We start from the raw sequence: 57,671 nt of genomic DNA, 5'->3' as shown, positions 1-57,671 counted from the left end.
ATTTATATTTCCAGAAAATTTTTTGTGGGGGTCAGCAACATCTGGACCACAATCAGAAGGGCGTTTTAATAAAAAACATGATAGTGTGTTTGATTATTGGTATGATATAGAACCAGATGCTTTTTTTGATAAAGTAGGACCAAACGTTGCATCTAATTTTTATAATAGCTATAAAGAAGATCTAGCTATGATAAAGGAAATTGGATTAAATTCTTTTAGAACATCAATCCAATGGACTAGATTAATAAAAGATTTTGAAACTGCAGAAGTTGATGAAGATGGTGTAAGATTCTATAACGATATGATAGACGAATGTTTAAAGAATGGACTTACTCCAATTATGAATTTACATCACTTTGACTTACCTGTTGAATTATACAAAAAGTATGGTGGATGGGAATCAAAGCATGTAGTTGACTTATTTGTTAAATTTGCAGAAAAGGCATTTGAGTTATTTGGAGATAGAATAAAGTATTGGACTACATTCAATGAACCAATAGTAGTTGTTGAAGGGCAATATTTATATAAATTCCACTATCCATGTTTAGTAGATGGTAAAAAAGCTGTTCAAGTTATGTTTAATATAAATCTTGCATCAGCAAAGGCTATTGAAGCTTATAGAAAAGGTGGATATAACAAGGATGGAGGAAAGATTGGAATAGTACTTAATTTAACTCCTTCATATCCAAGATCAGAAAGTAAGGAAGATTTAGCTGCAGCTAAATTTGCAGATGATTTCTTTAACAATTCTTTCTTAGATCCAGCTATAAAAGGTAAGTTCCCAGAATATTTAGTTGAAAAACTTACAGAAGATAAGGTTTTATGGGAAGCTACAGAGGAAGAAATGGCTATAATAAAGAACAACACTATAGATTTCTTAGGTGTTAACTATTATCAACCAAGAAGAGTTAAGGCTAAGGAAGAAGCATATGACGAAACTTTAGGTTGGATGCCAGATAAGTATTTTGATAACTACATTATGCCAGGTAGAAGAATGAATCCATATAGAGGATGGGAAATCTACCCTGAAGCAATGCATGATATAGCTATGAATTTAAAGAATAATTACAACAACATTCCTTGGTACATTTCTGAAAATGGAATGGGCGTAGAGGGTGAAGATAGATATAAAAATGAAGATGGAATAATAGAGGATGATTATAGAATCGACTTTATTAAAGAGCATTTAGAGCACCTTCATAGAGGAATAGAAGAAGGATCAAACTGTTTTGGTTACCATACATGGACACCAATAGACTGCTGGTCATGGTTAAATGCCTATAAAAACAGATATGGATACATTTCAGTTGATTTAGATACACAAAAGAAGACAATTAAGAAGTCTGGAAGATGGATTAAAGAAGTAACTGAAAATAATGGATTTTAAGAAGTACTAGAGAAAAAAATTAAGGTACTAGAGAAAAATTAAATTAGATACTATAGATAAAGCTGCCTGAAAAGGCAGTTTTTTTATTATATACTTAAGTATTTTGTAAGAAATAGATTAGGAGGTTATGTGCTAAAATGAGGAATATAAAGTAAAAGTGGAGGGGCTTATGGAAAAGAATAACGAGATAAATATTAAGGATAAGTTTCTTAAGAATGTATGTAAAATTTGCGGAATTACTTGTAGCATTATCAGCCACATTTCTTATATTTATATGGATAAAGATAAAAACAAAATATAAATTAATTAAATTATTTTCTAATCTTATTTGTACATTAGCAGTTATGATATTTATGATTGGGCTAATACTTATAAGCATAATGTATACTCATGAGCATAAAGATAATGGACTAATAGCAAGAGTACACACTGGTATTCATTATACAAATGTGTATTTTTTTGAAGATATAAATATTTTTATTATGAAAGAGTCTAGTAGAGAAGAAGAAATGTATGATGGAAGCTATGATAGATATGCTAGTGATAATTAGATTACTTAATTATCATTATTATGCAAAGAATATTTACAATTAGTAGTACTGGTACGCCAATAGTAAATTTCTTATGCTTAGTTTTATGTCTAAATGTATACATACCTATAAGAATTCCAAGTGCACCACCTATTAGGGCAGTAAGCATTAGTGTATTCTCACTAATCCTCCATTTATTTTTTACAGCTTTTCTTTTATCTAAAAACATTAATATAATTCCTATTAGATTGATTGAAATAATATAATTAGCTAACAATTTAAACATAATTCACCTCTACAAATAATTCTAAAATATCATACCATAACCTTCCAGATAAAATAAATAAAAAAAATAATTTTCTTACAACAATCGACAAACTTTTCGGAAGAAATATGATAACGTTATAATTGAAGGTAGGGGAATTAATATAAATATATTAATAACTTTCAATTAGAAGTATAAAAGAAGAATGAGAGAGAATAAGGGAAAAGTTCTTATAGATAAAACTATAAGAATTTTTTGTTTATAGAAATAAAAAATAACAAGCTTTAGAGGCTTGTTATTTTTTAATATAGGGGGATTCATATGGGTGTGTGTTCCATATGAATTTTATAATTTATGATTTCATTAATATTATGGACAAGTTCACAGGTTTTATTCATAAAAATAAGAAATAAATAAAATTGTTAATAAAATAGGATAATTAGGATTAATTAATAAAAGTTATTATTTATAATTGACTGTTTAAAAAATGAGGAGTATTATGAAATTAATAAAAGTGGAATAAAGGAGGAATATTTTATGAAGCTTATAAAGGATTTAGTTGTAAGTGTAAATGATAGAATTCTGTTCATTATTGGTGGTTTATTATGGACTTTTGCTGGAGCAAGAATTTTTACTTTAGGGTATGGAGATTTATTTAATAATTCGCAGAATCCATTTAGTTATATATTAGGAACTATAATTGTATATATACTTTTTTATAATTTTATTTTTTCTAAGATGGTTAAAAAACATCTAAAAAGAATAATAGATAGTGCAAAAGAGAAGTATTGTATTTTTTCATTTTTTGATATTAAAGGATATGTAATTATGGCTATTATGATAGCTGGGGGAATAACAATAAGAAGTTCAGGAATTATTAATCCTGTCTATTTAGGAAGTTTCTATTTAGGTTTAGGTGGAGCTCTGGCTACTTCTGGAGTAATGTACTTCTTATCAGGGATAAATTATGAAAGAACATTAGCAACATTTAAATAGAATCTTTTGAGGGGGTAAGCGTACTAAGGTACGCTTTTTTTATTCTTTAGGAAATTATAGCTATTATTAAATTCTGGATAACTTCAGCAATTTAGGGATATGTTAACTCATTTTTTAATTACCTTTAGTAGGAGTGGGGGGGGGGGATATTTGTTTTGATGTGACTTAGAGCTTACGACGGAACGAGCAAAATAAATATCCCCCACATTTTTTATTATGAAGATATATTGTTATTAAGTATTATTTGTATTACAATATATAATACAAAGTGGAGGCGATAACATGATAATTAATTTAAACATGAATAGTGATGTACCTATTTATGTTCAGCTAAGAAATGAAATAGTTATGGGAATAGGACGTGGGGAACTAAAGAGAGGGGAAAGTCTTCCAACAGTACGCCAAATGGCAGCTGATATAGGTGTAAATACAATGACAGTAAATAAAGCGTATAAGATATTAAAGGATGAAGGATATATTGAAATTGATCGTAGACATGGTGCTAAGGTTAATCCAAGTATTAACTTATCTTTTGAATTTAAAGAAAAACTAGAAAGTGAATTAGAATTACTAGTAGCCGAATCAGTTCTTAAAGGAATAAGTAAAGAGGAATTTTTAAATATGTTCAATTCAGTTTTTGCAGGTATGAAGGGAATTGTAAATAATTAGGGGGGGGATTTGTGATATTTATTTTTTTATTTAGTGGATTAATAATTTTATTTACTATGTATTTTATAAATTTATCTGCCACAAAGCCTAATAACAATGTAGTAATTGGTGTAACCTTACCATATATGCAGCTAAAAGATGAAAAGGTATTAGAAATAATTAATAGATTTAAGAAAGAAAATAAATACCTAATGCTTGCTTCTGCAGTATTAATTATTCCAATGATATTTATAAAAAAATGTGATTCTTTTATAATAATATATTTTTTTATATGGACATTTTCACTAATTGGACTTTCGGACTTACTAATTAAAAAGTATATTAAGATACTTATGGGGGTGAAAAGAAGTAATAATTGGTATGTTGGAGAGAAGAATATAATTAGAATTGATACGAAAGTAACTAATTTAAAGGACAATATGCCAATATCAATATTATGGTTTATTCCTTCTGTAGTACTTTCTATTTTATATGTTATAAGAGCTTTTTTTAAGAGGGAGAGTATAGGAAATATTACAGTATATATAGCTTTAATAGGGTTATTAGTAATATTGATCTTTATGTTTTTATATAATAAGTATAGTAATATGAGAACCAATGTATACAGCAATAATACAGAAGTTAATATGTTGTGTAATAGAATTTACAAAAAGAAGTGGTCACTTTGTTGGATTGTAGTATCAACATGTAATAGTATAACTTTGGCTTTAATAATTGAAGGAATAATAGTAGAGACAAGCTTAGGATTTATATTATGTATAATAGGAATGTGGCTTACAATTTTTTCAGTAATTATAATAATATGCACTTCAATAAATATAAAAGAAAGTATAAATAAAGTTGTATATGCATCAGAGGACAGGTTATTTACTGATACAGATGAGTATTGGGAAGAAGGATACTATTGCAACCCTCATGATAACAGAATTATGGTTGAAAAGCGTATAGGAGTAGGCATGTGCTTCAACTTAGGAAATAAAAAGGGAAGAATTTTAAATTATGTCGGGAACATATTTGTAGTAATTCTTGTTGTAGGTATATGTCTATATTTATTAAGATTTGATATTAGTGGATTTAAGATGAATATAAATAATAATGTGATAAAAATAGAGGCACCATCTTATGAAATAGAATTTAATATTAATGATGTGGAAGGCGTGGAATTAATTAACGAAATGCCTAAAGCCACTATTAAGACTAATGGGATAGGAGGGAGCCACTATAGCATTGGATATTTTAAATTAGAGGGATATGGTAATACACCTATATATATTTATAGAAATAGCTCTCCTTATTTAAAAATTAAGTTAAAGGATACCTATGTGTTTATAAATGGGGAAAAGCCAGATATAACAAAAGAGTATTACGGAGAAATTAAGGAAGCAATAAAAAGATGAACTACCTTTGATAGTAGTTCATCTTTTTATTTGCAGTATAATAATAAAGAAATATATATTTAATACTTACTGTTTTTTATGTATAATTAAATAAATTTATGAGTTAGATAAATAGTAATTTAAAGGGTGGATTTAATTATGTCAATTATATTAGATGAATTTGATTATATAAATAGTATAGAGAAAACAGGGGATTTCACTAATGATGCATGTGAGCTTCTTGAAATAAATAATAAGAATCATACTAAAAAACATGTATTAGAAGTTGCTAAAACAAGTTTAAAGTTAGCTGATAGGTTTCTGCTAGATTCTGAAATATGTTATAAATCAGCGTTACTACATGATATTAGTTCAATAATAAAGCCAAAGGATATGATTGTGATAGCAAATGAAAATAATATGTGGTTGGATATTTCTGAACAAAAATATCCTTTTTTGTTACATCAAAGAATTTCTAAGTTAATAGCATTTCACTATTTTGATATTACAGAAAAAAATATATTATCTTCAATTGAATGTCATACTACATTAAGAAGTAAACCTAGTAAATATGAAATGATCTTATTTCTTGCTGATAAAATATCGTGGGATCAAGATGGAAAACCACCGTATATAGATATTATAGAAGATGGATTAAGTATATCATTAGAAAATGCATGTAAAAATTATATTAACTATGTATATGAGAATAATATGCTTTTATGTCCGCATAAATGGATGAATGAGGCACATAGGTATTTTGCAAGTATATGATAATTTCTAAATTGTAGGATTTAATTTCATATAAAGGAACAATCGTTAAGAAATAATGGATTAAAAGGACCGATAACTCGGTCCTTTTAAAATAATATTATTTTCTTCTAAATGTATTTCCAATTTTATCTTTTAATACTTTAAATGCTTCATTAAATTTCTTAGAACTAGCACTTGGATATGCTTTTATAATTTGTTTATGAAAGAAGTTGACTTTTTCAGCATATTTATCATATTCAACCTTTAATGAAGATAACTTTTCCTTTATTAGGCTTAAATCAGTAGAAGATAATGAAGAAGTCTTTTCCTTTATTTGGTTACTTAGTGTTTCCATTTCTTCTCTTATTTTTGTCATAAATTTTAATATCCTGTTTAAATCAAGTACGTTATAAGTAGAATATACAAAATCAAATATAAAAATTATTGAAGCTATAATTGATAAAACAATTATAGTTGTATTTCCTAAGTTGGATATAAGATTGGATATGGGAGCATGTATAATATAAACAACAAACAATGTTAAAACTCCCCAGAATAAGGAGCTAACTAAACAAATTCTACCTTTATAATTAAATTTATCATCAGTGTAATCCCAATATTTAATTTTAAATATTGTTTCCATTAGCCATCCAGTAAAATATTCAAGAATTGTAGTAGATATTAAACCAGCTATATAAACAAGAATAGGATGATTTATTAATGGGAGAGAGACAAATAAAATTAATATTGTGCCTGTACCGTAAATAGGTAAAAAAGGACCTTTTAAAAACCCTCTATTTATAAATCTTTTTTCTCTAGTTGAAACTATTGTTGATTCAACGCACCATCCTAAAAAACAATATATAAAAAATAGTAATATCCATTGAAATAAATTATAAGTATACATAAGATTATTTCCTTCCTAAAAAAAGTGTATTAATTAAATTATATCATTAGAAATAGGATAAAAATAACAAAAATATTAAAAAAATAATGTAAAGCATGCTTGACATAGATGAAGGAAAAGATTAGAATAAAGGTAAAGGAAACTTTACATTTGTGTAGTTTTGAAGTAAAGTGAGCTTTACATCAAGTGCTTTGTTGGAGGTGTTTATGAAAAATAAAATTAAGGAGTTAAGAGAAGAAGCTAAATTAACTCAGCAGGAATTAGGAGAAAAGTTAACAGTATCAAGACAAACAATAATATCTTTAGAAAATGGAAAGTATAATCCATCAATAATACTAGCGTTTAAGATAGCTAACATTTTTGGAAGGTCCATTGAAGAAATATTTATTTATGAAGAGGAATAGGAGGAGAGTGTATGTCAATTACAAATAAAAATAGAATTCAAGGGATAATTTTAATCTTGGTAGGAGTAAGTTTACTAATTGTCCACAAAATTCAAGGAGATGCTTTAGTTCATGAAGAATTAGTTTTTGGCTTTGGAATAGGATGTTTATCTGGTGGAGTTGCAGCTTTTTTAGGAACTTTCCTATTTAAGAAGGGAAAATATAATGAAAATTATAAAATTCAAGAAAAGGATGAAAGACTTCATCAAATATGGGATAAGGCTGGATATAGTGCATATAATCTATCATATTTAGTAGTTTTATTTATGTGTATTTTAGTATCAATATTTGAAATGTCAGCAATATCTATACTAATAGCCTTATTAGTAATTATGCCAGTAGCCCATATAGGATTTACCTACTACTATAATAAAAAAATATAGTATTTATTTAGTAGATCAACTACAAGGGGGACTAAGTTAAAACTATCTTTAGAGCAGTTAATGTGTGGTATAATTATCCTATTAAGTTTATTTTAGGAGGATGAGTGTATGGCAGATAAAAGGTTAAATAAGTTAGCAAAGCTGTTAGTTAACTACTCAACAGAAGTAAAACCAGGAGATTTGGTATTTGTATCAGCAGATGAAGTATGTACACCATGGGTGACAGAAGTAATAAAAGAAGCTACTAAAGCTGGGGCATATGTTGAATATAAATTAAGTTCACAAGAAGCTCGTGAGATGCAACTTAAATATTCAAATGATGAGCAATTAAGACGTGGTGATCTTATAATGGAGACAATACTTGAAAAAGCAGATGTATGGTTAAGTGCATGGGGAGGAAGAAATACTAGGGCATTTACTAATATGGACGCAGAAATATTAAAAAAATCTCAAGAGGGAGCAAAAAAGTGGAGAAGATTCTACTCAGATAGAATGGGTAGTGGTGAATTAAGATGGTGTGGTACACAATATCCAACTCAATCTGATGCCCAAGAAGCTTCTATGAGCTTTTCAGAGTATGAGGACTTTGTATATGGGGCAGGTTTACTTGAGGTTGATGATCCAGTAGCAGAGTGGAAGAGAATAAGTGCAGAGCAAGAAAGATGGGTTAAATATTTAGATACAAAGAGTGAAATTCATATAGTATCTGAAGGAACTGATATAAAAGTAAATGTTAAGGGAAGGAAGTGGATAAATTGTGATGGTAAGGCTAACTTCCCAGATGGAGAAATATTTACATCACCTGTAGAAGATGGAGTAAATGGATATATTACTTTTTCCTTCCCAGGAATTTATGCGGGAAAAGAAGTTGAAGGTATTAAGCTAATAGTTAAGGATGGAAAAGTAATTGAAGCTACTGCTAAGAAGGGGGAAGATTTACTTAAAAGCCTTATATCTATAGATGAAGGAGCTAGTAGGTTTGGAGAAGTAGCTATAGGTACTAACTATGGAATTAAGAACTTTACAAGGAATATGCTATTTGATGAAAAGATAGGTGGAACTGTTCATATGGCAATTGGAGATTCTATGGAAGAGGCAGGAGGAAAGAATAAGTCTTCAATTCATTGGGATATGCTATGTGATATGAGGAATTGTGGGAGAATTTATGCTGATGGTGAACTTTTCTATGAGAATGGGAAGTTTATTGATGAGATATTAATTAAGCATAATTTATAATATATTAAATAAAATAAAGGGAGGTGTTAATTCATCTCCTTTCTTATCTTTAGAAAAAATTAATAAACTTAAGTTTAAATATGTGATAGGATATTAAAAAGGGAACAATAACAGGTGTAAGGGGTTTATTAATGAAAAAAGAAAAGATTAATAAAATAAAGTTTACTATTTTTATTGCTTTTATAGTATGTATATTAGTTTGTGTTTTACTAAATTGGAATACTATTAAACATTTGAAAATTCATAAATTACTTAAGTATCTTGAAGGTATAGGTCCTGTAGCAATGCTTGTATATTTAGGAATGCATATTATAAAGCCTTTCCTTATAGTAATACCATCAAATATTTTAGCCTTAGGAGCAGGAATTGTATTTGGTCCAATAAAGGGATTTCTATTAACTATGTTTGGATTTTTTTTATCTGGAACAGTAGCTTTTTATATTTCTAGATTTTTAGGTAAGGACTTTGTTGAAAGTATCATTGGTGGGAAGTTAATGAAGTTAGATAACAATATGGAAAAGAACGGGTTTAAAATTTTATTTTTACTTAGATTGCCACCAGTGCTTCCATATGATCCATTAAGTTATGCTTGTGGTCTTACAAAGATAAAGTATTGGGACTTTATAATTGCTTCCGTAATAGGAGTTATACCAGAAACTATATGTTATTCAATAATAGGAAGGGAAGCACACAATCCATTATCACCAAAATTTTTGATTCCTATTTCAGTTTTAATAGTAGCAGTTGTAGGATCAAAGTTTATAATGGACAAAAGACATAAGATAAGTTAGACAGGTTAAAAAGATGATGATGAGAAATCGATAGACGATTTCTTTTTTTATGGAATTATAATTGACACTAACTTTTGGTAACTTCAACATTTTAATGTTATTTATATTTATTATATAAACTGTAAATAGCTTAAATATATAAATATAAGAATATATAAATAAGTAAAATTAGAAAAGAAATTTCTATATATTTTTGAAAAGGTTTTTCTTTAATAAGATAGAATTATATTAATAGCATAGTTGATCTACATGAAGTTAGGTATGCAAAAGATATATGGAAGAAACAATAAGAATAAAGCATAGGGGATGATAATTATTATGAGGAAAATTAAATTTGGAATTATAGGGACAAGTAATATATCTCATTGGTTTTTAGATGGAGCTAAAGAGTGTAAGGATTTTGAGTTAGTTGGAGTTTATTCAAGAAGTTTAAGTAAGGCAAAAGAATTTGGTAAACAGTACGGAGCTAAAATCTTTTTTGATAACTTAGAAGAGATGGCAAAGTGTGAAGAGATAGATGCAATATATATAGCGTCTCCTAATGCTATTCATGCATCACAGGCAATCTTGTGCATGAATAATAAGAAACATGTTTTAGTTGAAAAAGCCTTTGGATCTAATGTAAAAGAAGTTTTAGACATGATTAAGGCATCAAGAGAAAATGATGTTCTTCTTATGGAAGCAATGAAGACAGTACAAATGCCAAACTTCAAGATACTTAAAGATAATTTATACAAGATTGGTAAGGTGAGAAAGTACTTTGGTAGCTACTGCCAGTACTCTTCTAGATATGATAAATATAAAGCTGGAATTACAGAAAATACTTTTAAAAGAGAATTATCTAATGGAGCATTAATGGATATAGGGGTTTATACAATCTATCCAATGGTAGCCTTATTTGGAAAGCCTAATTCTATTAAGGCTGATGCTTATATGCTTAAAACAGGTGTAGATGGAGAAGGTTCTATAGTTTTCAATTATGATGAGATGATGGGAACTGTTCAGTATTCTAAGATATCAAACTCATATATTCCTTCAGAAATTCAAGGAGAAGGGGGAAGTATAATTATTGAACAAATTAATAGCTTTAATAAGATTATTATAAGGTATAGAGATGGTAGGGAAGAAGTAATTTCAAATGAGCAATTTGAAAAAGAAAGTATGTTTTATGAGGTGGAAGAGTTTATAAAGATTATTAAAGAAGGAAAGAGAGAGTCGGAAATTAATTCACATGAAAACTCAGTTAATACTATGAAGATCATGGATGAAGTAAGAAAACAGATAGGCTTAGTTTATCTAGCAGATTAATGTTAAAGAAGAGGTTGCCTAAAGCAACCCCTTTTTCTATGCATTTAATAAATCTTGTTTTAATTCATTCATAATATCTTTTACAGTAGAAATTTTATCTATTTTATATGCATTTTCTCCACAGAAGATTAAACCTTCATTTAAATTACCACGTACTGCTTGTATAAGAGCTTTACTTATACAGTATGGAGTTATTGCTGGATTACATGGAGCAAGACACTGATAACATTTTGTTATTTTAATTCTTTCTTTTCTTGTATGTTCGACAAATGGGTTTAATATAGCGCGTCCAGGCATACCAACGGGACTATTAACTATTGATATGTCTTCTTTTTTTGCATTAACATAAGCTTTTTTAAATGCTTCAGAAGCATCACATTCCTCTGTAGCAACAAATCTTGTAGCCATTTGCACACCATTGGCACCAAGTTTTAAGTATTTAGCTATATCATTACCGTCAAATATACCTCCAGCTACAATTACAGGTATATCTTTATTATACTTTTCTCTATACTTTTTTACTTCTTCAACTATTTGCACTACATTATTATCAAAATTTGCATCTTCAAGCTCAAGTTTATCTTTAGAGTATCCTAAGTGTCCACCTGCTTTAGGACCTTCTACAATTACCATATCGGCAGTGATATTGTCGTGCTTATCCCATAACTTTAAAAGAACTTTAGCAGACTTAGGAGTTCCAACTATAGGAGCAATTTTTACAGTGCTTCCCTTTGTTAGCTTTGGGAGCATAGTTGGAAGACCAGCACCAGATATGATAATATCAATACCAGCTTCAATTGCAGCATTAACATGTTCAGCATATTCCTTTGTAGCAACCATTATATTTACCCCTAGGATACCGTTTTTACATTTTTCTTTTGCTAATTTTATCTCTTCTTTTAATGCTTTTAAGTTACACTCTAAAGCATTATCTTCAAAGTTTTTATCTCTAAATCCAATTTGAGCAGCTGAAATAACACCTATTCCACCTGCGTTTGTTACGGCAGAAGCAAGATTTGAAAGTGATATTCCAATTCCCATTCCACCTTGAATTATAGGAAGAGGAACTGATAAATTTCCTATTTTTAATGGATTAAATTTCATAATATAATAACCTCCCAATAAATCTACAATCAAATATTTTGATAATCAAATAATTATAATTATTATAGTTTAAATTATTGACATATACAATATTTTTATAAAATATTTATTATTATAATTTGTTGACAGTAGTTAATTATCATGATAAAATTAACTTCGTTATAGGGGTATGGCTCAACGGTAGAGTAGTGGTCTCCAAAACCATTGGTTGTGGGTTCAAATCCTACTGCCCCTGCCACAAAAAGACTTAATGAATTTTCATTAAGTCTTTTTTTGTCTAGGAAATTAAATATGAAGGTACATTCTTTCTATAAATTTTTTATCTAAAATTAAAAATTATTTCTAAAAAAATTTTTGAAGATAGTTGCTAATTATAAATCTAGAGGCAATTCTAATAAGAAACTCCCTAAGCAAATTAATTAACATAGTTATACAAGAAGTAGTGGAACATTTATGAGATTTTACATATTTTAATAAAAAGGGGGTATATTTTTATGGAAAGTAGAAATTCAAATAATTTCAGAGGTATAGATGTGAGTAACTGGCAAGGTGATATTGACTTTGCTAAAGTTAAGCAAAGTGGAATTGAAATAGTATATATGAAAGCCTCTGAAGGTATAAATTTTGTTGATAAAAAATTAAATCAAAATTATTCTAGAGCAAAAGCTCAAGGTTTGAAGATTGGATTTTACCATTACTTTAGACCATCTTTAGATTCAAAGGCACAAGCAAGACATTTTGCTAATACAATTAGTGGCAAGGTATCTGATTGTAAATTAGCATTGGATCTTGAAGTTGCTGATAATTTTAGTAAGAGTGCATTAACAGATAAAGCATTAACATTTATAAATGAACTTAAAAGTTTAACAGGTTTAGATATAGTTGTATATACCTACACTTATTTTGCTAGGACGAATATTGATTCAAGATTGGGAGTTTATCCGCTTTGGATAGCTCACTATGGAGTTTCAACCCCAGGTAGCAATCCAATATGGAACAGTTGGGTAGGATTCCAATATAGTTCTACTGGCAGTGTTCCAGGTATATCAGGAAATTGTGATATGAATGAATTTAAAAATGGAATCCTTTTAAATTCTTCATCAGTTCCGCATGAACCAGAAAATAATTATGTAACTTATACAGTAAAGGCTGGAGATACTTTATCTGGAATTGCTACTATGTATGGAACAACTTATCAGGAGCTAGCTAAATTAAATGGTATTAGTGACCCTAATAAAATTTATGTTGGACAAGTTATTAAAATAATAAAAGGAACAAGTTCTTCTGGTGGAAATGTTTCATCTGCTACAATCTCAGTAGGTTCACGGGTAAAAATTATAGGATCTAATTATGCTACAGGTCAAGTTATACCAGCTTGGGTTAAAAATAATGTTTATACTGTGCAACAAATATCAGGAAATAAGGCTTTAATAAAAGAAATAACAAGCTGGGTTTATATAAGTGACTTAGTGTTAGTTTCGGGTGGGTCATTAGATCCTGTATACTACACTGTTAAATATGGAGATACTTTGTCTGGAATAGCAGCTATATATGGAACAACGTACCAAAAGCTTGCTGGATTAAATGGAATTTCCAATCCTAACAAGATATATGCAGGACAGAAAATAAGGGTTAAATAAACTAAAAATGGGTATTTTACCGTTTATTAATTCGTATAGTTAAGTGCTAGATGGACAATATAATAGTGTAAGATGAATTGAGTAGTAACTCAATAAATCTTAATAAAAATACCTTAAGCTGAGGAGGGATCAATATGTCAAACAAAGCATTAGTTCCAGAATCTAAATTAGGACTAAACAGATTCAAAAACGAGGTTGCACAAGAGTTAGGAGTTCCATTTTCAGATTATAATGGAGACTTAACTTCAAGACAATGTGGTTCCGTAGGTGGCGAAATGGTAAAAAGAATGGTAGAAGAATACGAAAGTAGATTATAAAAGCACCTAATGACTAACTTTAGAAGGACAGAATTACCAATGGAAATTACACCGCCAGAAAAATTTGCTTAACACGTATTCATCTACCGGGAGAATGACAATAGTCATTCTCCTTTTATTTTATAGTTTTATAAATTGAATTTAATAAGCTTTTAGTATTAGTTAAGTATTACATATCATTATGTCTATTTGTACATCAATAGTTAATAGACAAGCTCTCCATTCATCACTTTTATTAGAGTTTTCTTTTTATCTTACCACTAAAATTGAAACTTATATTTTAGCATGGAAAATAATTCTATGTGAATAGATGATACATAATATTCCTTATAAACATAAAATGTGGTAAAATGAGAACAAAAGTTCGATTGATTTGAAGGTGATTATATGAAAAGGATAAAAATAGTTCATACAGGTGATTTACATTTTGATACTCCTTTTAAAGATGTGGGAGAAAGTCAAAGTAGAATAAATAAAGAAGAATTAAAAGAGGTCTTTAGGAATATTATCCACTTTTGCAAGGAAAAAGCTGTGGATATTTTGCTATTAGCAGGGGATATATTTGATAATTTTACGTTAAATAGAGAAACTTTGTATTTTATTGAGCAATCATTAAGAGAAATCCATGAAATTAAAGTTTTTATAAGTCCAGGAAACCATGATCCATACGGAGACAAGTCTTTTTATAAATTAATAAATTGGCCCAACAATGTTTATATTTTTAAAGGTGATTTAGAAAAGGTATATTTAGAGAATTTAGATATAAATGTATGGGGGTATGGATTTAGAGAAAAGTATATTAGAGAATCTGCACTTAAAGATTTTTCAGAGCCTTCAGATAAAATAAATATTATGGTTTTACATGGGGAAATTTCAAGTTCCAATAGAGGGAATGAATATAATCCAATTACTTTTGATGATATAAGAAATAGTGGGATGGATTATATTGCGTTAGGCCATAGGCATAATTTTAGTGGTATAAACAAGGAAGGGCAAACCTTTTATGCCTATAGTGGATGTCCACAAGGTAGAGGCTTTGATGAATTAGGAGATAAGGGAATTATATATGGATATGTATCTAAAGGAACTGTAGATTTAGAATTTGTAAAAACATCTAAAAGAAATTATATTGAGGAGCATATAGATATTTCAGATTGTTTTGGATATGAAGAAGTTAAGAAAAGTATTATAGATTCTATTAAAGAAAGTGATAGAAAGCATAATTTATATAAAATAGTTCTTGAAGGAGAAATATCTCCAGACTTTTTAATAGACGAGGAATTGCTTAGGGAAAGATTAGGACTAGATTTTTATTATTGTAAGATAGTTGATAAAACCAGAGTAAAATATAATATTGAAGAGATTACAAAGGGATATTCAGTTAAATCTCTATTTGTAAAGAAAATAATGAATTTAATAGATTCAGCAGATACAGAAGAAGATAAAGAAGTACTAATGATGGCACTTAAAGTAGGATTATCAAGCCTATCTGAAGGGCAGGTGAATATGAATGATTATTAAAGAGTTAAAAATAGATTCCTTTGGTGGAGTAGAAAATAAGATTATACATTTAAGTAAGGGCTTAAACTTAGTTTATGGTGAAAATGAAGCAGGTAAAAGTACCATAGAAGAATTTATAAAGGTAATGTTATATGGTTTTCCTCAAAAAAGAGGTAAGGGCGATGGAGATAGAAAGAGATATTTACCCTTCAAGGGTGGCGGAATAAGAGGAGAGCTCACCCTTGAGCAAGATGGAAGAGAATATATTATAAAAAGGATGTTTGCATTAACTAAAAAAGAAGATACTTGTGAAGTTTTAGATGCTTTAACAGGAGAAGTTGCAAGAAATATTAATATAGAAGAGCCAGGAAAAAGTTTTTTAGGAGTAAATAGATCAACCTTTGAAAAAACACTATTTATTAGTCAGCTTGGGGTGTCTTTTGGAAAAGATAAAGAAGAGGAAATAATGGAGAGAATAACATCTCTATTTGGTTGTGCAGAGGAGGAGGTTCCAGCTGCTAAGGCACTGTCTAAGATAGAGGGAATAAAGAAAGAATTAACTACATCTAGAGGAGTAGGTGCTTTAGATGGGTTAAAAAAGAAGTATTCCTCATTATTAGAAGAAAGGTATGAGGGGTACAACATAGCAGAGCAAAATTTAAATTGGGAAAATGAACTTTTACTAGAGAAGGAGAAAAGAAAAACATTAAATGATGAGATAACAAAGCTTGAGTTATATAAAAAGTATTTAAAAAAGGTGAAACTTCATAAGGAATACAAGGATATAAGTGAGTACTTAAAGAAGTCGGAAGAACTTAAAAGAGAAGAAAGGGCCTTGGGAAACCTAATAGATGAGGATTTTATTGATGATCTTAAGGAGGATAATAGGCTTTATTTAGGGCTAATAGATAAGAGAGAAGAGCTTAAGGAAGTAGTAGAAGAAATAAAAGGGCAATTTAACTACAATAAAGAGGAGCTAGATAAATATAAGTTTTTAGAAATGTTTGATGATAACATTAAGGAAAAACTTATAAATCTTAAATATGAACAACAAAACTTAGAAGCTAAAATAAGCTCAATGAAAGCTTTAGAAGAATCCTTGGCTGAAGATGAAGGGGAGCTTTTAAAGAGAAGGGCTGTAATGAAAAACCTCCATGAAATGAGAGAATACATAGAGGAAATAGAGGAAGTGCTATCATCTTATGAAGATAAGCTAAAAGAAATAAAAGATATTCTTCAACAAAATAATATTCCTAAAAATTTAGATATAAAACTTAAGAAAAGTATGAGTAATATGTATTTAGGTGGGATTCTAGGGGGGATAGGTATAGTATTATCCTTTTTTGGAATACCTTTAATGATTTTAGGCATATTATTAATTTGCTTAGGAGCTTTTTTAGGGGTTAAAGGTTTTACTGAAGGTAATACCATTAAAGGAAAGAAGAATGCATCTAAAAGGGTAGAAGCTTTAACAAAGGAAATAGATTCAATAGAGTTAAGCTTAGATAGATACATGGAAAAAGTTGATGCAAAAGACTATGGAGATTTAATAACTGCTATAAGAAGATTTAATTCTTACAAGGAATATGAAGAAAGATTGTTACTTAGAATCGAAGAAAAGAAAAAAATGATAAATGAAGAGGGACTTCTTCAAGATAAGAATAGGTATAAGAAGAATTGTGAGATGATTTCATCAATAGAAAGACTATCCTCCTCTAAAGATTTAGATGAGGTGCTAGAAAAGGTAAATATTTTTGAAAGTTTGTCCATTACAAAAGAAAAGCTAGAAGAGGACCTGAACATAAAAACTGAACTTTTAAATGAGCTAAGTTCTAATATAGAAGTTCAAGAGGAAAAGCTTAGAGAAAAGCTAAAGACCATGGATTTAGACCTAGGAAATTTATTAGATATAGAGCTATATATAAAGGAATATAAGGAAAAGCTTAAAAAGAGAGCTGAAATTCATAGTAATATACTGTCTATTGAGGAAACTTATAAGGTATTACTAAAGGATAGAAATATTGCTGAGATTAAAGAAGAACTAAAGAGCATAGTTAATGATGAAAATGAATATTCTTTTGAATCAGAAGATGAGATTGAAAGGGAAGAAAAGAAAAAGTCAAGGGAATTAATAGATTGTGAAAAAAGAATAAAGGATCTTGAAAATAATATAGCTACTAGACTTATAGGAAAAAGAGATTTAGTAAAGATAGAAGAAGAAATACAAACTGTAGAGGGGGAAGTTAGAAAGGGTGATAAAAAAGTTAAGGCTTTAGATATAGCTATGGAAACTTTAAAAGAGTCCTTTAATGAAATTAGAAGAGAGGTAGGCCCTGAAATTAATAGAAGGATATTGGATAACTTTAAAAAATTATCTCTTAATAAATATGAGGATGTTAAGCTTGGCGATAATTATGAGATGCTTGTTAGAGATAAAGATAATCTCTTTAAAGGGAATTATTTAAGTAATGGAGCATATGACCAACTTTACTTATCCTTAAGATTAGCTTTTATAGATATGTTATTTAGTCATGAAGAATGTCCTATAATTTTAGATGATGCTTTTATTCAATATGATGATACTAGAAGAAAGAAGGCCATTGAGCTAATTTATAATAAAATAAAAGGCCAGGGAATAATATTTACTTGCCAGCAAAAAGAGAAAGAAATATTAGATGAGATCTGTTGTAAATATAATTTAATAAGTTTATAAGAATATGCACATAATTAGCGTTTAATCATATATAAGAATAGAACGGAAAGATTTAGGTTATCAGTAATACTGTTAACCTAATTTTTTTTGCAATTTCCTTACCTTTAGTACGAGGGGAATAAATATCTATGAACTATGCGACTGAATAAGCAAAATAAATATCAATACAATGTTTTTTAGTTATATTGGCAATAATAGATATATGTGGTTCTCTTATTGACAAAAAATAGATGAGAGTATACAATAAAAAATGCAAATGCAAATCATATGCAATAAGGGGTGCGAAATGAAAAAGTTATTAGTAAAACTATCAGTGCTAATGATACTTCCAGTTATGTTAATTGGATGCTCAACTAAAAGTGGTAATGATAATGAACAAAGTGAAAAAGTTAATGTTATGGTTTCTATTAGTCCTTTAAAGGAATTTGCTGAAAGAATAGGTGGAGACAAGATAGAAGTTAGTACTCTTGTTCCTGAAAATGCAGAACCTCATGATATGGATTTTGGACCAAAAGATCTAGAAAAGCTAATGAAAAGCCAAGTATTTGTTTACAATGGATTAGGCATGGAACATTGGTTAGAGAATGTTGAAGGACAAATTGATAAAGATAAAGTTAAAATGGTAGATAGTAGTACTGGTGCTGATGTTAGAGTTATAGATGGAAAACAAGACCCGCATTTATGGTTAAGTTTAAGAGAAGCAACAGTTCAAAGTAACAACATAAAAAATGCATTAATAGAAGTAGACCCGGAAAATAAAGATTTCTATGAAGAAAACTATAATAAATTTAAGGATGAACTTGATTCATTATATAATGAATATAAGGATAAGTTTGCTTCAAAGACTCAAAAATATTTTATGACTAGTCATGCAGCTTTTGGATACCTTTGTAGAGACTTTGGATTAACAGAAAATTCACTTCACGATATATTTGGTGAAGGAGAGGTAACAGCAAAGAAGAATGCTGGAGCAATTAATTATTGCAAAGAAAAAGGGATAACAGTTATATTTTCAGAAGGAAGCGAAACTCAAAAGGAAGCAGAAACTATAGCCAATGAAATTGGTGGAAAGGTTGAGCCGATATATAGCTTAGAAACTAAGGTTGAAGGAAAAAGTTATATTGAAGCAATGAGATATAACCTTGAAACAATATATAATTCACTTAAATAGTTAATAATAAATATATATAAAAGAGAAATTGCAATGCAATTTCTCTTTTAAATTATTATAGAAAAGGTTGTTGTAAATATTGGAAAAAGAATGATGTTATGGTATCTTTAAATAAATTGAAGTTTTAACATTAGAGTAAGTTTTAAGTCTACTTAAGGATTAGGCTTAATTGTTTAAAGAAATATTTAATGTTATTAGATAAAAGAATGAAGTGAGGGATTAGATGAGCAGAGCAGAAAACTTTTATAAAGAAAAAATAAATAGTGCAAAAGATAAGATAAATATTTTAGATAAGTCTATATCTTATATTGGCTGGGGGAGATTAGCAATTGTATTAGTTGGGATTGCTGCAGGATATAAGTTATATAAATCAAGTAATTTTTTAAATCTTATTTTAGTAGAGTTATTAATTTTAGCGCTATTTATTCTAGTAGCTATAATACATGGTAAAAAAATTAATGAAAGAAATAAATTAAACATTTTATTAGAGATAAATGAAAAAGGTTTAAATAGATTAAATGGAAAATATAAAGAAGATGAGGATAAGGGAGAAGAATTAATTGAAGAGGGGCATCCATTTTGTGAAGATTTAGATGTTTTTGGAAATAATTCATTATTCCAGATGGTAAATACCACAAGAACTAAGAGTGGGCGTAAAAAGTTAAAGGAAATATTACTTCTTAAGAACTTACCTTCTAAAGAGGTTGTAAATAAAAAGCAGAAAGCAATAAAAGAACTAGGAGAAAAGGTTGAATGGAGACAAAAACTTTATATAGATGGTACTTTTAAGAAAAATAAGGGTGAAGAGCTTGAAGAGTTAATAAAGTGGGGAAAGACACCTTCTGAAACAAGCTCTGTAAAACTGATAATTGCAGGGATATTTATAGTAGTTACATTAGCTTTAATAATAGCATGTACATTTAAAATATTACCTTTTAGTATAGTTATTTTAGATTTAATGGTTAATTACGTTGTTATTAAAATGCTAACAAAGGATATGAACCATGTAATGGAGTTATTTCATTCTATTAAAAATAGTGTAAGAGCTTATTCTAATATATTAAATTTAATAGAAAAAGAAGAGTTTATAAGTGAGTATTTAAATGAAACTAAAGCTAAACTTACTATAGGAGGGGAATCTTCTTGCAGTAAGGAAATGAATAGATTAGCTGATCTTTTAGATTGGGTTGGAGACTCAATGGCAAATGCATATTATTTTATTTTAAATGTCTTTGTATTTGCAGATGTATTTATATTATTTAACTTAGATAAATGGAAAGAAAAGAATGGGGATTCTATAGAAAAGTGGCTTGAGGTTATGGGAGAATTTGATGCTCTATCAAGTATATCTAACATAAGCTTTGACCATGAGGATTGGTGTTTTGGAAATATTACTGAAAAAGAAATAAAGGGCGTTAATATGGCTCATCCTTTAATTGGCGATAGAGCAGTTGCAAACACATATGAATTAGTGACTCCAAAGCAAATAACATTGATTACTGGGTCAAATATGTCTGGTAAAAGTACCTTCTTAAGAACTGTAGGAATAAATCTTTTACTAACATATATTGGCGCACCAGCTTGTGCAAATGAATTTAGTTGTCCTATTATGAATATTTACACATGTATGAGAACAAAGGATAACTTAGAGGAAAGTATATCTTCTTTCTATGCAGAGATTTTAAGAATAAAGCTTATTATAGATGCTTGTAAAAGAGGAGAAGAGGTATTTGTATTACTTGATGAAATATTTAAGGGAACTAACTCTAAGGATAGACACATAGGTGCTACTGTTTTAATAAAACAGTTAATATCCAATGGAGCTAGAGGTCTTGTTTCAACACATGACTTAGAACTATGTGATTTAGAAGAAGAGATGAAGGAAGTAGAAAACTACAATTTTAGAGAATACTATAAAGATAATAAAATTCAGTTTGATTATAAGCTTAGAAAAGGTAAGAGTAATACACAAAATGCTGTATATCTAATGAGGCTGGCTGGTATAGATTTTTGAAAATAATTCACTTTATTCCAATAAGAAAGTGGTTAGAAAATCTGACAAGCTGTTAGGATTATGTTACAATAAAGTTGTAATGAAAAAGTTTTACTTAATATGAAGGGGAGAGTTATGAATATAGCGTTTTTTCTTACACCAAAGAATGAAGTAGTGTGTGAAAGTTGTGAAGCAACCATGAGACAGGTAATGGAGAAGATGGAGCATCACGGTTATACAGCTATTCCATTAATAGATAAGAGTGGAAAGTATGTTGGAACTCTTACAGAAGGTGACCTTTTATGGAAACTAAAGAATACACCTGATTTAAATTTTAAAAACACAGAATGTGTTAAGGTAAAAGAGATAGATAGAAGAGTATCTCATAAGAGTGTATCAATCAATTCAGATATAGAAAATTTAATTAATTTAGCAATAAATCAAAATTTTGTTCCAGTTGTAGATGACAATGGAATATTTATTGGGATTATAAAGAGAAGTGATATAATTAATTATTGCTATAATGAAATGAAAAAATAGTTAAGAGTTTTATAAGAGGAATCGCAAGACGATTCCTCTTTTTTATAATTAATAGGAAAATAAAAATTATTGAATAAATATATTAAGGTATTGACAAAATAGAATTGGAGTATTAATATCAAATCGTACCCCCTACCCAGGGGGTGGAGGAGGTAAAAGATGAATTCTGATAAACAAAAAGCGTTACAAACACTAAAAACTTGTAGGGGACAAGTTGAAGCAATAATTAAAATGTTGGAAGACGAAAGGTATTGTATAGATATTTCAAATCAAATAATTGCAGCTCAAGGATTATTAAAAAAAGCAAATAAGTTAATTCTTACGCAGCATATGCATCATTGCTTAAAAGAGGCTGCAAGCAATGAGGATGAAAGAGATATAAAGATTGAGGAAGTTGTGGGGATTGTAAATAAGCTTATTGATAAGTAGTTTTAATAGGAGGAGTATAGCTTATGAAAAAAGATTTTAAGGTTACAGGTATGACTTGTGCAGCTTGTTCAAGTAGAGTTGAAAGAGTTTTAAGCAAGATGGAGGGAGTTACTAAGGCTGAAGTTAACTTAGCAACTGAAGACCTTTACATAGATTATGATGATTCGAAACTGAAGATTCAGGACATTATAGGAAAAATAGAAAAAGCAGGTTATGGAGCTTATGAAGTAAAAGAAGATACAAAGATTGATGACACAGATAAAGAAGATGCTATTAATTCTTTAAAGAAAAGATTTGTACTTTCGTTAGTTTTTGCGGTTCCATTACTTTATATATCAATGGGACACATGATGGGGGCACCTCTACCTAGTATTATAGATCCTATGAAGAATGCAATGAACTTTGCATTAATTCAATTGATTTTAGTTATACCAGTAATGATAGTAGGTAGAAAATTCTTTATTGGTGGATTTAAAAACATAGTTCATTTAAGTCCAAATATGGATTCATTAATTGCAATTGGTACATCAGCAGCATTTCTTTATGGAATATATGCAATAGTAAAAATTGCTGGTGGAGATACTCATTTTTCAATGGATCTATACTTTGAATCAGGAGCAACAATTTTAACTTTAATTACTTTAGGTAAATATCTAGAGGCAAAGACAAAAGGAAAGACATCAGAAGCAATTAAAAAGCTTATGGGATTAGCTCCAAAGAAAGCAACAATAATTGTAGATGGTGTAGAAAAAGTTATTTCCATTGATGAAGTTAAGGTTGGAGATGTAATTTTAGTAAAGCCAGGAGAAAAGCTTCCTGTAGATGGTGAGATTGTTGAGGGAACAACTACTATAGATGAATCAATGCTTACAGGAGAAAGTATTCCAATAGATAAGAATATTGGAGATAAGGTTTTTGGAGCAAGTATAAATAAATTTGGTATGTTTAAATATAAGGCTACAAAGGTTGGAAAGGATACTGCATTAGCTCAAATAATAAAGCTTGTGGAACAGGCACAAGGATCAAAAGCACCTATAGCTAAAATGGCAGATATTATTTCTGGATACTTTGTACCAACAGTAATAACATTAGCAGTTATCTCAAGTATTGTCTGGGCAATAAGTGGTAAGGGGCTAGAATTCTCGCTAACAATATTTATAGCAGTACTAGTTATAGCCTGCCCATGTGCTTTAGGATTAGCTACTCCAACAGCAATAATGGTTGGAACAGGTAAGGGTGCAGAAAATGGTATCTTAATTAAAAGTGGAGTTGCATTAGAAGGAGCTCATAAAATTAATACTGTTGTATTTGATAAGACAGGTACAATTACAGAAGGTAAACCAAAGGTTACAGATATAATAACTAAGGGGTTAAGTGAAGATGAATTATTAAGATATGCTTCTTCAGCAGAAAAAGGATCTGAGCATCCATTAGGAGAAGCTATAGTTGTAGCAGGTGTAGAAAGAGGATTAGAGTTATTTGAAATAGAATCCTTTAAATCTGTACCAGGAGAAGGTATAGTTACTTTAATTAATGATAAAAATATTCTTATTGGTAACAATAAGTTAATGAAAAATAACAATATAGATATAAATTCAGTAGAAAATGATGTTAAGTTATTAGCATCTCAAGGAAAGACACCAATGTATATGGTTATAGATGGGACTTTAGCTGGAGTTATTGCAGTGGCAGATACATTAAAAGCAAATAGTAAAAAAGCAGTTGAAGCACTTCATAAACTTGGGATTGAAGTAGTTATGCTAACTGGTGATAATGAAAAGACAGCACAAGCTATTGCTAAGGAAGTGGGAATAGATAAGGTTGTTTCAGATGTATTACCAGGAGATAAGGCAAATGAAGTTAAGAGACTTCAAGATGAAGGAAAGAATGTTGCTATGGTTGGTGATGGAATAAATGATGCTCCAGCACTTGCAATGGCCAATATAGGTATAGCAATTGGATCAGGTACAGATGTAGCTATAGAATCAGCTGATATTGTTTTAATGAGAAGTGATATTCTAGATGTTGTTGGAGCTATCCAGTTAAGTAAGGCAACAATAAAGAATATTAAAGAAAACTTAGGATGGGCATTTGGTTATAATACTTTAGGAATACCAGTAGCTATGGGGATTTTATATGCCTTCGGAGGCCCACTTCTTAACCCAATGATAGCTGCATTTGCTATGAGTTTTAGTTCAGTATCAGTATTATTAAATGCTTTAAGATTAAAAAGATTTAAACCTAAATTTTAATAGAATATAAATATTTTTTGGAGGGATTTATTATGGCAAAGTTTAAAATTGAAATGAATGGAATGTCTTGTATGCATTGTGTAGGACATGTGAAAAATGCATTTGAAGATTGTGGAAAAGTTAGAGGTATGGATGTAGAAATAAATAAAGCTGTAATCGAAGGAGATTTAACAGAAGAAGAAATTAAAGACATCATTGAAGATGAAGGATATGATGTTGTGAAGATAGAAAAGATTGATTAAAAAGCTGCCTTAGGGCAGTTTTTTGTTAATAAGGATAATTAAAATAATAAGGATAAGGATGAAATTCTGTAACAAGTCTCTAGAACTTCTAAAATAAATTGAAGAGAGAAATTGCTCAAGCAATTTCTCCTCCTAATCTTTTTTATCTCTATTAACTATTAAAGTCCTGATTTATATTTTTCTAATTCAGCATCTAGGTCAACGTCACCTAATTCTTCAAATTCACTATCAAAGTTATCAAGGTTTTTTAATTCTCCAAGACCATTAGCCATAGCTTCTTCTCTAGCAATCTTTCTTTCAATATTATCAATATTAATAGAATTGGTTTTAGTTTCAACATTTGCTAAAACTTCATTAACCTTCTTAGAAGCTTTTGCTGTAGAGTACCTTGCAGCAGCTTCGTCCCTATAGCTCCTTGTCTTTTCAAGTTCTTCTTCTAAAGCTCTTAAGTTTTTCTTTAGAGCATCTGCTTGAGCTTTAGAAGTATTATAGGTAGTTACTAAAGATTCATACTTTTTATCAGCATCTACCTTCTTTGCTAATGCTCTCTTGGCTAAATCTTCATTATTCTTAGAAAGAGCTAGTTTAACTTTTGAATCATAATCAACAGATTCATTTTTAGCTGCGTTCATTTTCTTTTCAATTTCATGAACATTACCTAAAACTTGAGCAGAGTTTAATTTAGCTTTGCTTAATTGTTCTTCCATATCTTTAATTTTTTGATCTAGTAATTCAATTGGATTTTCCATTTCATCTAAAGTTGAGTTTACTTTTCCTTTAATCATGTTTGACATCCTGTTAAAAATACCCATAACATAACCTCCTAATTTTATTAGTATTCAATTTAAATATCAAGTACATTATATTGTCAAAATAATATTATAACTAAATTATAGTGGTAAAAAATTGAAATAGCAAAGGCGAAATTAACCTATAAAAGGAGAAAAGAGTTAAGTGAGGATAAGTGGTATTTAATAACTCTTTATACCGTAATTCATATTGATATAGCTTTATAATTCATTTTTTACCTATTTTCTATATTATACCATAAACTTATTTGGGGTAAATATATAATATAATGTATATGCTACTTGTATTAGCAATAACAATAATATAGAATTTAAATTGGATTAAAATTGTATTTTAGGGAGTGATTTATATGACTAATGAAACAAACATGAATAGCATGAGTGAGTTTTTAAATGATTATGATGTTAAGAGAATAAGAGAAGGAGAAATCCTTGATGGTAAGGTTATAGAAGTAAATGATAAGGAAGTAATAGTTAATATAAATTATGCTTTTGATGGAGTTATATCTAAAGAAGAATTAACTTATGAAGGAAAAAGTCCTGAAGAAGTTGTAAAGAAGGGTGATGAGTTTAAAGTATACGTTTTATCGCCTAATGATGGAGAAGGATATGTGTTACTTTCAAGAGTTAAGGCTTTAGCAGTTACTGAAAGAGAAGAATTAAAGAAAGCATTTAAATCAGGAGAATTGATAAGTGTAAATGTTAAGGAAGCTGTAAAAGGTGGCGTTGTAGCTTATTATGGTGGAGTTAGAATATTTATTCCAGGTTCTCAGTTAGGTAGAGGAAGAGTTGAGTCTTCAGATGTAGTAGGAAAGACTCTTGAAGTTAAGTTAATAGAATTAGATTTAAGAAATAGAAAAGTTGTTGCTTCTAGAAGAGTAATAGAAGAAGAGCAGTACCAAATAGAAAAGAAAAGAATGTGGGCTTCTGTTAATGAAGGAGAAAAGAGAACAGGTGTTGTAACAAAGATAGCTAAGTTTGGAGCATTTGTTGATATTGGTGGAGTTCAAGGTTTAGTTCATATAAATGATTTAGCTTGGGGAAGAGTTAAGAGAGTTGAAGATGTAGTTAAGGTTGGAGACCAAGTTGAAGTATTTGTTGGTGAAGTAGATAGAGAAAAAGAAAGGTTAGCTTTAGTTTTAAAGGATGTTAATAGTGAACCATGGAAGGTTCATGGAAGTTCTATAAAAGATGGAGCTGTAATGGAAGGGAAAGTAGTTAGACTAACTAATTTTGGAGCTTTCGTAGAGGTTTTACCTGGAGTTGAAGGATTAGTTCATATTACAGAAATAACTGATGAAAACATAGCTAAAGCAAGTGATGTGTTAACAGTAGGACAAAATGTTAAGGTTAAAGTTCTAAGTGTGAATAAAGAAGATAAGAAGTTAAGCTTAAGCATTAAAGAAGCTGTTGAAAGAAATAAAGAATACATGAAGTATAATGATAGTGACGAAGGATTAAGTTTAGGAGATTTATTTAAAGATCTTAAGTTCTAATTAATTAAACAAAAATATGGAGAAATCATATAGAGATTTCTCCATATTTTTTACTGTGTAGAAAGGTATAAAATTTTAACCAGCTATTCAAGTATAATAATTTTATAAATTCCTTATTTTTAGTACGATTGAGGTGGATATTTGTTTCCATGTGACTTAGAGCGAAGTGACGGAACAAGCAAAAAAATATCCACTTCACCTTTTTTATTGACAAAAAGTGTGAAAAGGAATATATTATAAGTAGGTACTATGTATTACATAGTACCTACTTTTTACAAGAACTACTATGTTATACAAAGTAGGAGAAGGGATAGATTTACTATGCAAGATAAATCTCAATTATTAAAGGGTGTTTTAGAAGGATGTATATTGAAAATTGTAAAGCATAAAAAGGAAACTTACGGATATGAAGTGGTAACAGAATTAAGGACCTTTGGTTTTGGTCAATGTACAGAAGGAACGGTTTATCCATTATTGACAAGATTAGAAAAAAGAAAAAGTTTAGCTTCACAAAAGAAGGAATCTCCACTTGGGCCTCAGAGGAAATATTATTCATTGACTGAAGAAGGAGAACAAGAACTTGAAGAGTTTACAAGAATCTGGGGTGAGTTTAAGGGGTTTGTTGATGGAATATTTAAGTATTATGAAGGGAAGTAGGATTGATGAATAAGTTAGACAAACAAATAAAAGTAAACTATAGCAATATGCTGAAGATAGACAAGAGATATCAGGATTTAGTTACAAATATAGTATGTTATTTAAGAGGTAAATTAAATAGTGTTGATGCAGAAGAAGCAATTAATGATGTAAATGATATTTTATTAGGGGCTCAGTCTAGGGGAGAGGATCTAGAGGTATTAGTTGGAGATTATGAGGAGTTTTGCGATAATATAATAGATGCGTATAGGGGAAGTGACAAGTGGTATTCTCTAAAATCATATTTCTATGACTTTGGAGGGATTTCCATATATATGCTAGTGTTCTTTATGGCATTAGATATTATTTCAAGCATACCTACTGTTAAACCACTAACTATATCTAATATTTTAAATATGAAATATACAATATCATTAGCACCGTTTATATCCCTTATAATTGCACTTGTTTTTTCTATTGGTATAGTAAAATATATATGTACTCATCCAGGGGGAAATGAAAAGGGAAATAAGAAGGAAGCTATAATGTCTTTTATAATTATCTTTATTGTATTATCAGCTATGGTGGCATCAACTTTTTTCTTTAGAAAGATAGAGATATATACTTTTAGTAATATACCAGTAATAATTATTATAGCCTTTTTAGTATGCATAGCTGTTATAGGAGCTAATGTTATTGAATTCATAAAGGCTAGAAGAATGGATAAGGTATCTAATAAATAAATATAAAAATAAATAAATATATAAATATATAAATATATAAATATAAGCTATAGAGTGGTGTTACCTATAGCTTATATTTAATTTTTCTATCAAGATCAGATATATAATCTTCATATTATTCTACCTGTGTTACAGATAAATTCACAACTCTAATTATTAATTTTAAAATAAAAAACGTACAGGTTAGTAAGCAGGACTTATGTTCCACTTAGCAAACTGTACGTTAAATATATAAACGTTATATCATTTATAAAAATTTCAATGTAAGAAAAAAATGGAATTTGGTAGTAATCTAATCTCTATAGCTTTTCTATTTTTAACATATTTGTTCCGCCAGTTTGGGTTGTTGGCATTCCAGCAGCAACAATAATATCGTCTCCTGGATTAGCAAAGTCAACTTCAACGGCTTTGTTTTTAGCTTCGGTAAGAATTTCATCTGTTGTATTAAACATTTCACACTTAAGAGGTAAAACACCAAAGTTTAATGCAAGATTTCTTCTAACCTCTTCAAAAGGAGTAATAGCTATTATAGGACATTGAGGTCTATATTTTGATAAAAGTCTAGCAGTAGAACCACTTTTGGTAGCTGCGACTATTGTTTTAGCATTTAGTACAAAGGATGTTCTACAGGCTGAGTAACTTATAGCATCTGCATAAGAAGATGTTGTAGGATCAATATTTCTATTAAGCAAATGGTCATACTCTAGGTTTTCTTCGGCTTCAATAGCTATTCTAGACATTGTTTCGGCAGCTTCAACTGGGAAGCTACCAGAAGCACTTTCTCCAGATAGCATTATGGCATCTGTACCATCAAATATTGCATTGCATATATCAGATGCTTCAGCTCTTGTTGGAAGAGAGTTTCTTATCATAGAATCTAACATTTGAGTAGCTGTAATAACTATCTTACCTGCAGTATTACACTTTTTTATTATTTTCTTTTGAATTATTGGCACTCTTTCTATAGGTATCTCTACTCCCATATCACCTCTAGCAACCATAACTCCATCAGTTACTTCAATTATTGAATCTATATTATCTACACCTTCTTGGCTTTCAATCTTAGCAATAATTTTAATGTTTTCACCATTATTTTCTTTAAGAACTTTTCTAACTTCTAATATATCACTTGCTTTTCTAATAAATGACGCAGCGATGAAATCTACACCCATCTTACATCCAAATATAATATCATCTATATCTTTTTCTGTAATAGAAGGAAGTTGTATTTTTACATTAGGGACATTTACTCCCTTATGATTTTTAATCATACCTCCCACTAAAACTTTACACTTAATTTCTTTTCCAATTACATCTGTTATTTCGAACTTTAATAATCCATCATCTACTAATATACTACCTCCAACCTTAACGTCTTTATATAAAGTTTCATAAGAGATAGAGCAGCGCTTATCATCTCCTAGAAGTTCTTCTCCACATACAAATGAGAACTCTTGACCATTTTTTAATTCAATACCATCATTTACAAAATTATGAGTTCTAATTTTAGGACCCTTAATATCAAGAATTATTGCAGTTGAGGAGTTCATTTCCTCCCTTAATTTTTTTATAAGATTAATTTTTTCTTTATGGGTTTCATGAGTACCATGAGAAAAGTTTAGTCTTGCAGCACTCATACCAATTTTAATAAATTTTCTTAAAGTTTCTTCATTGTCGCTAGCAGGCCCGATAGTAAAAATCATTTTAGTTTTTTGCATTTGAGATTCCTCCTAAAAAATAATGTTTTTTGTCAAAATTATTATGTGCAAACATTAAAAAAGTAAGTAATGTTTATTTATTTTGCACATAATTAAAATAAGAAAATAATTTTATGATATACTGTAGATGTTTATAGTATAATTTTAACATATTATATCTGAAAAGGAGTCAAAATAATGGAAATTTTACAAAACTTACAACCTTATGAAGTATTTAAATATTTTGAAGAGATATCTAATATCCCAAGAGGATCAGGTAATGAAAAAGCTATAAGTGATTACTTAGTTAACTTTGGTAAGAATCTTGGATTAGAAACAATTCAAGATAAAGCCTTAAATGTAATAATTAAAAAACCTGCAACTAAGGGATATGAAAATGCACCTACAGTTATAATCCAAGGTCATATGGATATGGTGTGCGAAAAGAATAAGGATACAGAACATGATTTTACTAAGGACCCTATAAAGCTAGTTGTTAAGGGTGATGAAATATATGCAGATGGAACTACTTTAGGGGCAGATAATGGTATTGCAGTAGCTTATGCTCTGGCAGTTCTTGCAGATAATTCAATAGAACATCCAGCTATAGAAGTTCTTTTAACTACAGATGAAGAAACAGGTATGACTGGTGCTATGAACATAAATAAAGATGACATACAAGGAAAAATTCTTCTTAATATTGATAGTGAAGAAGAAGGGTATTTACTAGTAAGTTGTGCTGGTGGAATAAGAACTAAATCTTCTTTAGATATCACTTGGGAAACTTTAAATGATGAAAAGATATTTGAAATATCAGTAAGAGGATTAAAAGGTGGGCATTCAGGTTCAGATATCCATGAATGGAGAGGTAACTCTAATAAACTTATGGGTAGAGTGTTAAAGGACTTATTAGAAAAGATAGATTATAAAATAGTATCTATTAATGGTGGTTCTAAGAATAATGCTATCCCAAGAGAAGCAGATGGAATAATAGCTATAAAGTTAGCAGATGAAGAAAAGCTAGTAAGAATAGTTGAAACATGGGATAAGGTATTTAAAAAGGAATTAGAAGCACAAGATCCAGGAGTTTCTTTAACTGTTAAGGAAGTTTCTGTAGAAAGCAAGAAGGCATTTAATAAAGAAACTACTGAAAAGGCTGTAAATTTATTATTTGTTTATCCTAATGGAGTAAATACAATGAGTCGTAACATAGATGGTTTAGTTGAAAGTTCAACCAATATAGGTATACTTACAACTACTGACTCAGAAGTTATTTTTGATAGTGCTGTTAGAAGTTCAGTACCATCTTTAAGAGCTGATATAGAAGGGAAGATTAAGACAATTACTGAGTTAGCTGGAGCTAAGTATTCTGCTAATGATGGATATCCAGGCTGGGAATATAAAGCGGATTCTAAAATAAGAGAGATTTGCAAAGATGTATATAAGAAGATGTATGGTGATGAGCCTGTAGTTTATGCCTTACATGCTGGAGTTGAATGTGGTTTATTTGAAGAAATCCTTGGTGACTTAGATATGATAAGCTTCGGACCTAACATAAGAGGAGCTCATACTCCAGAAGAACATTTATCTATTTCTTCTACTAAGAAGGTGTGGGAATACTTATTAGAAGTATTAAAGGCTATTAAATAAGGTTAAGCAAAATAAATGAGATAATAATGATAATTAAGATAGGGAAGAAACTGCTTTTGGCAGTTTTTTTCTTTTGTTAATAGAAAAGAGTGTGGACAAGGTGAAAAGGCAAATAAAGAATTGCTGAATATTTAAATTTATGATTTAGCAATATGGAGGCAATCAATGAGTGAGAAAAAACTTTAATATGTTAATTATTTGTATTAATTAATAATTAGTATTGATTGATTAACATATTATGGGTATAATATGAATTATAGTAATGAAATTCAAGGAGGAATAGAAGATGGATATTAAAGATAAAGTGTTAGACGTTTTAAATAATTCAGATGAACCTTTAAAGGGAGGACAAATTGCAGAAATATCTGGATTAGATAAGAAGGATGTAGATAAGGCAATTAAGGTTCTTAAGTCGGAAGAAAAGATAATATCTCCAAAGAGATGCTTTTATGCAGCTAATAAATAGGAATTAGAATAGGGACTATCTATTGATGGTCTCTTTTTTCTGTCTGGGAAAATATAAAATTTTAATTAACTATAAGTCAAAGGTGCTATTACAGTTTTATAACATTTTTTGTCTAAAACTATGGATAACTATTAATTAAAGGAAGGGAATATAAACTCTCTGTAGAATTATTATATTTAAGTGATTTAATGGGAGGGGAGTTAATTGGTAGATATTGATTTTGAATTTAAGGATTATATAGTATCCAGTGTAGAGGAAGATGGGCTAGAAGAATTAAATAATTGGATAAAAATAAATAATAGTGAAGATCATACTTGCTATTCATTAGATAGTCAAATGTTTTATAGAAGGTTTTTGGAATATTATGTAACAGAAAATGAATTCTTTTTAGAAATATACAAAAATAATGAGCTAGTTGGAGTGTTTAAAGGAAGATTAGAGTTAGAAAATAAGAAAGAATTATTTATATGGCTTTTCATAATAAAAAAAGAATTAAGAAATGAAGGTTACGGTTCTGAAATTGTTGAAGGAGTCATAGAATATTTTATGAGACTATATACAATAGATACTATAAAAGTTGGAGTCGTACAAAACAATTTAGAGGGCATTTCCTTTTGGAATAGTAAAGGATTCAAAGTAGAAAGGATGACTAAAGATTTTTTTCAGGACGAAGAAGAGAATGGAAGAAATCTTGTTATTATGCAAAGACAATAATATGTAAATAAAGTGGCTTGACTATTTTGGAATAAATTACTATAATTAAAAAGTAGGGTGAGAGAAACGTCCTATAAATGTGTGTGAAAATGTTTACTAAAACTATTGTGGGAAGTGAAACTTTCTTAAAGGAAGGGGAGTATCTATGATTTCAAAAAGAAAGATACTTACTAAGGCTGTAGCTATTACAGTTGTATGTGCAGCAGTTGCAATGGTAGGTGCAGAAAGTATAAGCGCAGATACAAGTGCAAAGACAAAACAGGGTGTAGTACTTAAGACAAGTGAACTTAAGGTTAATAAAGTAATTGTGTCACCTAAAAAGGTTGAAGAACAAAATACCGTACAACCTTCAAGATCATCAAACACAACAGGTAAGAAAAATACAAGTTCTTCTATAAACAGAGGAGTGAACAAGTCATCAAGCCAAGTAGCAAATTATGCTTATAACTTCTTAGGAAGACCATACGTATATGGTGCAAATGGACCAAATGCATTTGATTGTTCTGGCTTTACAAGTTATGTATATAGACATTTTGGGGTTAGTTTACCACGTACAGCTAGCTCACAATTTAGTGCAGGAAGTGCAGTGTCAAGAAATAATTTAGCGCCTGGAGACTTAGTGTTCTTCAATACAGTAGGATACTTAGGTCATGTTGGTTTATACATTGGTGGCGGTGATTTTATACATGCAGCATCAAGTGGTAGGGTGAAAATAAGCTCACTTAGTGAGGGATACTACAGAACAAGATATGCAGGGGCAAGAAGAGTATTTTAATTTTTAGTGTATGAATATATAAGGTCTCTACTTAAATTTATTTTAAGTAGAGATTTTTTTTATTCTTTAGGAAAATATAAAGATTTACTCTGTTATAGAATCAAAGATATTATTACAATTTCATATTTAAAAATATAAGGTTAAGGATAATAATTTTATAATTTCATTACTTTAAGTACGAATATTTATCCTTTTTAATTAATATACATAATATTAAAAAAGTAAGGGGGTAGAATATGAGATACACAAGATATGACTATAAGAAGAAGGGGGGAGGAGGCTTTTTTTTATGGATTCTATTAATCATTATTTTAGCAGTAGCTATAGGAATTACTATATTCAAAATGTTTTTTAGTGATGGGGAAATAAGTAATCCATTGAAAGTGCCAAATAAAAATCAGCAAGAAGAAGGCGTTAATACAGATGCGGATAGTAATATATTTAAAGTAATTCAATGTGGATTGTTTTCTAAAGAGGAAAATGCCAATAGCGCCTTAACAACATTACCTTCTTCTATGACTGGATTTGTAATTCAGGAGGAAGGTAAGTTCAAAGTTATGGCTGGTATCTATATTGATGAAGAAAGTGCAAAAAAAACAGAAGAGCTAACTAAAGCATCAATTAATAACTTTACTATTAAGTGCTCTATACCAAAGGACTCTTCAGAAAAAAAGATAGAGGCACAAATAATAGAGGGATACTTGCAGATAATAAATAAGTTTGAAGAAAGTGACGTGAAATCAGTAAAAACGGTTGATTTTAAAAAGTGGACAGAAGAAACAGCGGCAAATATAAAAAGTCCTAGTGAAGAAGTTCAAAACTTGGTAAAAGTTATTAAAGAATTACCTGATGAATATACTAAAAAGGATGTTAAAGCATCTAAGGATTTCTTATATAAATTGCTCATAAAATATCGAGTATAGTAAAATCTTAAGAATAAATTAAAATGCATTAGAATTAAATGAACATACTTGTTTATAAGTATATATAATGATAAACTATATTAGGTGTAGTAATGCTTACAACCATTTACTACACCTAAGATTTTATAAAAAATGCAAAAAAAATATGTCTATAAAATGATAAAAATGGCAATACTATTTGATAGTATACTTTAGGAGTGAGAAAATTGAAGATAGTATTAGCTTCAGCTTCTGAAAGAAGACAAGAATTATTATCTAGATTAGTTGAAGAATTCGAAGTTATTATAAGTAATTTTGATGAAAATAAGGTTGTTTTTAAAGGAAATGTAAAAGAATATGTAGAAAATATAGCTTTAGGTAAAGCTATAGATGTACAAAAGAGTATACATGAAGACGCAATTATAATAGCAGCAGATACAATCGTAACTTTAGATAATAAAATTTTAGGTAAGCCTAAAGATGGGACAGAGGCTTTTAGTATGCTTAAAGATTTAAGCGAAAGAACACATAATGTTTATTCTGGAATTGTATTAATAAATACAAAGACAGGGAAAATTATAAAAGATTCCTTATGTACTGAAGTGAAGTTTTCAAAGCTTAAGGATGAAGAGATAATTAAATACATAGAGAGCAAAGAACCATTCGATAAAGCAGGAGCATATGGAATTCAAGGTAAGGGTGGTATTTTTGTAGAAGAAATTAAAGGATGTTACTATAATGTTGTAGGTCTTCCTTTAAATAAGCTTAAAAGTATGATGGATAAAATAGTATAAGGGGTGGGGAATCTAATTTAAGAGGAGTGTGTAAATGGACAACAATCTTAAGATTTTAGATTTACCATTAAGTGAAAGACCTCTAGAGAAATTACTTTCTTTAGGAGCGGAAAGTCTAAATAATTCAGAGTTATTAGCAATAATATTAAGATGTGGCGTTAAAGGAGAAAATGTTCTTTCTTTAAGTCAAAGAATATTATGTGAGTTACAAGGCTTAGACGGTATTATGAATGCATCATACGACGAAATAACTTCAATAACAGGAATAAAAAAGGTTAAGGCATCACAGATATTAGCTGTAGCTGAACTTTTTAAAAGATTTAATACTCTAAAAAGTAATAGAATTGAAGTTGGAATATCAACTCCAAAGGATATATATAAATTACTTATGAATGAAATGAGTTATTTAAATCAGGAAGTTTTAAAGTTAGTAGTATTAAATACTAAGAATAAAATTATAAAAGTCAAGGATGTATTTAAAGGTAGCTTAAACACATCGATAGTACATCCAAGAGAAATTTATTCGGAAGCTATAAGATGTGGTGGAGCTTCAATCATAATATGTCATAATCATCCATCAGGAGACTCTACTCCTAGCAAGGAAGATATTAACATAACCGCAAGGATAAAAGAGTGTGGTAAAATAATAGGAATAGAATTATTAGATCATATTATTATTGGAAATAATGAATATACAAGTTTAAAAGAAAAAGGAATTATATAACTGAAAGGGGAAAAATACAATGGGATTTTTTGGAACAAGTAAAGACATGGGAATAGATTTAGGTACTGCGAATACTCTTGTTTTTGTAAAAGGAAAGGGAGTAGTTTTAAGAGAGCCTTCAGTTGTTGCTATAAATAATTTAACAAAGAAGCCTTTAGCAGTAGGTGCTGAAGCTAAACTTATGATTGGTAGAACACCAGGGAACATAGTTGCAATAAGACCTTTAAAGGATGGAGTTATAGCTGACTTTGATGTTGCTCACACTATGATTAAATCATTAATTGAAAAGGCTGCTAGTAAGAGTGGATTTAAAGCACCTAGAATTATAGTATGCTATCCATCAGGAGTAACAGAAGTAGAAAAGAGAGCTATTGAAGAAGCAACAAAGCTTGCAGGAGCAAGAGATGTTATCTTAATGGAAGAGCCAATGGCAGCAGCTATAGGAGCTGGACTTCCAGTAAGTGAACCAACAGGAAGTATGATAGTAGATATTGGTGGAGGAACTACTGAAGTAGCTATTATATCTCTTGGAGGTATTGTAACTAGTAAGTCATTAAGAGTTGCTGGAGACGAATTAGATCAAGCAGTTATAGCTTATATTAAGAAAGAGTATAACCTTATGATAGGTGAAAGAACTGCAGAGCAAGTAAAGATGGAAATTGGATCTGCTTACAAAGTAGAAGATGAAGATAGAATAATTGAAATTAAGGGAAGAGACTTAATAACAGGTCTTCCAAAGATTATTGAAGTTTCAGAGTCTCAAATAAGAGAAGCTCTTAAAGAACCTGTATATGCAATAATTGAGTCTATTAAAACAACATTAGAAAAAACTCCACCAGAACTTGCAGCTGATATTATGGAAAAAGGAATAATGCTTGCAGGTGGAGGAGCTTTATTAAAGGGATTAGATGTGTTAATTGGAAAAGAAACAAATATGCCTGTTCATATAGCGGAATCACCTCTTGACTGTGTAGTTCTAGGGGCAGGAAAAGCTCTAGAGGATTTCGACAAAATAAGTAGAGAAGAAAGATAGAGCATAATATATGAAGCTTCTTAAGAACAAACTGACAGTAACTATTATAGTGCTGTCAGTTGCATTTTTAGGGTTAATTACCCTTACTGTTAGTAGAGAAGATAAAGGATTTGAAAGTGGAGCAGGCAGCACTTTAAATCCAGTTCAAAAAGTTGCATACGGTTTTAATAGAGGTGTAAAAGATTTTGTTGACTTCTTTTTAAATTTTTCAGATGTTAGAGATGAAAATAAAGAATTAAAGAAAGAAAATGATAAGCTTAAGGCCGAAATAGACGAGTATTCTAAATTGAAAGAAGAAAATGAAAGACTTCAAAAGGTCTTAAATTTTAAAGATGAAAAGAATAACTATGATTATATAGGGACTAATATAATAGGAATTAGTGGCGATAGTATATTAAATGGATACATTGTCGATAGAGGAAAAGACGATGGAATAGAAAAAGGAATGGTAGTAATTTCAGCTGATGGTCTTGTGGGACAAGTTTCTTCTGTAGGGAAAAATTGGGCTATTGTGCAATGTATAGTAAACGAAAATGTAAAGGTTGCTGTTATGGTAGACAGCACTAGAGAAAACACAGGAATACTACAAGGCTACAAAGATTATTTTAATAATAATTTAGCTAAGGTTCTTAATCTTCCGATAGATTCAGAAGTAAAAGAAGGAGATGTTATAGTTACTTCAGGACTAGGAGGATATTATCCAAAAGAAATTAAAATTGGTGAAGTAGTTTCTGTTGAAGAAGATAGGGTTAGAGTAATGAAGAGTGCTATAGTAAAACCTTATGTTGATTTTAATAAAATAGAGGAATTATTTATAGTGGCTCCAAAAGATAAAAGAGAAATAAAATATGACTAAGAGGTGTGAGATATGAGGAGATTTATAATAGTATTAATATCAATAATATTATTGATATTAGATAATTCATTGTCACCCTTTATATCTATAAAAGGTATATATCCAAGTCTCTTGTTTATATTTGCAATAGCCTATTCTATAATTAATGGAAAAAAAGAAGCAGTATTTATAGGAGTAATAAGTGGATTATTACAAGATATATTCTTTTTTAATGGATTTGGAATTAATGCATTAGTCAATATGTTATGTTGTCTTTTTGCAGGATTAGTTGGTGAAGGTATATGGAGAAATAAGAAACTTATTCCTGTAGGAACTATGTTTGTAACTACTTCATTAAGAGTGTTTGGAATCTTTATTATAATGTATTTATTAAAAATTAAAGTAGATGTGTTAAGAGGTATTTTTGCTGGACTTTACAATTCTATAATTATGTTTTTTGCTTATCCTTTATTTTATAAGTTTTTATATAATGATGAGGAAAAAACAAAGTGGAGGTTTAAATGATAGTTAATAAACCCAATAAGAAAAAACAATTATCAAGATATTCTGTCTTACTAATAATTATGGGAATTATATTTACAGTGATGACAGTAAAGCTTCTTTATATTCAAGTATATAAACATGATGATTATAAGGAAAAGGCGGATACAACATCAACAAAATTTGTATCAGAAAAGGCGCCAAGAGGAATTATATACGACCAAGATGGAAATGTTCTAGCTACAAATAAGCAAACTTATTCAATAAGCTATACGTCTACAGATTTATCAAACAAACAATTCTTTACTACTATGGATGAAGTTTTTAAGATACTTAAGGATAATGGGAAGACTTTTGAAGATACTCTCATATTAAAGTTAAATGATAAAAATCAGTGGTATTTGGAATATAAAAATAGTGATGATGATTTAATTAGGATAGAAGATTTAAGATTTAAGAAGGATAGAAATTTTGATGCTGAAGTACAGAAGAAATTATATCCTGACGTTGATGAGCTTAGTGATGAACAAAAAGCTAAAATAGATGAGGAGTTAGTTAAAATTACACCTCAACAAATCTATTATAAGCTTGTTAAGGATTATGGATTAATTAGTTTAATATATCCAAATCCTACAAAAGAAGAGGAAGATATGATTAAAAACATGTCTGGAGAAGAAATTGCAAAAGTTGTATCTGAAAAATATAGTCTTACACAACAAAGAGATTATATTGTAATAAAAGATGCATTAAAAATGAGAAGTTATAGTGGATATAAATCTGTAACAATTGCAAGCAATATAGAAAAAGATATATACTTCAATATTATGCAAAGACTTAATGACTTACCAGGTATTGATGTTGTTCAAGAGCCAATTAGATATTATCCATATAAAAATACTGCATCATCAGTATTAGGATATTTATCTTCTATAGATACATCTCAAAAAGAGAATTATGAGCTAAGAGGATACGATGCATCTTCAGACCTTATTGGTATTTCAGGAATAGAAGCAGCCTTTGAAGAACAATTAAAAGGTGTAAAAGGTGGGACTACAGTAAAAGTAAATTCTACAGGTAGAGTAACTGAGGAGTTATTTAAGCTAGAATCTTACCCAGGAAATAATGTTCATTTGACAATTGATAAAGATGTTCAATATGCTGCAGAGCAAGCATTAAAAGATAAGATGGAAGAGATTAAAGCAAAGAATAATGGTGAGTTTAACACAGCTAATAGAGGAGCTGTAGTAGCAGTTGAAGTGAAAACTGGAAGAATACTAGCATCTGCATCATATCCAGATTTTGATCCTAATTTATTTGCTATACCAGGACAGCTTACTACTGATGAGTATAAAAAGTATTTTAATCCGGATCTTGAGGCATTTGGAAAAGAACTGATAAAAACTAAAAACTTGAAGGATGTTACAGTAGATGATTTATTTCCAGACTATGGAGATGGTAAAGGAAGAAGAGATATATACGATTTATATCCTAGATCTTTCTTTAACTATGCAACACAAGGTTTATTACCACCAGGATCTATTTTTAAGCCTTTAACTGCAGTTGCTGGTTTAGAAGAAGGGGTTGTAAATCCAGATACAATAATCTATGATAAAGGAAAGTTTACTGAGCATTCAGATGTATATGGAAGCTTTCAACCAGAGTGTTTAATATATACTACTAGGCATCAAACTCATGGAGCTGTAGACGTAGGAAAAGCACTAGAAGTTTCATGTAACTACTATTTTTATGAAATTGCTTATAGATTATATCAAAAAGCAGGTGGTGGTGTTAATGCTATGGACACTATTGCAAGATATGCATGGAAGTTTGGTCTTGGATATGATGTTAATAGTAAAACTGAGAGAGGAACTGGTATAGAAATAGAAGAAAGAATTGGGCAAGTATATAGTTTTGATGCATATAAGGAAAATGCAATATATTATGCTAAGTTTGATTTGGCAGCAGCTTTAGAGAGTGGTTCATATGAGAATATGTATAATTTTATTCCTTTTGATTATTCATATAGGGATGAAGATAGCGAAAAAGTTTATAATGCTAAAAAGAGTTTAAAAGATAAAGTGGAATCTGCATTTTGGAAGTTAGGTACTGATGAAGAAATAACTAGCAATGAAGAACTTGCAAAAACTTTAGTAGACGATATTAAAACTATAATGAAAAATTCAGATGTATATAAGAAAAATGTAGAGGAATATAAATCTAAAGGTAAAACTTATAATGAAGCAGCTCAAGCAAATACTATAGCAGAAATTATTGCTAGATTTATAATAAATGATAGAGGTACTGTTATAAAGTCTCCAGCTCAAGAAGTAAACTCATCTATAGGTCAAGGTATGAATAACTTTACCCCTATGGAACTTGCTGGGTATATTGCAACTTTAGCTAATGGTGGAACCAGATATAAACTTCATTTTGTTGATAAAATAACCACACCAGATGGTAAGGTGGTTCAAGAATTTCCATCAGAGGTAGTAGAAAAGATAGATATGAAACAATCTACTATAGATGCAATTAGAGATGGTATGAGAAGAGCAAACAATGAAGATGGAGGAACAGCAGCTGCTGCATTTAGAGGATTCCCAATAGAAACAGGTGGTAAAACAGGTACAGCTGATTTTAGGGATAATCAATCTGATATAGGAAGAGCACCTTATGCAACATATGTCAGTTTTGCACCATTAAATGATCCTGAAATAGCGTTTGTAGGGGTTATTTATGATGGAGGACATGGATATTATACTGCGTCAGTAGCTCGTGCTGTTTATGAGGCATATTTTAAAGATAGATTACCAGAGGGATATACTTCTGAAAGTTATCAAAAATATGTAGTAGGAGCTCCAGCGGACAATAAGTCAAGTAATTAATTTTAATAAGAAACATTTAAAGGAGAAATCACGTTATGATTTCTCCTTTTTTTATCGTAATTAAATATTACCAGTTTCAGCAAATTTATGATAATGTCTACAAAATCATAATATTTAATGATATAATAAAATAGATTTCTTATAATAAGAAGGAATGCAATATTTTTTGTTGAATTATATAAGTGCTAGTAATTGGTGGAGGGTAGCCAATGGGAAATGATAGAATAATTATAAAAGGAAATAAAGAAGGATTAAATGCAATAATAAATATAGATAAGTTTGGCAACTTTGAAGAGATGTTAGATGCATTAATAGAAAAACTTTCAAAAGGAAAGAAGTTCTATAAAGGATCAACTTTATGCATAACAACAAAGCTTTCCTCTTTAACAGAAAAAGATGTAGAAAGTTTAAAAGTTGTTTTGTTTGAAGAGATTGGTATAAAGGATATAGTGTTTGAAGATAAGGATATAAAGGATAAAGAATCGGAATCAAAAATATTTAATGGAGTTTATGAAGGAAGAACTAAGTTCATTAGAAAGACTGTAAGAGGTGGACAATGTGTTGACTTTCAAGGAAACATTGTAATTGTTGGAGATGTAAATAGTGGTGCCGAAGTATATGCAGGGGGCAATATAATTGTTCTTGGTAGTATAAAAGGAAATGTGTATGCAGGAGTTGGAGGAAATAGAAAAGCTATAATAGCAGCATTTGCACTTCAACCTGAAATTTTAAAAATAGGAGATATAATAACAATTTCTCCAGATGATTTTGAAAAGCCTAAATATCCAGAGGTGGCAAAAGTAAAAGATGATGCCATAATTGTTGAACCGTATTTAACTAATAAGTATATATATTAAAGTGTGGAGGGATTCGTAAATGGGAGTATCGATAGTAATAACATCAGGAAAAGGTGGCGTTGGAAAAACAACAACAACAGCTAACCTAGGTACAGCATTAGCTGCATTAGGGAATAAAGTTGTAGTTGTTGATGGTGATACAGGATTAAGAAATTTAGATGTGTTAATGGGATTAGAGAATAGAATAGTATATACAATTGTTGATGCTATAGAGGGAAGATGTAGATTAAAACAAGCTTTAATTAAAGATAAGAGATTTCAAAATCTATTCTTACTTCCAACAGCACAAACAAAGGACAAGGATGATATTAGTCCACAACAAATGTTAAAGTTAGTTAATGAATTAAAGAAGGATTTTGACTATATTCTTATAGATTCACCAGCAGGAATTGAGCAAGGTTTCGAAAATGCTGTAATTGGAGCTGATAGAGCAATAGTTGTAGTAAATCCAGAAATTACTTCAGTAAGAGATGCTGATAGAGTAATTGGTAAGCTTGATGCAAAAGGATTAGAAGATCATGGAGTAATAGTAAACAGACTAAATTATGAAATGACTAGAAGAGGGGACATGTTAGATGTTTCAGATATAATTGAAACTCTATCAGTAAAGCTTGTTGGGGTTGTTCCAGATGACAAAAATATTACTGTGTCAACTAATAAGGGGGAACCAATTGTTTTAGAAGAAAAAGCTTATGCAGGTGAAGCGTTTAGAAATATAGCAAAGAGAATTACAGGGGAAGATGTTCCTATAATGGATTTACAAGAAAATTCGGCAGGATTCTTTGGATCTTTAAAGAAGTTATTTGGACGTAAATAAAGGAGGGACTGAGAATATGGGACTTTTTGATGGTTTTTCAGCAAAAATTAAACCCAAAGAGGTTGCAAAAGATAGACTAAGATTAATACTTATTCATGATAGAGGAGATATTCCTGGAGAAACCTTAGATAAAATGAGAGATGAAATATTAGAAGTATTATCTAAATATATAGAAATCCAATCAGATGACGTAGAAATTTCTGTTACTAAGAGTGAGTGTATTGAAGGAGATGCCCCTTCGTCTTTAGTAGCTAATATTCCTATTAAAGCTGTAAGAGGAAGATAGAAGAATTTCGAGCTTTGCTCGAAGTTCTTCTTATTTTTGGTAGAAAAAAATTAATATTTTCTTATATTTTGTCATATTATATTTATTTTATAGAGAAAAAGGCAATAATAATATATAATTATGTTTGTAATCTCTGAAAGTATGGAGGTGTAACATTGGAGAGAAGAGATAGAATTTTAAGTAGATATAAATTAGATTTTAAGCTTATTAGAGAGATAGATAAGGGACTACTATTTTCAGCTATAGCACTTATGCTGTATGGAATGCTTAACATATACTTATGTACAAAGGGCGATGTAGCACCATTCTTTTTTGTAAAGAAACAATTTATGTGGTTTATTATATCTATGGTTGCTTTATATTTTTTAGTGGCAGTAGATTATTCTGTTATCTATAGATATGTACCTGTTTTTTATTGGGGTTCAGTTATTTTGCTATTATGTGTATGGATCCCTGGGATTGGTGTTAAGGTTAATGGAGCTAGGGGGTGGATTAATATAGGAATATCGAATCTTCAGCCTGCAGAGCTGGCCAAGTTTGGTATTATTTTAATGGTAGCCAAACTCTTAGAGGAAATGGACTATGAGGTTAATAACTTAAGAAATATAATTAAGATAGGTATTTACTGTATGATACCAGTAAGCTTGATTCTTATTCAACCAGATATGGGAATGACAATGGTTTGTTTCTTTATAGTTTTAGGTATGTTATTTATTGCAGGGTTAGATAGACGTATAATAATAGGTGGATTCTCTGCATTACTTATTGGAGTAGTTGTTTTATGGAATTCAGGATTAATATTACCTCACCAAAAGGCAAGAATAACAGCTTTTATGAATCCAGAAACAGATACATCAGCTCAAGGATATCAGTTAAATCAATCTTTAATTGGTATTGGATCAGGAGGGGTTGTAGGAACAAGACCATCATTAGATCCAGAGGTTTCTCCTGGATATGCAGGTACTCATGTTCCGGAAATTCAAACAGACTTTATATTTGCAGCTATAGGAGAACAATGGGGATTTTTAGGAGCCATGCTGTTATTATTACTGTATGGAATACTAATTACTAAAATGATTAACATAGCAAGAAAAGCAAAGGATAGATTTGCATCATTAGTTTGTATTGGACTAGTATCCTATTTCTTATTTGCCATAACTCAAAACATAGGTATGACAATAGGACTTATTCCTATAACAGGTATTACATTACCACTTATAAGTTATGGAGGAAGTTCTTTGCTTACAACAACAATGGCTGTAGGACTAGTTCTAAACATAGGTATGAGAAAGAAAAAGATACATTTCTAAGAATTTAGGGGGATGAGATTATGAGAGTGGCATTAATTGCTCATGATAAGAAAAAGGAAGAAATAATTAACTTTGCAAAGAAGCATAAGGATATTTTGAAAAATCATGAACTTGTAGCGACGGGAACTACAGGATTAAAAATTAATGAGGCTACAGGATTAAAAGTTCATAGATATTTATCAGGACCATATGGTGGTGACCAGCAAATAGGTGGAAGTTTAGCTGAAGGAGACATAGATTTAGTAATCTTTTTAAGAGATCCTTTAACAGCTCAACCACATGAACCAGATGTTTCAGCATTAATTAGAATCTGTGATGTCCATAAGGTACCAGTTGCAACTAACATAGGAACAGCAGAAATTCTAATAAATGAGTTAGCAAAAAGATAGTTAAAAGAGAAATTGCTTAGCAATTTCTCTTTTTTAATGCTATAAATTAAATAATTATTACAGTTTTAGAAGTAATATGGATATTGGGGGTCTTTAAATATATAATTAAGCTAGTAAAATTATGGAGATGAGAAAATGCTGAATACTAATAGGGTTATACAAAGATATAAATTGGACAGTAGATTTGCTAAAGAGATTGACAAGGGGATATTAATATCAATGTTATTATTAATAATGTTTGGGATACTAAATATATATTTATGTACTAAGGGAGAAGTTTTTCCTGTACTTGGGCCATTTTATTTTACTAAGAGACAAATTATATGGTTTTTAATTTCTATGGTAGCTCTTTACATAATATTAACTGTAGATTACAGAGTTATTTATAATTATATTCCTATAATTTATTGGGCATCAGTAATATTATTACTGATGGTATGGATACCTAAGGTGGGTGTTGAAGTTAATGGAGCAAGAGGATGGATAGATTTAAAAATTTGTCTGTTCCAACCATCTGAAATAGCTAAGTATGGAATTATATTGATGGTAGCCAAGCTATTAAATGAGATGGATTATAAGATTAATGATATAAGAAATTTACTTAGATTAGGGGTTTATATAGCAGTTCCAGTATTCTTTATATTGTTACAAAGGGATATGGGAATGACAATGGTATGTTTTTTTATAGTGCTTGGAATGTTTTTTATAGCAGGTTTAGATAAGAGAGTTATAATTGGAGGCTTATCCGTTTTAGCTATAGGAATTGTATTTGTTTGGTACTCAGGATTACTTGGAGGATATAGGGCTGATAGAATAAATTCTTTCTTAAATCCAGAGGAATATGCAGATGATTTATCATATCAATATACTCAAGGAGTTATAGGAATTGGAGCAGGGGGATTAACTGGAATTGATAAATCCTTTGATTCTGATATTGATCCTGGATATGCAGGAACTAATGTACCAGAAATACAAACAGATTTTATATTTTCAGCCATAGCAGAGCAATGGGGTTTTATTGGAGGAGTATTTGTTTTACTTTTATATGGAGTGTTAATTACAAAGATGATAGTAATTTCAAGAAATTGTGGAGATAGATTTGCATCTATAGTTTGTGTTGGAGTTATATCTTATTTTATGTTTGCAGTTACACAAAATATAGGTATGACTATAGGGCTTTTGCCTATAACAGGTATAACGTTGCCTTTAATAAGTTATGGAGGTAGCTCTTTATTAACTACTGTAATTGGTGTAGCAATGGTCTTAAATATTTCTATGAGAAAGAAAAAGATACTTTTTTAAAATGGAAATTGCTTAAGCAATTTCTTTTTTTTAATGTCTAGGAAAGTATAAAATTTCAATTGGCTATAACTCAAAGGTATTATTATAATTTCATATTAAAAAAATATAAAATCAAGGATAGTAAGTTTATAATTTCCTTACCTTTAGTAGGCGTGGAGTGGATATTTGTTTTGATGTGACTTGGAGCGTAGCGACGGAACAAACAAAATAAATATCCACTCCACATTTTTTATTAAAAGTTATTAAACTTTTCTCTAAAAAATTGAGTTAAATTATGACATAGGAATATTAACCATATAGTGAAAATATAATTTATTAGTAAAACTACTAGGAGGAAAGAGATGGGAGAGTACAAGTCGCAATACGAGAAATACTATAAAAACTTAAGGAATAAGGTACCGGGGAAAACACCTAAACCAGCTTCTTCTTATGATTATTTAGGAAGAGGAAAAAGTAGTAATAATAGAATAGAAAATAGGTTTGTAAAAAAGTTTATTTTTCAACTTGCTGGAGCCTTAATCCTTTTGATGATTTTTATGGGAATAAGGGTGATTCCTATAGAGGGTGCAAAAGAAGCGTATATTGTAACTAGAGAAGCTTTAGATAAGAATTTTGATGTTGAAGAAGCAGTAATGGCCATGAATATACCTGGGGTGGAGGATTATAAAGAAAACATTTTAGACTATATAGATAATTTTAAGAGTTTTGTAACAGGTGATAAAACTCTTAAAGAAGATATAAAGGATAACTATGTAATACCAGTAGTAGGGACAGTATCTCATTTATCAGGTGAAAATGTAGGAATTATAATACAGACAGATAGTGAAATGGATGTTATTGCAAGCTTTGATGGAAAGATAAGAGAAATTAAGGAAGATGGAGATGAAAAACATATAATAGTTGACCATGGAAATGGTATAGAGACATACTATGGATTAATTTCTACCGTTGATGTTAAAGAAGGAGATAAGGTAGAAAAGGGACAGTTAATAGGTAAAACAGGGGTGTTAGACTCTGAAGGAACTAAAGGAATAGTATATAAGATAAGTTATATGGGGGTTGAAAAAGATCCAGTAGAAATGATGGATTTTTCATCCTTAAAGAGCGTTTAGTTGTTAGCAATCCTTAGGAGTTTTAAATGGACAGAAAAAGAAAGAAGCTAATATTAGAATTTATATTCTTATTAGTAATTTGTACTTTAAATAAGCAAATGTTGGTTGGTTTTATATGGGTTATACTGCATGAGGCAGTTCATATCTTAGTAGCAAATAATTTTGGGCTAAGATTAAGTAGTTTTAAAATTCATATAACAGGGGCAGGAACAGAGATAGATGATATCGATGATTTATCAGAAAATAGAAAACTGATTTTATATGTTTCTGGACCCCTGTTTAACTTTGTTTCAGCAATGGTATTAATATTTTTAAAGAGTGAATATGGATTAAATGTTGAAAGTAGCATATGGATAAATCTTGGGTTACTCTTCTTTAACATGTTGCCAGCGTATCCTTTAGATGGTGTAAGAATATATGAGATACTTTTAAGTAAGAAAATCTTATATAAAAAAGCAAAGAAACTTTTAGTAAGAGCTAGTTTTATGGTAGCTGCATTTATTATGATAGGTTTCTTATTAACAATATACATACATAAGGTCAATATTAGTTTGCTTTTAGCATCAGTTTTATTAACATATACAACCTTCTTAGAGAACGAAAAAACTATTTATATAATTATGGGAAGTATAGTAAGAAAGAGTAGAAGGTTAATTAGTGATGGGTATATAGAGAATAAAAGTATTTCTGTCTATTACAAGAGAGATTTAATTAAGGTTTTAAGCCTAGTAGATAGGAATAAGTTTAATTCTTTTTTTGTTTTAGATGATGATATGAGACTTTTAGGAATAATTTATGAAGACGAACTTATAAAGACCTTGAAGGAAAGTGGTAACATGACCCTTGAGGAACTATTAGTAAGTAAAAAGAATAAAAAAGATTAGAAAGAGAAGTTGCTTTGCAATTTCTCTATTTTTTTTGTAAGTTCTCCTAATTGACAGATTATTTATATAACTACTATATTGGATTAATTAAAAATTGAAGTGTTGACAAAAACTGTATAAAGGGTGTATAGTGTGAATATATGGTATACACACTTAAGGAGGTGTATGAGTGAAAATAATTTTAGATTATACAAGTGATTTGCCGATGTATGAACAAGTAGTAAAAGGAATAAAGGATTTAATTATAGATGGTAGTCTAAAGGAAAACGATTTACTACCTTCTGTTAGGAAGCTATCTCAGGAGCTTAATGTTAGTACTATTACTATAAAAAGGGCTTATTTAGAATTAGAGAAGGCCGGAATAACATATTCTGTTTCGGGGGTAGGCACCTTTGTGAGAGTTAAGGATAATGAAGAATTAATTAATGAAAATAAAGAAAAGTTATTTTGTGAACTTGATGATATAGTAGGGAAATTATTAGATGGTAAGTGTACAAAAGAAGAGATAATTAAAAGGGTTAATAAGATTTTGAGGGGGAATTGAAATTATGGAGAATTTATTAGAGATTAAGGATTTAAGTATTGAGTTTAAGGATTTTTCTTTGAAAAATGTATCATTTTGTGTTCCAAGAGGAACAGTTTTAGGATTTATAGGTCAAAATGGTGCTGGAAAAACCACTACATTAAAGCTTATTCTAAACAGTTATAAAAGGGCTTCAGGGGAAATAAGAGTTCTAGGAAAAGATAATATTAAAGATGAGGTTTTTGTAAAGAACAATATAGGTTATGTACCAGCAGAAAGTTATCTTATAGAGAATAAAACAATTGAAGAACATGAAGAAACCTTTGAGTTTTTCTACGATAAGTGGGATCACAAGGTTTATATGGAGTATATAAAGAAGTTTGGTATAGATATGAATAAAAAGTGTGGAGATTTATCTACTGGTATGAAGACAAAAGCTATGTTAGCTTTAGCATTAGCACATGACCCTCAAATCTTAATTTTAGATGAGCCAACATCAGGGTTAGATCCAGTAGCAAGGCTAGAATTTCTTGATATGCTTAGAGATTTTGTAGGAGATGGGGAGAAATCTGTTATTTTATCAACTCACATTACCTCTGATTTAGATAAGGTAGCAGACTATATAGCATTAATTCATGAAGGAAGAGTTTTAGAATTTGATTCTATGGATAATATCCAAGAAAGTTTTGCTATAGTTAAGGGAGATTTATCTGAGATTGTTGGCTATGAAGATGACTTTATAGGTATAAAAAAGTGGGATAATTCCTTTGAGGGGTTAATTAAAAGAGAAAAATTAGTAGGAGAATTAAAGAATTTAAGAACTATAGTTCCTAATATAGAAAATTTCTTATCATTTCATATTTGGGGTAATAAGAAATGAAGAGAAGATTTAAGAGAATAGCCTTAATGATGGATTTTGTAACTGATGGAAATAAGAATATTGTATCCTTTGTCTGTTTATTTATAGTATGCCTTTTGGGAATGATGTTTTTTAAAATGCAGTTTGATTCAATTGCTTATGATATTCAGCATGAATTCATTATAAATAATAGTTTTATATTAAATAATTTACTTCGTATGTATTCACCATTTGCTGGTGTTCTTGTATCAATTATACAATGGGCTCTACCTACACAAAAAAACAATAACAAGTTATCAAAAATATTTGAAATTCTTCCTGCTAAAAAAGGAGAAATATTTCTTGAAGGAGTTATTAATTTATTATTGGTTTCAATATCAATTCTTGTATTATATTTTAGCTTATATGCTATTGATATAAATAACTTTTATGGAATGGGTATAAGAGGAATGTTATGTGTAATTATGATTTTAATATTTATATATCTAACTTTTATAAATATAACTAGATTCTTTAGAAATGAGAAGCCATATAAAAGAGTAAAAATAATTGGTTTTATATTGGTACTTTTAATTTATTTAATTCCAGCATTATTTAGTTTAATTAATTATGAAGATGAAATTAATAATATAGTAAATACAATTCATGGAAGTAGTTTTGTTCAAACCTTAGGTAATAAGAGCGTTGGTGTTATTGTAGGGGCAGTATTGTTTAGTATTTATTTTATATTTAACTATTGGTATGTAAAAAGACAGGTATATAAGTACTAAATTTCATAAAAAGTTACCCAATAAGGTGATTAATAATATCTGATTTGGAGGGGGCAAAGTGAAGGATAGAATTAAGAGAGTGTTATATACTATGAATTTATCTATGGATGGCAAGGGGAGAACAAGTATTAATTTATATCTAATACTTTATTTAATTTTAAGCATTGTAAGTATGAAAGTTATTAAATATACCTTTAAGAATATTTATGAGTTTTCATTATTTTCAGAAGTATATGCAGAAAATTTCAATGTTTTAGTTGAGGCTGTAGATATTATTTCTTTAATATCTACAAGTGTTTTCTTTGTAGTATTCTGGGTTTTGCCAAAGCAAAAGTATGAGTGTCAAATAACTAAAATGAGTACATTTCTACCTATAAATAAAGAAGAGTTGGTAATAAGTAGATTTTTAAGCTTTGGATATGCATTTTTATTATTACTAATTCCTTATATAGGTATGTTTAATATTAAGATGGAAAATTCTTTGATTATAGAAGTAAGGGGAATAATAGCAGCTTTTATAATAATGGCACTGTTATTTTTTACAGTAAAAAACATTGCTAGATTTTTAAAGAGAGGTATAGGGGAAAAGTTAGTAAATATATTTGGACTTATTTTAATGTTAACCCCTTATTTGATTCCCTTAATAATATTCGAAATTACAGGTGATGAAAGTATTTTTTATATTTTTAACTCATCTTTTAATAATAGATTTATTAAAAGTCTTGGGGGAAGTGAAAGTGGGCTATGGTTAGGATTAGCAATCATTATATTAATATTTATTTTTAACTATTGGTATGTAAGAAGACAGGTATATAAAGAGGGGTGAATAAATAGTGAGTTTATTAAAAATATACATTACATTAGCAAAGAAAGGTTTTCTACCTAGTCCATTGCTTGGAATAATGGGATTTGCACTAGTGTTATTTATAAATAATTCAGGGTTAGAATTAGTTGTAGTAATGTTTCCATTAGTAATTGCACTTTTAATTACAGAAAAAGAATATAATTTATTATTTACCCTTCCTATGAAAACACAGGATATTTTAAAACTTAAATATATAAATTCATATGTTCAGGTAATATTAGGGTTTATTTTAGGGGGAGTGGGATTAGCATATAAGGGAGAACTTGAACTAGGATATTTTATATATAAATTATCAGTTGTAATAATAGAATTAAATATTTTATTGTTTTTAAATTCAGATAGGGGATTGAGAAATAATAAAGAAGATGGAGCATTATTAATTCCAGCATTAATGGTAATGATAGCTATCGTATTTTATTACTTAGGAATAGAAAGCGATAAATTCAATATAGTAGATAAGTCAATAATGTATAGTGCAGGCATAGTAATAGCTGTTTTTAGTTGTTTTAATTCATATAAAAAATCTAATGCTATAGTTTATGGTGAGGGGGAAATAAACTATGAGGAAGTATCTTAGTTTAGATTATTACAAGGGAATAAGTGGGGATTTAAGAGCAAGTATATTAACTAATATAGGAAATTTGTTTATATGTATTTGTATAGTTTTTATAGGGATGAGGAGTTTAGAACCTTGGGAAAATGAATATATTATTCAATTTAATTTTAGTGGAGTTCTACTTATATTGCTTAGCATTTCATTAAACATAGGGGATAGACCTGTATTTGGTAGAAAGAGCAAAATATCAGAAGTTTTACCTATAACGGATAGAGATTATTTTATTGTAAATTTTATAGGAATGTTAATTAATATTGGAACAGTTATTTCATCTATAGGAATGTTATTCTTATTTAAATCTGGAGATGAGATGCCTGGATTAAAAGGAATAATAATTTTATATTCTATATTTGTAGTGTATTTAATAACTAAAAAAAATATCCATAAAAGCCTAGGTAAAGATTGTAAGAGAATAAAAATTCTTAATAGATTACTACTTATCCTATTATTTGTGTTGAATATTATAATAATTATAGATATAGGAGTTCCACAAGTTGATATTATAAATGTTAGAGCTAATGAAATACTGCAAACCTTAAGCTCCATGGCAATACCAGAGTTTTTTGGAAGTAGGGGATCTGCAGCTATAGTAGTTATGGGCATTATACTTTACTCTGTTTATTATAGTTACACCTATATAGTTAATGAAAAAAAGGGGAAAAAGTATTTTAATCCTTATTTTCTAGGAGTAGTTTCAGGTGGATTAAAAAATGGAGTAGTTTTTTATATAGTTGAATTTTTTTGTATAGGGGCATCTTTTCTTGTAGGATGGATTAAGGTTATAGATGTCTTAAGCAGTTCTAATCCTTTAATGGAAAATATATTTAACGCGTATATGTTGGTTGTACTTTGTGCTGTTCTAGTTTTGCTGGTTGAATATAGTCAATATAGGGAGAATTTAAAATTTCAAGGTGAAAAGATAAGAGATTATTTACCTATAAAGAAGGAAGATATACAAATTGGTATCTTTATAAGACAACTGTTAGTTTTAGTAGGTTTTTCACCTATAATTATAGTTATGTATGTAATTCAATCAAGTAATGCTTTAGTAATAGGGGCAAGAGGATTATATGTATCTTTTATAATAATGGCATTTATTTTAAATATATTTATGGTAATTAGAGATGTAAAGATTAGTGAAAAAGCTGTTTCAATAATAATGAGAGTAATTATATTTATTGGAATAATATTGGGGGTTAATGGAGGCGGTGATGGGATAAAATTAATATCATATAAGCTAATATCTACGAAGGTATTTCAATTTTTTGGGGGATATTCTGTAGGGGCAATACTTATCCCTATAGTTTTAATTTTATATTGTTATATAAATTATATATACATTACTAGAAAGAACAGAATTTAGTTGCTTTAATTATATATATGGTGGTAAGCTATAAAAGAAAACATTTTCAAAGGCGATGGAGGTTATATAAATGAAGCAAATAAAAATAGCTAATACAGATATGGAAGTATCGCAAATATCTTTAGGGTGTATGAGAATAGCAGGTCTTACTAACAATGAGGTTGAAAGATTAGTAAAGACTGCATTAGATGAAGGAATAAATTACTTTGATCATGCTGATATATATGGAAAAGGGAAGTCTGAAGAAATTTTTTCAGAAGCTATAGGAATGAATAGTTCTTTAAGAGAAAAGATGTTCATTCAATCAAAGTGTGGAATAAATCAAAAGGATGGCAACTATGATTTTTCTAAGGAGTATATTTTAGAATCAGTAGATGGAATTTTAAAAAGACTAAAAACTGATTATTTAGATGCTCTTTTACTTCATAGACCAGATGCTTTAGTAGAGCCAGAAGAAGTGGCAGAGGCGTTTAATATATTAAAGAACTCTGGAAAAGTAAGAAACTTTGGGGTTTCTAACCATAATTCACTTCAAATAGAATTATTACAAAAGTACTTAGATCAAAAGATTGTCTTTAACCAACTTCAATTAAGTGTTACTAACTCAGGAATGATTAGAACAGGACTAAATGTCAATATGGAAAATGAAGCAGGAATAAATAGAGATGGAAGTGTTCTTGATTATTGTAGATTAAATGATATTACAATACAAACATGGTCACCATTCCAGTATGGATTCTTTGAAGGAGTTTTCTTAAATAATGATAAGTTCCCAGAGTTAAATAAGACAATTGATGAAATTGCAGCTAGATATGGGGTTTCAAATACAACAATAGCTATGGCTTGGATTTTAAGACATCCAGCTAAGATGCAAGGTATAGCAGGTACTACAAATGTAGAAAGATTAAAGGAAATTTGTAAGGCATCAGATATAGTTCTTACAAGGAAAGAATGGTACGATATATTTAAGGCAGCAGGAAATACACTTCCTTAAGATAATAAGGTAAGAATAGTTAATATAGATAAGGTGGAGAAATTGCTATGCAGTTTCTCTTTTTTTTATAATTTTGCTAATTTCATTACTTTTAAATATATACATGATAATTAAATATTGTAGACTTAACTCTCTAAATGAAAATATGAAATTTGTACGTAGTAATATTAAGGAGTGGGAGAAATATGAGTAAGAGAAAAACAATTTTTCTTATAATAGTTCTTATAGTATCAATTTCTCTTAATATATTGCTTGGAATTGCTATAAATGATAAAAAGAAGATATCTTCAAAAAGATTAATTGATAACTTTGATTATTTAGGCAAGATGTGTAAGGGGATTAGAGATGAGTGTGAGTATCCAGATAATTTAGAGCTAAATACAAGAGTTTCAGTAGAAAATATAGAAAGTTATATAAAAGAAGTGGGCGTAAAAAGTTTTGGTGGGGATGAATTAAATATATATGAAGCTATAACGGCAGATATTATAGATGGTATATATAATAAAAAGATGGAAGGCATGAATTTACTAATTGAACAATTAAATTTAATAAACAAATATTTGGATGAAAATAAGGATGAGTTTATTGAACATCCTAGAAGGCTAGAAAAGGAAATAAAAGAAGAGGGGAGTTTCTTATTTAACAATCTTAAAGCAATAGAATAATAAAATACTTTTTAAAGAACGTAAGAAGAAAGATTCCATCACGAATAATTATAGAAAAAAATAAGTTGATTAGAATAATATTAATAATAAAGATAAGGATAGGTTCTGCTTAGGCAGAATTTTTTGTTTGGATTTAGGTCCATATTTATATATTTATATATTTATATATTTGTTTCTTTTTATATTTAAAACAATATTTGAATATGTATTTTTTGTATTTTAAATTTTATAGAAATTGAATCGAAAATTTGCTTTAAAGAATTTTGGAATCTTTCTTATCCAAATTATACGCTGTCTTATTTTTCTTTTTGAAAGCCACTAAGCTTTATGATAGAATTAGAAGATATGAAATAAATTATGTAAATAAACTTAGGAGGATCTATTAATGAATAAAATAACAGATCACATTCTATGTAAAGTAGAAAAGCCTGCTAGATATGTAGGTGGAGAATTAAATGAAATAATTAAAAATCCAGAAGAAGTAGATATTAGATTTGCATTCTGTTTTCCAGATGTTTATGAAGTGGGGATGTCTCACTTAGGAACAAGAATACTATATCATACTATAAATGAAAGAAAAGATACATACTGTGAAAGAGTATTTGCTCCATGGCCAGATATGGAAGAGCAATTAAGAAAGAATAATATATCTCTATGTACATTAGAAACTAAAACTCCATTAAAAGAGTTTGATATATTAGGTTTCACTCTTCAATATGAGATGAGTTATACAAACATATTAAATATGCTTGATATGTCAGGGGTAACTATAAGAGCAGAAGAAAGAGGAGAAGATGAACCTTTAGTTATGGCAGGGGGACCTTGTGCCTACAACCCAGAACCGTTAGTTGGAATAGTTGATTTCTTTGAAATTGGTGAAGGTGAAGAAATGATGGATGATGTACTTGAGGTTTATGCCAAGTACAAGAAAGGAAAGTGGGACAAAAAGGCTTTCCTAAGAGAGATATCAAAGATTGGAGGTATATATGTACCTTCACTTTATGATGTGGAATACAATGAAGATGGAACAATAAAGAGCTTTAAGCCAAAGTATGATGATGTTCCAGCAGTTGTTAAAAAGAGAATAATAAATAACTTTGATAGAGTATCATTCCCAGAAAACATGATAGTGCCTTATACAGAAATTGTTCACGATAGAATAGTTCTTGAAACCTTCAGAGGTTGTACAAATGGATGTAGATTCTGTCAAGCTGGTATGATTTATAGACCAGTTAGAGAAAAATCAAAGGAAACTTTAGTAAAGCAAGCTAGAAATATGCTTAAGAGTACAGGATATCAAGAAGTTTCACTTTCTTCATTAAGTACATGTGATTACTCTGATATTGAAGGACTTATCCATGATTTAATGGAAGAGCATGAAAAGGATAAGGTTGCAATTGCCCTACCTTCTATTAGAGTTGATGCTTTCTCAGTAGATTTAATTAAAGAAATCCAAAAGGTTAAGAAAACAGGATTAACATTTGCTCCTGAAGCTGGATCTCAAAGAATGAGAGACATAATTAACAAGGGGTTAACTGAAGAAAGAATATTAGAAGCTACTAGAAATGCTTTTGAATCAGGATGGAACAAGATTAAGCTTTATTTCATAATTGGGTTGCCATATGAAACATTAGAAGATTGTGCTGGTATTGGTGATTTAGCAGGAAAGATGGCTGATGAATATTTTGCACTTCCAAAGAATGTGAGAGCTAAGGGACTTAGTATTACAGTAAGTACATCTATATTAGTTCCAAAGCCATTTACGCCATTCCAATGGGCACCAATGGCTAGATTAGAAGAAGTAGATGAAAAGATAAATGCAGTTAAAGGTTCAATAAAATCAAGAAGCATTCACTACAACTACCATGAGCAAAAAACTTCATATATGGAAGCTGTATTTGCAAGGGGAGATAGAAGACTTAGTGAAGTATTAATTAAAGCATTTGAAAAGGGTGCTAAGTTTGATGGATGGTCTGAATACTTCAGCTTTGATATATGGAAAGAAGCATTAGCAGAGTGTAATGTTGATGGAGATTTCTTTGCTTATAGAGAAAGAGGATACGATGAAATACTTCCTTGGGACTTTATAGATATTGGAGTTACAAGAAAGTATCTTGAAAGAGAAAACGAAAAGGCTAAAAAGGCAGAGCTTACTCAAAACTGTAGAAAAGGATGTACAGGATGTGGAGTAAATGTAAACTTCAAAGAAGGAGAGTGTTTTGAGGGTGCGATACTTAATAAAGTATACTAAAGAAAGTAATATAAAATTTATTTCTCACTTAGATATAATGAGAACAATACAAAAGGTTGTAAGAAGAGCTGAATTACCAGTTAAATATTCACAAGGATTTAATCCGCATATGGCTTTATCTATAGCTCAACCTTTAGGTGTTGGAGTATATTCAAGTGGTGAATATATGGATTTAATCTTAGTTGAAGAGATGGATGTACAAGAAA

At 29.5% G+C, this 57,671-nt stretch carries 58 protein-coding genes and 1 tRNA gene (2 of these 59 running past the window's edge); 54 read left to right on the top strand and 5 right to left on the bottom strand.

Going from position 1 to position 57,671, the window contains the following annotated elements:
• Positions 1-1,387, top strand: partial view of a glycoside hydrolase family 1 protein gene (locus tag G594_RS0101650; RefSeq protein ID WP_027096960.1) — the 3' portion only. 11 nt of this gene lie to the left of the window's left edge; only the last 1,387 of its 1,398 coding nucleotides appear in the window; the start codon falls outside the window, past its left edge; its stop codon occupies positions 1,385-1,387.
• 215 nt (positions 1,388-1,602) lie between these two features.
• Positions 1,603-1,938: a hypothetical protein gene (locus G594_RS0101645; RefSeq protein WP_027096959.1), complete on the top strand. Its 336-nt coding sequence runs from the start codon at positions 1,603-1,605 to the stop codon at positions 1,936-1,938.
• A gap of 1 nt (position 1,939) precedes the next feature.
• On the opposite strand, the gene G594_RS0101640 is transcribed toward G594_RS0101645, so the two are convergent.
• Entirely contained in the window at positions 1,940-2,203 is a 264-nt protein-coding gene (locus tag G594_RS0101640; protein ID WP_027096958.1) for a DUF1294 domain-containing protein, read from the bottom strand.
• Between the two features lie 516 nt (positions 2,204-2,719).
• Here G594_RS0101640 and G594_RS0101635 point away from each other — a divergent pair.
• The 4 genes from G594_RS0101635 (at position 2,720) to yqeK (ending at position 5,997) form a co-directional block, all read left to right on the top strand.
• Complete coding sequence (locus G594_RS0101635; protein WP_027096957.1) at positions 2,720-3,178, top strand: hypothetical protein; 459 nt, start codon at positions 2,720-2,722, stop codon at positions 3,176-3,178.
• Positions 3,179-3,460: 282 nt separating this feature from the next.
• The gene (locus tag G594_RS0101630; RefSeq protein WP_027096956.1) at positions 3,461-3,847 is read left to right on the top strand and encodes a GntR family transcriptional regulator; all 387 of its coding nucleotides are present in this window, start codon (positions 3,461-3,463) and stop codon (positions 3,845-3,847) included.
• 11 nt (positions 3,848-3,858) lie between these two features.
• The gene (locus G594_RS0101625) at positions 3,859-5,244 is read left to right on the top strand and encodes a PH domain-containing protein (protein ID WP_027096955.1); all 1,386 of its coding nucleotides are present in this window, start codon (positions 3,859-3,861) and stop codon (positions 5,242-5,244) included.
• A gap of 138 nt (positions 5,245-5,382) precedes the next feature.
• Positions 5,383-5,997: a bis(5'-nucleosyl)-tetraphosphatase (symmetrical) YqeK gene (gene yqeK / locus G594_RS0101620; protein ID WP_034865801.1), complete on the top strand. Its 615-nt coding sequence runs from the start codon at positions 5,383-5,385 to the stop codon at positions 5,995-5,997.
• A gap of 97 nt (positions 5,998-6,094) precedes the next feature.
• On the opposite strand, the gene G594_RS18170 is transcribed toward yqeK, so the two are convergent.
• Complete coding sequence (locus tag G594_RS18170) at positions 6,095-6,883, bottom strand: putative ABC transporter permease (RefSeq protein WP_051195875.1); 789 nt, start codon at positions 6,881-6,883, stop codon at positions 6,095-6,097.
• Positions 6,884-7,089: 206 nt separating this feature from the next.
• On the opposite strand from G594_RS18170, the gene G594_RS0101610 reads away from it, so the two are divergent.
• From G594_RS0101610 to G594_RS0101590, 5 genes are all read left to right on the top strand, one after another.
• Positions 7,090-7,287, top strand: coding sequence for a helix-turn-helix transcriptional regulator (locus G594_RS0101610; protein WP_027096953.1), 198 nt, complete (start codon positions 7,090-7,092; stop codon positions 7,285-7,287).
• Between the two features lie 11 nt (positions 7,288-7,298).
• The gene (locus tag G594_RS0101605) at positions 7,299-7,709 is read left to right on the top strand and encodes a DUF2178 domain-containing protein (RefSeq protein WP_027096952.1); all 411 of its coding nucleotides are present in this window, start codon (positions 7,299-7,301) and stop codon (positions 7,707-7,709) included.
• A gap of 108 nt (positions 7,710-7,817) precedes the next feature.
• Positions 7,818-8,945, top strand: a complete 1,128-nt coding sequence (locus G594_RS0101600; RefSeq protein WP_027096951.1) for an aminopeptidase — start codon at positions 7,818-7,820, stop codon at positions 8,943-8,945.
• Between the two features lie 131 nt (positions 8,946-9,076).
• The gene (locus G594_RS0101595) at positions 9,077-9,736 is read left to right on the top strand and encodes a TVP38/TMEM64 family protein (RefSeq protein WP_051195874.1); all 660 of its coding nucleotides are present in this window, start codon (positions 9,077-9,079) and stop codon (positions 9,734-9,736) included.
• A 318-nt stretch (positions 9,737-10,054) separates the two neighbouring features.
• Positions 10,055-11,044, top strand: a complete 990-nt coding sequence (locus G594_RS0101590; protein ID WP_027096949.1) for a Gfo/Idh/MocA family protein — start codon at positions 10,055-10,057, stop codon at positions 11,042-11,044.
• Positions 11,045-11,080: 36 nt separating this feature from the next.
• Here the strand turns inward: G594_RS0101590 and G594_RS0101585 are convergent, their stop codons facing one another.
• Complete coding sequence (locus tag G594_RS0101585) at positions 11,081-12,148, bottom strand: NAD(P)H-dependent flavin oxidoreductase (RefSeq protein WP_027096948.1); 1,068 nt, start codon at positions 12,146-12,148, stop codon at positions 11,081-11,083.
• Positions 12,149-12,311: 163 nt separating this feature from the next.
• Here G594_RS0101585 and G594_RS0101580 point away from each other — a divergent pair.
• The 11 genes from G594_RS0101580 to G594_RS0101525 all read left to right on the top strand — a co-directional run bounded on the left by G594_RS0101580 (position 12,312) and on the right by G594_RS0101525 (position 24,945).
• A tRNA-Trp gene (locus tag G594_RS0101580) sits at positions 12,312-12,386 on the top strand.
• Between the two features lie 256 nt (positions 12,387-12,642).
• A complete protein-coding gene (locus tag G594_RS19465; protein WP_051195873.1) occupies positions 12,643-13,788 on the top strand; it encodes a GH25 family lysozyme in 1,146 nt (381 codons plus the stop codon).
• A gap of 134 nt (positions 13,789-13,922) precedes the next feature.
• Entirely contained in the window at positions 13,923-14,105 is a 183-nt protein-coding gene (locus G594_RS0101565) for an alpha/beta-type small acid-soluble spore protein (protein WP_027096947.1), read from the top strand.
• A 387-nt stretch (positions 14,106-14,492) separates the two neighbouring features.
• Positions 14,493-15,626 (top strand): metallophosphoesterase family protein, encoded by a 1,134-nt coding sequence (locus G594_RS0101560; protein ID WP_027096946.1) that lies wholly within the window; start codon positions 14,493-14,495, stop codon positions 15,624-15,626.
• Positions 15,616-18,318, top strand: a complete 2,703-nt coding sequence (locus tag G594_RS0101555) for an AAA family ATPase (RefSeq protein ID WP_027096945.1) — start codon at positions 15,616-15,618, stop codon at positions 18,316-18,318. Before G594_RS0101560 ends, G594_RS0101555 begins: the two co-directional genes overlap by 11 nt.
• A 286-nt stretch (positions 18,319-18,604) precedes the next feature.
• Positions 18,605-19,489, top strand: a complete 885-nt coding sequence (locus G594_RS0101550; protein WP_027096944.1) for a metal ABC transporter substrate-binding protein — start codon at positions 18,605-18,607, stop codon at positions 19,487-19,489.
• A gap of 223 nt (positions 19,490-19,712) precedes the next feature.
• Positions 19,713-21,503, top strand: a complete 1,791-nt coding sequence (locus G594_RS0101545) for a MutS family DNA mismatch repair protein (protein ID WP_027096943.1) — start codon at positions 19,713-19,715, stop codon at positions 21,501-21,503.
• Positions 21,504-21,617: 114 nt separating this feature from the next.
• Positions 21,618-22,022 (top strand): CBS domain-containing protein, encoded by a 405-nt coding sequence (locus tag G594_RS0101540; protein WP_027096942.1) that lies wholly within the window; start codon positions 21,618-21,620, stop codon positions 22,020-22,022.
• Between the two features lie 159 nt (positions 22,023-22,181).
• Positions 22,182-22,451 carry a metal-sensing transcriptional repressor gene (locus G594_RS0101535; protein ID WP_027096941.1) on the top strand — a complete coding sequence of 90 codons (270 nt, stop codon included), beginning with the start codon at positions 22,182-22,184 and terminating at the stop codon, positions 22,449-22,451.
• 23 nt (positions 22,452-22,474) lie between these two features.
• Positions 22,475-24,703: a heavy metal translocating P-type ATPase gene (locus tag G594_RS18160; RefSeq protein ID WP_034865800.1), complete on the top strand. Its 2,229-nt coding sequence runs from the start codon at positions 22,475-22,477 to the stop codon at positions 24,701-24,703.
• Between the two features lie 32 nt (positions 24,704-24,735).
• On the top strand, positions 24,736-24,945 hold the full coding sequence (locus G594_RS0101525; RefSeq protein WP_027096940.1) for a heavy-metal-associated domain-containing protein: 210 nt from the start codon (positions 24,736-24,738) through the stop codon (positions 24,943-24,945).
• 158 nt (positions 24,946-25,103) lie between these two features.
• On the opposite strand, the gene G594_RS0101520 is transcribed toward G594_RS0101525, so the two are convergent.
• A complete protein-coding gene (locus G594_RS0101520) occupies positions 25,104-25,757 on the bottom strand; it encodes a PspA/IM30 family protein (protein WP_027096939.1) in 654 nt (217 codons plus the stop codon).
• Positions 25,758-26,104: 347 nt separating this feature from the next.
• Here G594_RS0101520 and rpsA point away from each other — a divergent pair, with 347 nt between their 5' ends.
• The 3 genes from rpsA to G594_RS0101505 all read left to right on the top strand — a co-directional run bounded on the left by rpsA (position 26,105) and on the right by G594_RS0101505 (position 28,629).
• Positions 26,105-27,250 (top strand): 30S ribosomal protein S1, encoded by a 1,146-nt coding sequence (gene rpsA / locus G594_RS0101515; RefSeq protein WP_027096938.1) that lies wholly within the window; start codon positions 26,105-26,107, stop codon positions 27,248-27,250.
• A 321-nt stretch (positions 27,251-27,571) separates the two neighbouring features.
• Complete coding sequence (locus tag G594_RS0101510; RefSeq protein ID WP_027096937.1) at positions 27,572-27,907, top strand: PadR family transcriptional regulator; 336 nt, start codon at positions 27,572-27,574, stop codon at positions 27,905-27,907.
• A gap of 5 nt (positions 27,908-27,912) precedes the next feature.
• Positions 27,913-28,629: a hypothetical protein gene (locus tag G594_RS0101505; RefSeq protein ID WP_027096936.1), complete on the top strand. Its 717-nt coding sequence runs from the start codon at positions 27,913-27,915 to the stop codon at positions 28,627-28,629.
• 299 nt (positions 28,630-28,928) lie between these two features.
• Here G594_RS0101505 and pyk read toward each other — a convergent pair whose 3' ends face one another.
• The gene (gene pyk / locus G594_RS0101500; protein WP_027096935.1) at positions 28,929-30,347 is read right to left on the bottom strand and encodes a pyruvate kinase; all 1,419 of its coding nucleotides are present in this window, start codon (positions 30,345-30,347) and stop codon (positions 28,929-28,931) included.
• Between the two features lie 177 nt (positions 30,348-30,524).
• Between pyk and G594_RS0101495 the strand changes: the two genes are divergently transcribed.
• The 29 genes from G594_RS0101495 to G594_RS0101355 all read left to right on the top strand — a co-directional run.
• On the top strand, positions 30,525-31,976 hold the full coding sequence (locus G594_RS0101495; protein WP_027096934.1) for an aminoacyl-histidine dipeptidase: 1,452 nt from the start codon (positions 30,525-30,527) through the stop codon (positions 31,974-31,976).
• 286 nt (positions 31,977-32,262) lie between these two features.
• Positions 32,263-32,442: a MarR family transcriptional regulator gene (locus tag G594_RS0101490; protein ID WP_027096933.1), complete on the top strand. Its 180-nt coding sequence runs from the start codon at positions 32,263-32,265 to the stop codon at positions 32,440-32,442.
• 204 nt (positions 32,443-32,646) lie between these two features.
• Entirely contained in the window at positions 32,647-33,156 is a 510-nt protein-coding gene (locus G594_RS0101485; protein ID WP_027096932.1) for a GNAT family N-acetyltransferase, read from the top strand.
• 145 nt (positions 33,157-33,301) lie between these two features.
• Positions 33,302-33,931 carry a C40 family peptidase gene (locus G594_RS0101480; RefSeq protein WP_027096931.1) on the top strand — a complete coding sequence of 210 codons (630 nt, stop codon included), beginning with the start codon at positions 33,302-33,304 and terminating at the stop codon, positions 33,929-33,931.
• Between the two features lie 236 nt (positions 33,932-34,167).
• Positions 34,168-34,854 (top strand): SPOR domain-containing protein, encoded by a 687-nt coding sequence (locus tag G594_RS0101475; RefSeq protein ID WP_027096930.1) that lies wholly within the window; start codon positions 34,168-34,170, stop codon positions 34,852-34,854.
• Between the two features lie 206 nt (positions 34,855-35,060).
• Positions 35,061-35,627 carry a Maf-like protein gene (locus tag G594_RS0101470; protein WP_027096929.1) on the top strand — a complete coding sequence of 189 codons (567 nt, stop codon included), beginning with the start codon at positions 35,061-35,063 and terminating at the stop codon, positions 35,625-35,627.
• Positions 35,628-35,661: 34 nt separating this feature from the next.
• Positions 35,662-36,351 (top strand): RadC family protein, encoded by a 690-nt coding sequence (gene radC / locus G594_RS0101465; RefSeq protein ID WP_027096928.1) that lies wholly within the window; start codon positions 35,662-35,664, stop codon positions 36,349-36,351.
• A gap of 19 nt (positions 36,352-36,370) precedes the next feature.
• A complete protein-coding gene (locus G594_RS0101460) occupies positions 36,371-37,384 on the top strand; it encodes a rod shape-determining protein (protein WP_027096927.1) in 1,014 nt (337 codons plus the stop codon).
• A gap of 10 nt (positions 37,385-37,394) precedes the next feature.
• A complete protein-coding gene (gene mreC / locus G594_RS0101455; RefSeq protein ID WP_027096926.1) occupies positions 37,395-38,240 on the top strand; it encodes a rod shape-determining protein MreC in 846 nt (281 codons plus the stop codon).
• Between the two features lie 12 nt (positions 38,241-38,252).
• Positions 38,253-38,744, top strand: coding sequence for a rod shape-determining protein MreD (mreD, locus tag G594_RS0101450; RefSeq protein WP_027096925.1), 492 nt, complete (start codon positions 38,253-38,255; stop codon positions 38,742-38,744).
• Positions 38,741-41,602 carry a penicillin-binding transpeptidase domain-containing protein gene (locus tag G594_RS0101445; RefSeq protein ID WP_027096924.1) on the top strand — a complete coding sequence of 954 codons (2,862 nt, stop codon included), beginning with the start codon at positions 38,741-38,743 and terminating at the stop codon, positions 41,600-41,602. The genes mreD and G594_RS0101445 overlap by 4 nt, the downstream gene beginning before the upstream one ends.
• Before the next feature lie 209 nt (positions 41,603-41,811).
• A complete protein-coding gene (gene minC, locus G594_RS0101440; protein ID WP_027096923.1) occupies positions 41,812-42,459 on the top strand; it encodes a septum site-determining protein MinC in 648 nt (215 codons plus the stop codon).
• A gap of 19 nt (positions 42,460-42,478) precedes the next feature.
• On the top strand, positions 42,479-43,276 hold the full coding sequence (gene minD / locus G594_RS0101435; RefSeq protein WP_027096922.1) for a septum site-determining protein MinD: 798 nt from the start codon (positions 42,479-42,481) through the stop codon (positions 43,274-43,276).
• 16 nt (positions 43,277-43,292) lie between these two features.
• Entirely contained in the window at positions 43,293-43,562 is a 270-nt protein-coding gene (gene minE, locus G594_RS0101430; protein ID WP_027096921.1) for a cell division topological specificity factor MinE, read from the top strand.
• Positions 43,563-43,735: 173 nt separating this feature from the next.
• The gene (gene rodA, locus G594_RS0101425) at positions 43,736-44,872 is read left to right on the top strand and encodes a rod shape-determining protein RodA (protein WP_027096920.1); all 1,137 of its coding nucleotides are present in this window, start codon (positions 43,736-43,738) and stop codon (positions 44,870-44,872) included.
• A gap of 20 nt (positions 44,873-44,892) precedes the next feature.
• The gene (gene mgsA, locus G594_RS0101420) at positions 44,893-45,261 is read left to right on the top strand and encodes a methylglyoxal synthase (protein ID WP_027096919.1); all 369 of its coding nucleotides are present in this window, start codon (positions 44,893-44,895) and stop codon (positions 45,259-45,261) included.
• 135 nt (positions 45,262-45,396) lie between these two features.
• Entirely contained in the window at positions 45,397-46,563 is a 1,167-nt protein-coding gene (locus tag G594_RS0101415; RefSeq protein WP_027096918.1) for an FtsW/RodA/SpoVE family cell cycle protein, read from the top strand.
• A 341-nt stretch (positions 46,564-46,904) separates the two neighbouring features.
• Entirely contained in the window at positions 46,905-47,675 is a 771-nt protein-coding gene (locus tag G594_RS0101410; RefSeq protein ID WP_027096917.1) for a M23 family metallopeptidase, read from the top strand.
• Positions 47,676-47,701: 26 nt separating this feature from the next.
• Entirely contained in the window at positions 47,702-48,559 is an 858-nt protein-coding gene (locus G594_RS0101405) for a site-2 protease family protein (protein ID WP_027096916.1), read from the top strand.
• A gap of 169 nt (positions 48,560-48,728) precedes the next feature.
• On the top strand, positions 48,729-49,103 hold the full coding sequence (locus G594_RS0101400; RefSeq protein WP_027096915.1) for a GntR family transcriptional regulator: 375 nt from the start codon (positions 48,729-48,731) through the stop codon (positions 49,101-49,103).
• A 4-nt stretch (positions 49,104-49,107) separates the two neighbouring features.
• Positions 49,108-49,962, top strand: coding sequence for an ABC transporter ATP-binding protein (locus G594_RS0101395; protein WP_027096914.1), 855 nt, complete (start codon positions 49,108-49,110; stop codon positions 49,960-49,962).
• Positions 49,959-50,711, top strand: a complete 753-nt coding sequence (locus G594_RS0101390; RefSeq protein ID WP_027096913.1) for a hypothetical protein — start codon at positions 49,959-49,961, stop codon at positions 50,709-50,711. The genes G594_RS0101395 and G594_RS0101390 overlap by 4 nt, the downstream gene beginning before the upstream one ends.
• Positions 50,712-50,769: 58 nt before the next feature.
• Positions 50,770-51,537 (top strand): hypothetical protein, encoded by a 768-nt coding sequence (locus G594_RS0101385; RefSeq protein WP_027096912.1) that lies wholly within the window; start codon positions 50,770-50,772, stop codon positions 51,535-51,537.
• 7 nt (positions 51,538-51,544) lie between these two features.
• Complete coding sequence (locus tag G594_RS0101380) at positions 51,545-52,153, top strand: hypothetical protein (protein ID WP_027096911.1); 609 nt, start codon at positions 51,545-51,547, stop codon at positions 52,151-52,153.
• Positions 52,137-53,555, top strand: a complete 1,419-nt coding sequence (locus G594_RS0101375) for a hypothetical protein (RefSeq protein WP_027096910.1) — start codon at positions 52,137-52,139, stop codon at positions 53,553-53,555. Before G594_RS0101380 ends, G594_RS0101375 begins: the two co-directional genes overlap by 17 nt.
• A gap of 70 nt (positions 53,556-53,625) precedes the next feature.
• Positions 53,626-54,549, top strand: a complete 924-nt coding sequence (locus G594_RS0101370; protein ID WP_027096909.1) for an aldo/keto reductase — start codon at positions 53,626-53,628, stop codon at positions 54,547-54,549.
• A 185-nt stretch (positions 54,550-54,734) separates the two neighbouring features.
• Positions 54,735-55,214, top strand: a complete 480-nt coding sequence (locus tag G594_RS0101365; protein ID WP_027096908.1) for a hypothetical protein — start codon at positions 54,735-54,737, stop codon at positions 55,212-55,214.
• A gap of 385 nt (positions 55,215-55,599) precedes the next feature.
• Positions 55,600-57,465, top strand: a complete 1,866-nt coding sequence (locus G594_RS0101360; protein WP_027096907.1) for a TIGR03960 family B12-binding radical SAM protein — start codon at positions 55,600-55,602, stop codon at positions 57,463-57,465.
• Positions 57,440-57,671, top strand: the 5' end (the start) of a protein-coding gene (locus G594_RS0101355) for a TIGR03936 family radical SAM-associated protein (protein WP_027096906.1). It continues 473 nt past the right edge of the window; only the first 232 of its 705 coding nucleotides appear in the window; it begins with the start codon at positions 57,440-57,442; its stop codon lies beyond the right edge, outside the window. The genes G594_RS0101360 and G594_RS0101355 overlap by 26 nt, the downstream gene beginning before the upstream one ends.

This window comes from Clostridium paraputrificum AGR2156 (assembly GCF_000424025.1).
Lineage (GTDB): Bacteria > Bacillota > Clostridia > Clostridiales > Clostridiaceae > Clostridium > Clostridium paraputrificum.
This window is presented reverse-complemented; position numbering and strand designations above follow the sequence as displayed.

Bases quoted from the DNA above. Each gene is read 5' to 3' on its own strand.
- radC (WP_027096928.1), top strand. From the start codon at position 35,662: ATGGACAACAATCTTAAGATTTTAGATTTACCATTAAGTGAAAGACCT.
- G594_RS0101360 (WP_027096907.1), top strand. From the start codon at position 55,600: ATGAATAAAATAACAGATCACATTCTATGTAAAGTAGAAAAGCCTGCT.
- G594_RS0101560 (WP_027096946.1), top strand. From the start codon at position 14,493: ATGAAAAGGATAAAAATAGTTCATACAGGTGATTTACATTTTGATACT.
- G594_RS18160 (WP_034865800.1), top strand. From the start codon at position 22,475: ATGAAAAAAGATTTTAAGGTTACAGGTATGACTTGTGCAGCTTGTTCA.
- G594_RS0101565 (WP_027096947.1), top strand. From the start codon at position 13,923: ATGTCAAACAAAGCATTAGTTCCAGAATCTAAATTAGGACTAAACAGA.
- minD (WP_027096922.1), top strand. From the start codon at position 42,479: ATGGGAGTATCGATAGTAATAACATCAGGAAAAGGTGGCGTTGGAAAA.
- G594_RS0101550 (WP_027096944.1), top strand. From the start codon at position 18,605: ATGAAAAAGTTATTAGTAAAACTATCAGTGCTAATGATACTTCCAGTT.
- G594_RS0101525 (WP_027096940.1), top strand. From the start codon at position 24,736: ATGGCAAAGTTTAAAATTGAAATGAATGGAATGTCTTGTATGCATTGT.
- G594_RS0101585 (WP_027096948.1), bottom strand. From the start codon at position 12,148: ATGAAATTTAATCCATTAAAAATAGGAAATTTATCAGTTCCTCTTCCT.
- G594_RS0101635 (WP_027096957.1), top strand. From the start codon at position 2,720: ATGAAGCTTATAAAGGATTTAGTTGTAAGTGTAAATGATAGAATTCTG.
- G594_RS0101510 (WP_027096937.1), top strand. From the start codon at position 27,572: ATGCAAGATAAATCTCAATTATTAAAGGGTGTTTTAGAAGGATGTATA.
- G594_RS0101520 (WP_027096939.1), bottom strand. From the start codon at position 25,757: ATGGGTATTTTTAACAGGATGTCAAACATGATTAAAGGAAAAGTAAAC.
- mgsA (WP_027096919.1), top strand. From the start codon at position 44,893: ATGAGAGTGGCATTAATTGCTCATGATAAGAAAAAGGAAGAAATAATT.
- G594_RS0101540 (WP_027096942.1), top strand. From the start codon at position 21,618: ATGAATATAGCGTTTTTTCTTACACCAAAGAATGAAGTAGTGTGTGAA.
- G594_RS0101595 (WP_051195874.1), top strand. From the start codon at position 9,077: ATGAAAAAAGAAAAGATTAATAAAATAAAGTTTACTATTTTTATTGCT.
- G594_RS0101490 (WP_027096933.1), top strand. From the start codon at position 32,263: ATGGATATTAAAGATAAAGTGTTAGACGTTTTAAATAATTCAGATGAA.
- G594_RS0101545 (WP_027096943.1), top strand. From the start codon at position 19,713: ATGAGCAGAGCAGAAAACTTTTATAAAGAAAAAATAAATAGTGCAAAA.
- G594_RS0101370 (WP_027096909.1), top strand. From the start codon at position 53,626: ATGAAGCAAATAAAAATAGCTAATACAGATATGGAAGTATCGCAAATA.
- rpsA (WP_027096938.1), top strand. From the start codon at position 26,105: ATGACTAATGAAACAAACATGAATAGCATGAGTGAGTTTTTAAATGAT.
- G594_RS0101535 (WP_027096941.1), top strand. From the start codon at position 22,182: ATGAATTCTGATAAACAAAAAGCGTTACAAACACTAAAAACTTGTAGG.
- G594_RS0101415 (WP_027096918.1), top strand. From the start codon at position 45,397: ATGCTGAATACTAATAGGGTTATACAAAGATATAAATTGGACAGTAGA.
- G594_RS0101610 (WP_027096953.1), top strand. From the start codon at position 7,090: ATGAAAAATAAAATTAAGGAGTTAAGAGAAGAAGCTAAATTAACTCAG.
- pyk (WP_027096935.1), bottom strand. From the start codon at position 30,347: ATGCAAAAAACTAAAATGATTTTTACTATCGGGCCTGCTAGCGACAAT.
- G594_RS0101460 (WP_027096927.1), top strand. From the start codon at position 36,371: ATGGGATTTTTTGGAACAAGTAAAGACATGGGAATAGATTTAGGTACT.
- minE (WP_027096921.1), top strand. From the start codon at position 43,293: ATGGGACTTTTTGATGGTTTTTCAGCAAAAATTAAACCCAAAGAGGTT.
- G594_RS0101600 (WP_027096951.1), top strand. From the start codon at position 7,818: ATGGCAGATAAAAGGTTAAATAAGTTAGCAAAGCTGTTAGTTAACTAC.
- G594_RS0101405 (WP_027096916.1), top strand. From the start codon at position 47,702: ATGGACAGAAAAAGAAAGAAGCTAATATTAGAATTTATATTCTTATTA.
- mreD (WP_027096925.1), top strand. From the start codon at position 38,253: ATGAGGAGATTTATAATAGTATTAATATCAATAATATTATTGATATTA.
- G594_RS0101375 (WP_027096910.1), top strand. From the start codon at position 52,137: ATGAGGAAGTATCTTAGTTTAGATTATTACAAGGGAATAAGTGGGGAT.
- G594_RS0101390 (WP_027096913.1), top strand. From the start codon at position 49,959: ATGAAGAGAAGATTTAAGAGAATAGCCTTAATGATGGATTTTGTAACT.
- G594_RS19465 (WP_051195873.1), top strand. From the start codon at position 12,643: ATGGAAAGTAGAAATTCAAATAATTTCAGAGGTATAGATGTGAGTAAC.
- G594_RS0101475 (WP_027096930.1), top strand. From the start codon at position 34,168: ATGAGATACACAAGATATGACTATAAGAAGAAGGGGGGAGGAGGCTTT.
- G594_RS0101630 (WP_027096956.1), top strand. From the start codon at position 3,461: ATGATAATTAATTTAAACATGAATAGTGATGTACCTATTTATGTTCAG.
- G594_RS0101410 (WP_027096917.1), top strand. From the start codon at position 46,905: ATGGGAGAGTACAAGTCGCAATACGAGAAATACTATAAAAACTTAAGG.
- G594_RS0101445 (WP_027096924.1), top strand. From the start codon at position 38,741: ATGATAGTTAATAAACCCAATAAGAAAAAACAATTATCAAGATATTCT.
- G594_RS0101605 (WP_027096952.1), top strand. From the start codon at position 7,299: ATGTCAATTACAAATAAAAATAGAATTCAAGGGATAATTTTAATCTTG.
- G594_RS18170 (WP_051195875.1), bottom strand. From the start codon at position 6,883: ATGTATACTTATAATTTATTTCAATGGATATTACTATTTTTTATATAT.
- yqeK (WP_034865801.1), top strand. From the start codon at position 5,383: ATGTCAATTATATTAGATGAATTTGATTATATAAATAGTATAGAGAAA.
- G594_RS0101640 (WP_027096958.1), bottom strand. From the start codon at position 2,203: ATGTTTAAATTGTTAGCTAATTATATTATTTCAATCAATCTAATAGGA.
- mreC (WP_027096926.1), top strand. From the start codon at position 37,395: ATGAAGCTTCTTAAGAACAAACTGACAGTAACTATTATAGTGCTGTCA.
- G594_RS0101590 (WP_027096949.1), top strand. From the start codon at position 10,055: ATGAGGAAAATTAAATTTGGAATTATAGGGACAAGTAATATATCTCAT.
- G594_RS0101480 (WP_027096931.1), top strand. From the start codon at position 33,302: ATGATTTCAAAAAGAAAGATACTTACTAAGGCTGTAGCTATTACAGTT.
- G594_RS0101365 (WP_027096908.1), top strand. From the start codon at position 54,735: ATGAGTAAGAGAAAAACAATTTTTCTTATAATAGTTCTTATAGTATCA.
- G594_RS0101645 (WP_027096959.1), top strand. From the start codon at position 1,603: ATGTATGTAAAATTTGCGGAATTACTTGTAGCATTATCAGCCACATTT.
- G594_RS0101395 (WP_027096914.1), top strand. From the start codon at position 49,108: ATGGAGAATTTATTAGAGATTAAGGATTTAAGTATTGAGTTTAAGGAT.
- G594_RS0101555 (WP_027096945.1), top strand. From the start codon at position 15,616: ATGATTATTAAAGAGTTAAAAATAGATTCCTTTGGTGGAGTAGAAAAT.
- G594_RS0101495 (WP_027096934.1), top strand. From the start codon at position 30,525: ATGGAAATTTTACAAAACTTACAACCTTATGAAGTATTTAAATATTTT.
- minC (WP_027096923.1), top strand. From the start codon at position 41,812: ATGGGAAATGATAGAATAATTATAAAAGGAAATAAAGAAGGATTAAAT.
- G594_RS0101505 (WP_027096936.1), top strand. From the start codon at position 27,913: ATGAATAAGTTAGACAAACAAATAAAAGTAAACTATAGCAATATGCTG.